50 protein-coding genes and 1 riboswitch (2 of these 51 only partly in view) are annotated in these 57,017 nt (G+C 60.8%); of the genes, 36 read left to right on the forward strand and 14 right to left on the reverse strand.

Annotation, left to right across the window (positions count from 1 at the left end; genetic code table 11):
• Window positions 1-2,278: the 5' portion of a trifunctional transcriptional regulator/proline dehydrogenase/L-glutamate gamma-semialdehyde dehydrogenase gene (putA, locus tag UIA24_RS04555; protein WP_330522280.1), read on the reverse strand. The gene continues 1,676 nt to the left of window position 1, outside the view; only the first 2,278 of its 3,954 coding nucleotides appear in the window; the start codon lies at window positions 2,276-2,278; the stop codon falls past the left edge of the window.
• A gap of 479 nt (window positions 2,279-2,757) precedes the next feature.
• Between putA and putP the strand changes: the two genes are divergently transcribed.
• The 8 genes from putP (at window position 2,758) to UIA24_RS04595 (ending at window position 12,923) form a co-directional block, all read left to right on the forward strand.
• Window positions 2,758-4,242 (forward strand): sodium/proline symporter PutP, encoded by a 1,485-nt coding sequence (gene putP / locus UIA24_RS04560; protein WP_330522281.1) that lies wholly within the window; start codon window positions 2,758-2,760, stop codon window positions 4,240-4,242.
• A gap of 115 nt (window positions 4,243-4,357) precedes the next feature.
• A complete protein-coding gene (locus UIA24_RS04565; RefSeq protein WP_065758711.1) occupies window positions 4,358-5,194 on the forward strand; it encodes a 23S rRNA (adenine(2030)-N(6))-methyltransferase RlmJ in 837 nt (278 codons plus the stop codon).
• A gap of 111 nt (window positions 5,195-5,305) precedes the next feature.
• Window positions 5,306-7,063 (forward strand): carbamoyltransferase family protein, encoded by a 1,758-nt coding sequence (locus UIA24_RS04570; protein ID WP_065758712.1) that lies wholly within the window; start codon window positions 5,306-5,308, stop codon window positions 7,061-7,063.
• On the forward strand, window positions 7,047-8,177 hold the full coding sequence (locus tag UIA24_RS04575) for a glycosyltransferase (RefSeq protein WP_330522282.1): 1,131 nt from the start codon (window positions 7,047-7,049) through the stop codon (window positions 8,175-8,177). Before UIA24_RS04570 ends, UIA24_RS04575 begins: the two co-directional genes overlap by 17 nt.
• The gene (locus UIA24_RS04580; RefSeq protein ID WP_065758714.1) at window positions 8,177-9,073 is read left to right on the forward strand and encodes an antimicrobial resistance protein Mig-14; all 897 of its coding nucleotides are present in this window, start codon (window positions 8,177-8,179) and stop codon (window positions 9,071-9,073) included. Before UIA24_RS04575 ends, UIA24_RS04580 begins: the two co-directional genes overlap by 1 nt.
• The gene (locus UIA24_RS04585; RefSeq protein WP_330522283.1) at window positions 9,070-10,479 is read left to right on the forward strand and encodes a PIG-L deacetylase family protein; all 1,410 of its coding nucleotides are present in this window, start codon (window positions 9,070-9,072) and stop codon (window positions 10,477-10,479) included. The genes UIA24_RS04580 and UIA24_RS04585 overlap by 4 nt, the downstream gene beginning before the upstream one ends.
• 48 nt (window positions 10,480-10,527) lie before the next feature.
• Entirely contained in the window at window positions 10,528-11,484 is a 957-nt protein-coding gene (locus UIA24_RS04590; RefSeq protein ID WP_330522284.1) for a glycosyltransferase, read from the forward strand.
• A 323-nt stretch (window positions 11,485-11,807) separates the two neighbouring features.
• Window positions 11,808-12,923 carry a glycosyltransferase family 4 protein gene (locus tag UIA24_RS04595; RefSeq protein WP_330522285.1) on the forward strand — a complete coding sequence of 372 codons (1,116 nt, stop codon included), beginning with the start codon at window positions 11,808-11,810 and terminating at the stop codon, window positions 12,921-12,923.
• Here the strand turns inward: UIA24_RS04595 and UIA24_RS04600 are convergent.
• On the reverse strand, window positions 12,909-13,514 hold the full coding sequence (locus UIA24_RS04600) for a lipopolysaccharide kinase InaA family protein (protein WP_330522286.1): 606 nt from the start codon (window positions 13,512-13,514) through the stop codon (window positions 12,909-12,911). The two genes, UIA24_RS04595 and UIA24_RS04600, sit on opposite strands and share 15 nt — an antisense overlap.
• Between UIA24_RS04600 and UIA24_RS04605 the strand changes: the two genes are divergently transcribed.
• The 3 genes from UIA24_RS04605 to hldE all read left to right on the forward strand — a co-directional run bounded on the left by UIA24_RS04605 (window position 13,513) and on the right by hldE (window position 17,091).
• On the forward strand, window positions 13,513-13,719 hold the full coding sequence (locus UIA24_RS04605; RefSeq protein ID WP_330522287.1) for a hypothetical protein: 207 nt from the start codon (window positions 13,513-13,515) through the stop codon (window positions 13,717-13,719). The genes UIA24_RS04600 and UIA24_RS04605 overlap by 2 nt on opposite strands.
• Before the next feature lie 8 nt (window positions 13,720-13,727).
• Window positions 13,728-15,536 carry a lipid A export permease/ATP-binding protein MsbA gene (gene msbA, locus UIA24_RS04610; protein ID WP_330522288.1) on the forward strand — a complete coding sequence of 603 codons (1,809 nt, stop codon included), beginning with the start codon at window positions 13,728-13,730 and terminating at the stop codon, window positions 15,534-15,536.
• 133 nt (window positions 15,537-15,669) lie between these two features.
• Complete coding sequence (gene hldE / locus UIA24_RS04615; RefSeq protein ID WP_065758721.1) at window positions 15,670-17,091, forward strand: bifunctional D-glycero-beta-D-manno-heptose-7-phosphate kinase/D-glycero-beta-D-manno-heptose 1-phosphate adenylyltransferase HldE; 1,422 nt, start codon at window positions 15,670-15,672, stop codon at window positions 17,089-17,091.
• Between the two features lie 15 nt (window positions 17,092-17,106).
• Here the strand turns inward: hldE and UIA24_RS04620 are convergent, their stop codons facing one another.
• The 4 genes from UIA24_RS04620 to UIA24_RS04635 form a co-directional block, all read right to left on the reverse strand.
• Entirely contained in the window at window positions 17,107-18,069 is a 963-nt protein-coding gene (locus UIA24_RS04620; RefSeq protein WP_330522289.1) for a metal ABC transporter ATPase, read from the reverse strand.
• Window positions 18,070-18,109: 40 nt separating this feature from the next.
• On the reverse strand, window positions 18,110-18,922 hold the full coding sequence (locus UIA24_RS04625) for an aldo/keto reductase (RefSeq protein ID WP_330522290.1): 813 nt from the start codon (window positions 18,920-18,922) through the stop codon (window positions 18,110-18,112).
• The gene (locus tag UIA24_RS04630; protein WP_065758724.1) at window positions 18,919-20,094 is read right to left on the reverse strand and encodes an NAD(P)/FAD-dependent oxidoreductase; all 1,176 of its coding nucleotides are present in this window, start codon (window positions 20,092-20,094) and stop codon (window positions 18,919-18,921) included. The genes UIA24_RS04625 and UIA24_RS04630 overlap by 4 nt, the downstream gene beginning before the upstream one ends.
• Before the next feature lie 68 nt (window positions 20,095-20,162).
• A complete protein-coding gene (locus UIA24_RS04635; protein WP_065758725.1) occupies window positions 20,163-20,495 on the reverse strand; it encodes a DMT family transporter in 333 nt (110 codons plus the stop codon).
• Between the two features lie 88 nt (window positions 20,496-20,583).
• Here UIA24_RS04635 and UIA24_RS04640 point away from each other — a divergent pair, with 88 nt between their 5' ends.
• Window positions 20,584-21,474 (forward strand): LysR family transcriptional regulator, encoded by an 891-nt coding sequence (locus UIA24_RS04640; RefSeq protein WP_330522291.1) that lies wholly within the window; start codon window positions 20,584-20,586, stop codon window positions 21,472-21,474.
• 14 nt (window positions 21,475-21,488) lie between these two features.
• Window positions 21,489-22,757, forward strand: a complete 1,269-nt coding sequence (waaA, locus tag UIA24_RS04645; RefSeq protein WP_330522292.1) for a lipid IV(A) 3-deoxy-D-manno-octulosonic acid transferase — start codon at window positions 21,489-21,491, stop codon at window positions 22,755-22,757.
• A 63-nt stretch (window positions 22,758-22,820) separates the two neighbouring features.
• Here the strand turns inward: waaA and UIA24_RS04650 are convergent, their stop codons facing one another.
• Entirely contained in the window at window positions 22,821-24,251 is a 1,431-nt protein-coding gene (locus UIA24_RS04650) for a TolC family outer membrane protein (protein ID WP_330522293.1), read from the reverse strand.
• A 153-nt stretch (window positions 24,252-24,404) separates the two neighbouring features.
• Window positions 24,405-24,510, forward strand: a riboswitch (TPP riboswitch).
• A 154-nt stretch (window positions 24,511-24,664) separates the two neighbouring features.
• Between UIA24_RS04650 and thiC the strand changes: the two genes are divergently transcribed.
• A complete protein-coding gene (gene thiC, locus UIA24_RS04655; protein WP_065758729.1) occupies window positions 24,665-26,551 on the forward strand; it encodes a phosphomethylpyrimidine synthase ThiC in 1,887 nt (628 codons plus the stop codon).
• Window positions 26,552-26,651: 100 nt separating this feature from the next.
• On the forward strand, window positions 26,652-27,989 hold the full coding sequence (cytX, locus tag UIA24_RS04660) for a putative hydroxymethylpyrimidine transporter CytX (RefSeq protein ID WP_442963005.1): 1,338 nt from the start codon (window positions 26,652-26,654) through the stop codon (window positions 27,987-27,989).
• Here the strand turns inward: cytX and UIA24_RS04665 are convergent.
• Window positions 27,958-28,704, reverse strand: coding sequence for an RsiV family protein (locus tag UIA24_RS04665; protein ID WP_330522294.1), 747 nt, complete (start codon window positions 28,702-28,704; stop codon window positions 27,958-27,960). The two genes, cytX and UIA24_RS04665, sit on opposite strands and share 32 nt — an antisense overlap.
• Before the next feature lie 187 nt (window positions 28,705-28,891).
• On the opposite strand from UIA24_RS04665, the gene UIA24_RS04670 reads away from it, so the two are divergent.
• The 9 genes from UIA24_RS04670 to UIA24_RS04710 all read left to right on the forward strand — a co-directional run bounded on the left by UIA24_RS04670 (window position 28,892) and on the right by UIA24_RS04710 (window position 38,161).
• Complete coding sequence (locus UIA24_RS04670) at window positions 28,892-29,509, forward strand: NUDIX domain-containing protein (protein WP_330522295.1); 618 nt, start codon at window positions 28,892-28,894, stop codon at window positions 29,507-29,509.
• A complete protein-coding gene (locus UIA24_RS04675) occupies window positions 29,500-29,952 on the forward strand; it encodes a DUF1249 domain-containing protein (protein ID WP_065758732.1) in 453 nt (150 codons plus the stop codon). The genes UIA24_RS04670 and UIA24_RS04675 overlap by 10 nt, the downstream gene beginning before the upstream one ends.
• 84 nt (window positions 29,953-30,036) lie before the next feature.
• Complete coding sequence (cpdA, locus tag UIA24_RS04680; RefSeq protein WP_102052354.1) at window positions 30,037-30,852, forward strand: 3',5'-cyclic-AMP phosphodiesterase; 816 nt, start codon at window positions 30,037-30,039, stop codon at window positions 30,850-30,852.
• A 107-nt stretch (window positions 30,853-30,959) separates the two neighbouring features.
• Entirely contained in the window at window positions 30,960-31,568 is a 609-nt protein-coding gene (locus tag UIA24_RS04685) for a YqiA/YcfP family alpha/beta fold hydrolase (protein ID WP_330522367.1), read from the forward strand.
• A 36-nt stretch (window positions 31,569-31,604) separates the two neighbouring features.
• Window positions 31,605-33,509, forward strand: a complete 1,905-nt coding sequence (gene parE / locus UIA24_RS04690) for a DNA topoisomerase IV subunit B (protein WP_065758735.1) — start codon at window positions 31,605-31,607, stop codon at window positions 33,507-33,509.
• On the forward strand, window positions 33,506-34,492 hold the full coding sequence (locus UIA24_RS04695; RefSeq protein ID WP_177442389.1) for an esterase-like activity of phytase family protein: 987 nt from the start codon (window positions 33,506-33,508) through the stop codon (window positions 34,490-34,492). Before parE ends, UIA24_RS04695 begins: the two co-directional genes overlap by 4 nt.
• Window positions 34,489-35,007 carry a retropepsin-like aspartic protease family protein gene (locus tag UIA24_RS04700; RefSeq protein WP_065758737.1) on the forward strand — a complete coding sequence of 173 codons (519 nt, stop codon included), beginning with the start codon at window positions 34,489-34,491 and terminating at the stop codon, window positions 35,005-35,007. Before UIA24_RS04695 ends, UIA24_RS04700 begins: the two co-directional genes overlap by 4 nt.
• Before the next feature lie 10 nt (window positions 35,008-35,017).
• On the forward strand, window positions 35,018-37,276 hold the full coding sequence (parC, locus tag UIA24_RS04705; RefSeq protein WP_065758738.1) for a DNA topoisomerase IV subunit A: 2,259 nt from the start codon (window positions 35,018-35,020) through the stop codon (window positions 37,274-37,276).
• Between the two features lie 174 nt (window positions 37,277-37,450).
• A complete protein-coding gene (locus tag UIA24_RS04710) occupies window positions 37,451-38,161 on the forward strand; it encodes a PqiC family protein (protein WP_065758739.1) in 711 nt (236 codons plus the stop codon).
• Between the two features lie 320 nt (window positions 38,162-38,481).
• Here the strand turns inward: UIA24_RS04710 and UIA24_RS04715 are convergent, their stop codons facing one another.
• Window positions 38,482-39,984: a histidine kinase gene (locus UIA24_RS04715; protein WP_330522296.1), complete on the reverse strand. Its 1,503-nt coding sequence runs from the start codon at window positions 39,982-39,984 to the stop codon at window positions 38,482-38,484.
• 135 nt (window positions 39,985-40,119) lie between these two features.
• Here UIA24_RS04715 and serB point away from each other — a divergent pair, with 135 nt between their 5' ends.
• Complete coding sequence (serB, locus tag UIA24_RS04720; RefSeq protein ID WP_065758741.1) at window positions 40,120-41,334, forward strand: phosphoserine phosphatase SerB; 1,215 nt, start codon at window positions 40,120-40,122, stop codon at window positions 41,332-41,334.
• Between the two features lie 66 nt (window positions 41,335-41,400).
• Here serB and asd read toward each other — a convergent pair whose 3' ends face one another.
• Genes asd through UIA24_RS04735 form a run of 3 tightly spaced genes read right to left on the reverse strand, consistent with a single transcriptional unit; the run spans window position 41,401 to window position 44,671 of the window.
• On the reverse strand, window positions 41,401-42,264 hold the full coding sequence (gene asd, locus UIA24_RS04725) for an archaetidylserine decarboxylase (protein ID WP_065758742.1): 864 nt from the start codon (window positions 42,262-42,264) through the stop codon (window positions 41,401-41,403).
• Between the two features lie 9 nt (window positions 42,265-42,273).
• A complete protein-coding gene (locus UIA24_RS04730) occupies window positions 42,274-43,089 on the reverse strand; it encodes a rhodanese-like domain-containing protein (protein WP_065758743.1) in 816 nt (271 codons plus the stop codon).
• A gap of 46 nt (window positions 43,090-43,135) precedes the next feature.
• On the reverse strand, window positions 43,136-44,671 hold the full coding sequence (locus tag UIA24_RS04735; RefSeq protein WP_330522297.1) for an HDOD domain-containing protein: 1,536 nt from the start codon (window positions 44,669-44,671) through the stop codon (window positions 43,136-43,138).
• A gap of 131 nt (window positions 44,672-44,802) precedes the next feature.
• Here UIA24_RS04735 and motA point away from each other — a divergent pair, with 131 nt between their 5' ends.
• Entirely contained in the window at window positions 44,803-45,654 is an 852-nt protein-coding gene (gene motA / locus UIA24_RS04740) for a flagellar motor stator protein MotA (protein WP_065758745.1), read from the forward strand.
• 3 nt (window positions 45,655-45,657) lie between these two features.
• Window positions 45,658-46,677 carry a flagellar motor protein MotB gene (gene motB / locus UIA24_RS04745; RefSeq protein ID WP_330522298.1) on the forward strand — a complete coding sequence of 340 codons (1,020 nt, stop codon included), beginning with the start codon at window positions 45,658-45,660 and terminating at the stop codon, window positions 46,675-46,677.
• Window positions 46,678-46,753: 76 nt separating this feature from the next.
• On the opposite strand, the gene rsgA is transcribed toward motB, so the two are convergent.
• Window positions 46,754-47,785, reverse strand: coding sequence for a small ribosomal subunit biogenesis GTPase RsgA (rsgA, locus tag UIA24_RS04750; RefSeq protein WP_330522299.1), 1,032 nt, complete (start codon window positions 47,783-47,785; stop codon window positions 46,754-46,756).
• Between the two features lie 93 nt (window positions 47,786-47,878).
• Here rsgA and orn point away from each other — a divergent pair, with 93 nt between their 5' ends.
• Together orn and UIA24_RS04760 are read left to right on the forward strand one after the other, a co-directional pair.
• The gene (orn, locus tag UIA24_RS04755; RefSeq protein WP_330522300.1) at window positions 47,879-48,421 is read left to right on the forward strand and encodes an oligoribonuclease; all 543 of its coding nucleotides are present in this window, start codon (window positions 47,879-47,881) and stop codon (window positions 48,419-48,421) included.
• A 101-nt stretch (window positions 48,422-48,522) separates the two neighbouring features.
• Window positions 48,523-49,134: a trimeric intracellular cation channel family protein gene (locus UIA24_RS04760; protein ID WP_065758749.1), complete on the forward strand. Its 612-nt coding sequence runs from the start codon at window positions 48,523-48,525 to the stop codon at window positions 49,132-49,134.
• Here the strand turns inward: UIA24_RS04760 and queG are convergent, their stop codons facing one another.
• A complete protein-coding gene (queG, locus tag UIA24_RS04765) occupies window positions 49,135-50,217 on the reverse strand; it encodes a tRNA epoxyqueuosine(34) reductase QueG (RefSeq protein ID WP_330522301.1) in 1,083 nt (360 codons plus the stop codon). It abuts the gene before it with no gap.
• A 63-nt stretch (window positions 50,218-50,280) separates the two neighbouring features.
• Between queG and UIA24_RS04770 the strand changes: the two genes are divergently transcribed.
• From UIA24_RS04770 to hflX, 7 genes are all read left to right on the forward strand, one after another.
• Window positions 50,281-51,141: an NAD(P)H-hydrate dehydratase gene (locus UIA24_RS04770; protein ID WP_330522302.1), complete on the forward strand. Its 861-nt coding sequence runs from the start codon at window positions 50,281-50,283 to the stop codon at window positions 51,139-51,141.
• The gene (gene tsaE / locus UIA24_RS04775; RefSeq protein ID WP_102052356.1) at window positions 51,129-51,599 is read left to right on the forward strand and encodes a tRNA (adenosine(37)-N6)-threonylcarbamoyltransferase complex ATPase subunit type 1 TsaE; all 471 of its coding nucleotides are present in this window, start codon (window positions 51,129-51,131) and stop codon (window positions 51,597-51,599) included. Before UIA24_RS04770 ends, tsaE begins: the two co-directional genes overlap by 13 nt.
• Before the next feature lie 3 nt (window positions 51,600-51,602).
• On the forward strand, window positions 51,603-53,033 hold the full coding sequence (locus tag UIA24_RS04780) for an N-acetylmuramoyl-L-alanine amidase (RefSeq protein ID WP_330522303.1): 1,431 nt from the start codon (window positions 51,603-51,605) through the stop codon (window positions 53,031-53,033).
• Window positions 53,030-54,925: a DNA mismatch repair endonuclease MutL gene (gene mutL / locus UIA24_RS04785; RefSeq protein ID WP_330522304.1), complete on the forward strand. Its 1,896-nt coding sequence runs from the start codon at window positions 53,030-53,032 to the stop codon at window positions 54,923-54,925. The genes UIA24_RS04780 and mutL overlap by 4 nt, the downstream gene beginning before the upstream one ends.
• A gap of 1 nt (window position 54,926) precedes the next feature.
• Entirely contained in the window at window positions 54,927-55,901 is a 975-nt protein-coding gene (gene miaA / locus UIA24_RS04790; protein ID WP_330522368.1) for a tRNA (adenosine(37)-N6)-dimethylallyltransferase MiaA, read from the forward strand.
• Between the two features lie 96 nt (window positions 55,902-55,997).
• Complete coding sequence (gene hfq / locus UIA24_RS04795; RefSeq protein WP_065758756.1) at window positions 55,998-56,258, forward strand: RNA chaperone Hfq; 261 nt, start codon at window positions 55,998-56,000, stop codon at window positions 56,256-56,258.
• Between the two features lie 12 nt (window positions 56,259-56,270).
• Window positions 56,271-57,017: the 5' portion of a ribosome rescue GTPase HflX gene (gene hflX, locus UIA24_RS04800; protein ID WP_065758757.1), read on the forward strand. The gene runs 555 nt beyond the window's last position; 747 of the gene's 1,302 nt are visible here — the first part of the coding sequence; its start codon is at window positions 56,271-56,273; the stop codon falls past the right edge of the window.

The following is a 57,017-nucleotide window of genomic DNA, read 5'->3' on the forward strand; positions in this document are numbered from 1 at the left end:
TGAAGTCGTTGCGTGCCTGCACTGCGTAGTAGCGCAGGAAGTCTACGGCTTCACGCACTTCGGCGATGGCGTTGGCAAAGGTCTTGCCAGCTTCGCGAGCCAGCAGGCCCATCAGCGGCTGGATATCGGCTTCCATCAGGTCGGCGGCGCGCTCCAGAATGGCGGCGCGTTCTGCCGGAGGTGTGGCCTGCCAGATCGGTGCGGCATTCAATGCACACTGAATGGCGTTGTCGACGTCTTCGATGTTGGCTTCCTGAACGTGACCGACCTGATCGCGATGATCGGCGGGGTTCAGTACCGGCTGCTGAGTGCCTGCGCTGGCAGCGCAACCGAGCATCGGTGCCGCCAACCAGTTGTTGTGGGCGCTGCTGAGCAGAGCACAGGACAGCGAAGCCAGGCGGTGTTCGTTGGCCATGTCGATGCCGGCGGAGTTCGCCCGCTCGCTGCCATACAGTTCGCGCGGCAATGGAATGCGTGGGTGCGGCAAGCCAGCGCTGCCTTCCTGGGTGGCCATGCGCTCGATGGTTGCAACCGGGTCGGCCACCAGCTCTTGAATGGAGATGGAGTGGTCGGCAATACGGTTGACGAACGAGGTGTTCGCGCCGTTTTCCAACAGGCGGCGAACCAGGTAGGCCAGCAGCGTTTCGTGGGTACCGACAGGTGCATACACGCGGCATGGACGGTTCAGCTTGCCATCGGCAACCTTGCCCACGACTTGTTCGTACAGTGGTTCACCCATGCCGTGCAGGCACTGGAACTCGTACTGACCCGGGTAGTAGTTCTGCCCGGCGATCTGATAGATGGCCGACAGGGTGTGGGCGTTGTGGGTGGCGAACTGCGGGTAGATGGCTTCCGGTACCGACAGCAGCTTGCGGGCGCAGGCGATATAGGAAACGTCGGTGTACACCTTGCGGGTGTAGACCGGGTAGCCTTCCAGGCCTTCGACCTGGGCGCGCTTGATCTCGCTGTCCCAGTACGCGCCTTTCACCAGGCGGATCATCAGGCGGTGACGGCTGCGGCGTGCCAGGTCGATCACGTAGTCGATGACGTGCGGGCAGCGCTTCTGATAAGCCTGGATAACGAAACCGATACCGTTCCAGCCCGCCAGTTGTGGTTCGAAGCACAGGCGCTCGAGCAGGTCCAGCGACAGCTCCAGGCGGTCGGCTTCCTCGGCGTCGATGTTCAGGCCGATGTCGTACTGCTTGGCCAGCAGGGTCAGCGACAGCAGGCGCGGGTACAGCTCGTTCATCACGCGCTCGTACTGGGCACGGCTGTAACGAGGGTGCAGGGCCGAGAGCTTGATCGAGATGCCCGGGCCTTCATAGATGCCACGGCCGTGAGAAGCCTTGCCGATCGAGTGAATCGCCTGCTCGTAAGAGGCCAGGTATTTCTGTGCGTCATGCTCGGTCAGTGCGGCTTCGCCAAGCATGTCGTAGGAGTAGCGGAAGCCTTTGGCTTCAAAGCGAGTGGCGTTGGCCAGCGCTTCGGCAATGGTTTCGCCGGTGACGAACTGCTCGCCCATCAGGCGCATGGCCATGTCGACGCCTTTGCGGATCATCGGCTCGCCGCTCTTGCCGATGATGCGGCTGAGCGAAGCGGTGAGGCCGGATTCGTTGTGGGTCGAGACCAGTTTGCCGGTCAGCAGCAAGCCCCACGTGGCCGCGTTGACGAACAGCGACGGGCTGTTGCCCAGGTGTGGCTGCCAGTTGCCGGTGCTGATCTTGTCGCGGATCAGGGCGTCACGGGTGCCTTTGTCCGGGATGCGCAGCAGCGCTTCGGCCAGGCACATCAGTGCTACGCCTTCCTGGGACGACAGGGAGAATTCCTGCAGCAGGCCCTGAACGACACCGGCGCGACCGCTGGCGCTCTTTTGGTTACGCAGCTTCTCGGCGATACCGGCGGCCAGTTTGTTGGCGGCATCGGCCATGGCTGCCGGCAGGCGAGCCTGCTCCAGCAGCATCGGCACGACTTCCTGCTCGGGGCGGCGATAGGCCGATGTAATGGCCGAGCGCAGAACGGACTGCGGCAGGATGCTTTCGGCGAACTCAAGGAAGCACTGGTGCGCGTGATCAGGTTGCACTTCGCCGGCTTCGTCAGCGTGGTTGTGGGCCTGTCCGTCGAGTTCGGTCAGGGTGGCGCCACCCTCGAGCCTTTCCAGGTAATTGAAAATCGCCTGTTTGATCAACCAGTGCGGCGTGCGGTCAATGGACTGCGCAGCTGCTTTGAGTCGTTCGCGGGTCGGGTCGTCGAGTTTGACCCCTAGGGTGGTCGTCGCCATTTCTTATCCTCATTATCGCCACGTGATGTGGCACTAGCTGGCGCAAAGATTAGCTGTGGCGGGGTCAGGGTGCAACCTGGTGCAACCCAATTTTCGTACAAAAAAAGTGCAGCTCGTCCGACAGTTTGAGGTGCTCAGCCGTTTTGGCTGTTTAGGGTGCATTTACTTCTGTAGATCGTGCTTTTTGCTCCATAAGGGAGCAAAAAGTGGTCTTCATCGGAAATATCCGACGAGGTGCAACTGGATTGCAGAAATTGGTTGCACCTTCTTTGCGTTGTTGCATAGCATTCGCGGCCTCGGTGCAACCTCGCTTGAGGTCAGGTGTACCCGTGCGGGGCTTTATCTGGAAGTCTTCGCATCACTCCATGCGCGGTTGGGCTTCAGTGCTACCCGTGACGAGCGTTCAGGGAATGAACGGCTTTGCCGGCGGCATCAGCCAACTGCGGCTACCATAAAAACAAATTCCAGGGCGCAACATCATGAGTGCAAGCAACCCAACCCTGATCACCTTCGTGATCTACATCTTGGCGATGGTGCTGATCGGCTTCATGGCCTATCGCTCCACCAACAACCTTTCCGACTACATTCTGGGCGGCCGCAGCCTGGGTAGCGTGGTAACCGCGCTCTCGGCGGGTGCCTCGGACATGAGCGGCTGGCTGCTGATGGGCCTGCCAGGCGCGATCTACATGTCGGGTCTGTCGGAGGCCTGGATCGCTATCGGCCTGATCATCGGTGCCTACCTGAACTGGCTGTTCGTTGCCGGGCGCCTGCGTGTTCAAACCGAATACAACGGTGACGCGCTGACCCTGCCGGACTACTTCACCAGCCGTTTTGAAGACAAGAGCGGCCTGCTGCGGATCATCTCCGCGGTGGTGATTCTGGTGTTCTTCACGATCTACTGTGCTTCCGGCATCGTTGCAGGTGCCCGTCTGTTCGAAAGCACCTTCGGCATGTCCTATGAAACTGCCCTGTGGGCAGGTGCAGCCGCCACGATCGCCTACACCTTTGTTGGTGGTTTCCTGGCTGTGAGCTGGACCGATACCGTCCAGGCGACCCTGATGATCTTCGCGCTGATTCTGACGCCGATCATTGTTCTGCTCGCCACCGGTGGCGTCGATACGACCTTCCTGGCCATCGAAGCGCAAGACCCGTCGAACTTCGACATGCTCAAAGGCACTACCTTTGTCGGCATCATTTCGCTGATGGGTTGGGGTCTGGGTTACTTTGGTCAGCCGCACATCCTGGCGCGCTTCATGGCGGCAGACTCGGTCAAGTCGATCGCCAAGGCTCGCCGTATCTCCATGACCTGGATGATCCTGTGCCTGGTCGGTACCTGTGCCGTCGGCTTCTTCGGTATTGCCTACTTCTCGGCGCACCCTGATCTGGCCGGCCCTGTGACCGAGAACCATGAGCGTGTGTTCATCGAGCTGGCCAAGATCCTGTTCAACCCATGGATCGCGGGCGTGCTGCTGTCGGCTATTCTGGCTGCCGTAATGAGCACCCTGAGCTGCCAGTTGCTGGTGTGCTCCAGTGCGTTGACCGAAGACTTCTACAAGGCTTTCCTGCGCAAGAGTGCTTCTCAGCTTGAGCTGGTCTGGGTCGGTCGTCTGATGGTGCTGGCCGTAGCGCTGATTGCGATTGGCATCGCCGCCAACCCTGAGAACAAGGTCCTGGGCCTGGTGAGCTATGCCTGGGCGGGCTTCGGCGCTGCCTTCGGTCCTGTGGTACTGATCTCCGTGCTGTGGAAAGGCATGACCCGTAATGGTGCGCTGGCCGGTATCCTGGTCGGTGCGATTACCGTGGTTGTCTGGAAGCATTTCGCCCTGCTGGGCCTGTACGAAATCATCCCGGGCTTCATCCTGGGCGCCCTGGCAATCGTGCTGGTCAGCACCCTGGGTCGTCCGTCGCAAGGTATGGTTGCCCGTTTTGAGAAGGCCGACGAGGCGTTCAAGAAGGGTCATTGATCGGTTAATGCTGGTCTATGCCTGACAACGGCCCGATCTCTTCCAGAGGTCGGGCCGTTGTCGTTTTGCCTGGCCCCTGCGACAGGGTAAACTTGTCGGCCTTGCAGGAGTTGCCATGAACTATCGTCACGCCTTCCACGCCGGCAACCATGCCGACGTCTTCAAACACCTTGTGTTGACCCGCCTCATTGCGCTGATGTCGCGCAAGGAGCAGCCGTTCGCCTACATCGATACCCACGCCGGCCTTGGCTTGTATGACTTGCAGGGCGATCAGGCGACACGCACCGGCGAGTACCTTGAGGGTATCGGGCGCCTGTGGGGGCGTGACGACCTGCCCGAGTTGGCTGCCGATTACCTGCGCATCCTCAAGCGCATGAACCGGGATGGCGAATTGCGCTATTACCCGGGTTCGCCTGAGCTGGCGCGGCGTCTGGTGCGTGATCAGGATCGCGTGCTGCTCAATGAGAAACACCCGGAAGACGGTCGTCTGCTCAAAGAGAACATGAAAGGTGATCGACGTGTTGCAGTGCACCTTGGCGAAGGCTGGCACGTGCCGCGTGCCTTGCTGCCCGTGCAGGAGAAGCGTGCGGTGATGCTGATCGACCCGCCTTTTGAGCAACTCGACGAGCTCAAGCGATGCAGTCAGGCCATGAAAGAGGCCATCGGCCGTATGCGACAGACCGTCGCGGCGATCTGGTACCCGATCAAGGAAGAGCGTCAACTGACGCGCTTTTATCAGGACTTGACCAGTACAGGGGCGCCGAAACTGCTGCGGGTTGAATTGCTGGTGCATCCCTTGGATACCCCGCAAAGCCTGAACGGTTCCGGCCTGGCCATTGCCAATCCGCCATGGGGGCTGGAAGAGGAGTTGCGCGAGCTGCTGCCATGGCTTGCGCAAGTACTCGGTCAGACACAAGGCAGCTGGCGTATGGACTGGTTGATCGCTGAATGAGTCGGCGCGCAGTGCTGGGTTGCGCGCTGCTTTACGTTATAATCCCGCTCTTTGGCTGCCGCTTGCCACACGCGCAGGGGCACATTTTAAAAGTTTGAAGAGGCTAGACCCTTGGCATTGACGATTCTTGGCCTGTCCGGCGCCCTTAGCCATGATCCTTCCGCGGCCCTGTATATCGACGGCAAACTGATTGCTGCCGCTGAAGAAGAGCGCTTCGTGCGCGATAAACATGCAAAGAACCGCATGCCCTACGAATCGGCGAAGTTCTGCCTGGAGCAGGCCGGGATCAAACCGTCCGACGTCGATGTCGTCGCGATTCCGTTTGCCCCGATCAGCCTGTTCGGCAAGGCTCGCTGGCACTACGCCAAGCGTTACTGGTATGCCCCTGATCGTGCCCTTGACGCGATTCTGATGGGCAACCGCCGTTACAAGCGTTACCGCAAGAAAATCGTCTGGTGCCTGGAGCAACTGGGCTTTGATCCGAAGAAGATCAAGATCGAGCCGGTCGAGCACCACCTGGCTCACGCTTCCAGCGCTTACCACTGCTCTGGCTTCAAGGAGAAGACTGCGATCCTCGGGATCGACGGTAAGGGCGAGTACGCCACCACGTTCTTCGGCTATGGCGAAAACGGCAAGATTCACAAGATCAAGGAGTTCTTCGACCCGGACTCCCTCGGCGGCCTTTACGGTGCGATCACCGAGTTCCTCGGTTTCGAAATGCTCGATGGCGAGTTCAAGGTCATGGGCATGGCGCCGTATGGCGATGCCAGCAAGTATGACTTCTCGCGTCTGGCCAGCTTTGAGAATGGCGAGCTGGAAATCAACACCGAATACGCCAACGTCATCGGCCTGCGCCGCCATAAAGAGAAGGGCAAGGGCTTCTACTTCTCGCCAAAACTGATCGAGTGGCTGGGGCCGAAGCGTGAAGGCGATATCGCCGACGAGCCGTACATCCACTATGCGGCCAGCATGCAGGCGCTGTTCGAAAAACTGGCGTTGCAGATGATCGACCATTACCTGGGCGACATCCTCAAGGAAACCGGCAAGCTGGCGTTTGCCGGTGGTTGTGCGCTGAACGTCAAGCTGAACCAGAAGATCATCGCCCGTCCGGACCTGAAGGAGCTGTTCGTTCAACCGGCTTCCGGTGACGCCGGTACCGCTGTCGGTGCGGCGGCCTATGTGTCGCACGCCCGTGGCGTTCCGGTCGAGAAGATGGAGCATGTCTACCTCGGCCCTGCGTACTCCAACGAGGACGTGATCGCCGCCTGTGCCCGTCATCCGAGCCAGCCAAAATGGCGCAAGATCGACGACATGCCGCAGCGCATCGCCAAGATCATGGTCGACGGCAATCCGGTGGCCTGGTTCCAGGGCCGCATGGAGTTTGGGCCACGTGCCCTGGGTGGTCGTTCGATCATCGGCTGCCCGAGCGTGCCGGGCGTGGCTAACCGGATTAACGAGCAGATCAAGTTCCGCGAGCGCTGGAGGCCATTCTGCCCGTCGATGCTCGACACGGTCGGCCCGCAGATGATCAAGGTCGATCACCCGGCGCCATTCATGACCTTCACCTTTGAAGTGGCGGAAGAGTGGAAAACCCGCGTGCCGGAAGTTGTCCATGAAGACGGCACTTCGCGGGCTCAAGTACTCAAGCGTGAGTACAACCCGCGTTACTACGACATGATGAAAGCGCTGGAAGACCTGACGGGTAACGGTGTGTCGCTGAACACCTCGCTCAACCGTCGTGGCGAACCGATGATCTGCTCGCCGACCGACGCCTTGAACATGTTCTTCGGCTCCGACCTGCAATACCTGATCATGGAAGACATTCTGGTGGTCAAGGACGGTGCGGACAGTTATGACACCATCGGCTGAGCGGCATGTCCTGCAGTTCTGTCATGGTTATGACGGGCCGTTCCTGGACTGTGCCCGTCAGTATGCCAGCCTGTTTGCGGGCACGGGTTACCGGGTTACCACGGTTTTCCTGACCGGTGCTGCCGATCCACAGGTGGCTGCTGGCTGTGCGTCTGACGAAGTGCTGTTCATGGAATTCAGCTCGAAGGCCGTTCGCGGCCTGAAGCTGGGGGCGATTCGCGCATTGCGCCGGATTGCTTCCAGCCGCCGTTTCAGCTTCTGCATTGCCCACCGTTTCAAGCCGATCTATGTGGCCTTGCTGGCGACGAATATGCCGGTGATCGGTGTGCATCACGCATTCAGCGATTACAAGCGTGGCAGCCGGCAGTTGTTTGCCAACCTGTTCCGTCGACGCCTGAGCCTGCTCGGCGTCTCTGACGCAGTACGCGACGACATGCGCCACTGTTTGCCGAAGTGGCCGGAGCAGCGTATCCAGACCCTTTACAACCGTGTCGACATCGAGGCGCTGCAGGCCAGCTTGTTGCCTGCTGCCGAAGCGCGTCAGGCCCTGGGGTTGGACCCGCAGGCCTGGATCGTCGCCAACGTCGGTCGCCTGCACCCGGACAAGGACCAGGCCACGCTGCTGCGCGGCTTTGCCAAGGCGCTGCCGGGGCTGCCGGCCGGTGCTCGTCTGGCGATCATGGGCAAGGGGCGCCTGGACGAGAGCCTCAAGGCGCTGGCTGCCGAACTGGGAATCGCCGGACAGGTCGATTTCCTGGGCCAGGTAGCAGACGGTCGTCGCTATTTCCGCGCATTCGATGCTTTTGCCCTGAGCTCCGATCACGAGCCGTTCGGGATGGTTCTGCTGGAGGCCATGGTTGCTGGCTTGCCGCTGTTGGCGACAGCTTGTGGTGGGGCAAAGGAGGTCGTCGAGGGGGTCGGTATTCTGTTCCCGCTGGGTGATGCCGAGCGCCTTGCTCAAGGGCTGCAGCACCTGGCCGGCCTGGATGAGTCGCAACGCCAGGCCTGCGCCGAGCGCATGCTGCAGCGTCTGCGTGAACGTTTTTCCGATGTTGCCGTACGTGAGTCCTTCTGGCAGCTGCCAGCCGTCAGCGCATTGGCTGCGGAGGCTTGATGCTCAATCGAATCAAAGGCTGGCGCGAACGTGGCTGGCACGAAGTAGATGCTGCTGCCTATGAACAGGCCTGGCAGCGTTTTGGTGGCAGCGTTGCCACTCACCCGTTGGTGGTCGCGCAATTGGCTGACCTTGCCGAGATCCCGGTGCGCTACCTGGCCTGGGAAGCACAGGGTGAGCTGAAGGCGGTGATTCCAACCTGGGGGCGCTACCTGGCGCTGTCCAAGGACGTGCTCAAGCGTGCGGGCAAGAAAGGCTTGTTCGACTTGGGTAATGCCGAGTTGATTCTGCCTGCTGCGGCCGATGCTCAGGCGCCGCTGCGGCATGCCGGGCGTTACCTCTCCGAGTTGAATCAGGGCCGTTTCGCCAACCTCAAACCGCAAGTGGAGTCCTTGGCCATGGCCAGGACCCCGGAAGACCTGTCGAAGAAATTCCGTTACAACCAGCGCCGCGAGTTGCGTCTGCTGGAAGAGGCGGGTGGGCAGGTTCGTCCTGTGACCGACTTCAGCAGTGCGGAGCTGGCGGCCATGTACTGCGACCTGTTCCAGCGCCGCTGGACGTTCCCGGCCACCGGTGCCGAGCGTATGGCCGAAGTGCTTGAGCGCTTGCGTGAGCTGTTGATCGGTTCGGTGTTGTTTCTTGACGGTGCCCCCATCGCCATTCAATTGGTGTATCGGGTTGAAGCGCCGGAATGGATCAGCGTTGAGTACGTCAATGGCGGTGTCGATCCCGAAACCAAGGCGTTCAGCCCTGGCAGCGTACTGAGCTTCCTCAACACACAGAGCGCCTGGGAAGACGCCCGTGCGCGGAACAAGCCGTTGCGGTTTTCTTTCGGTCGTTCCGATCGCGAGTACAAGGACCGATGGTGCAACCCCGTTCCGGTGTTTCAGGTGTGAGCCGCAAGCAACAGTTGCTCAAGCGCCATCGGCGCAACAAGCGCCTGGGCTTGCTGCTCGGCCTGCTCGTGCTGCTCGGCGTGGGTGTCGGCGTTCACTGGTGGTTGCCACTGGTGCTGTTGCCGCTGCTGTGGGTGGCCCACGAAGCGTGGTTCGCCGACCACTTGTTCTATTCGCCAGCCGAGGATTATCAGTACACATTCCCTGAAGGCTGTGAGCCGGTTGCGGTGTCACTGGCCGGCCAGGGCCTGCGCGTGACTCAGCCATTGCCAGTAACGGGTGACGAAACATTGATTCTTCAGGTCCGCCTGAAATGTACCTGGCTAGGGCGTTTCTTCGACCCTGCCGTCGAGGTGCTGGGCGGTGACGTCCCGGACCTGCAGACGTTCGAGCGCGGTGTGCGAGGCGTGCGCTACCTCAACCTGACGGGCCAGGCGACGGCTGTAATGGCAGGTAATCTGCGCCTGCGTGGCCGGCATTGTCGGGTGCTGGATGCATCGCAACTGTGGGTCGTGCGCAACGGTGACCTGCACCCGCGGCGGGTGATGGTCATTGCGCCTCATGCCGATGATGCCGAGCTGGCCGCCTATGGCCTTTACAGCAAGGCCGCAGAATCCTGGATCGTGACACTGACGGCGGGTGAGATCGAGGCAGAGCATTACCAGCAGATGGGCCTTGAGCGTGCCGAGGCTGCACGCCTCAAGGGGCGTCTGCGTGCCTGGGACAGTATTGCGGTGCCACGCTGGGCAGGTGTGCCGCAGACGCAGTGCGTACAGTTGGGGTACTTCTGCCTGCAATTGCCTGCTATGCAAGCTGCACCGGATCAGCCGATGGCTTCTCGGGAAGCCGAGATGGCCGACACGCGGCTGTTCCGGCAGTTCAATAGTCTTGCCTTGCCAGGCGATCACGATGGTGCTCCGACCTGGAACAACCTGCTGGCTGACTTGCGAGCGCTGATTGTGCTGGCGCGTCCACAGGTGCTGGTGATGCCGCACCCTACACTCGACCCTCACCCCGATCACGTGTGCGCCCAGGCGGCGGTGCTTGAAGCCTTGCAAGGCCTTGAATGGCAGCCTGAAACCCTGTTGTGCTACGCCAACCACCTGCATGACAACGATCGTTGGCCGATGGGCGACAGCGGTGCAGGCGTGGCGTTGCCACCGCAAATGGAGGCTGGCCAAGGCTGGACTCCGCATAGCCTGGTGCTTGACCTGAATGCACAGCGTGACAAGGCCATGGCGCTGGGCATGATGCATGACCTGCAGCCTGCTCCCCCGTTCAAGCGGCGCCTGCGACGCCTGTTGCAGCGCTGGCTGGCAGGCCGCAAAGCGTCGCCCTACGGTGAGAATGAGTTTTTCCGTAAAGCAGTGCGTCGACATGAATTGTTCTGGCGCCGGGATCTGTAGGTCCAGGGCGTGATTGATAGCGGTAGCGCATGCGCCGTAAGGAAGACAATGAAAGTTCTATTTCTGGTGCAGAAGGAACAGCGGGCCATTCTGGATCGCTTGTACGAAGGGGTTGCTGAGCATTGCGAGTGCGACCTGCGTTGGTTGACCAGCGCCGATCAGCGCAATCTACGTGCGTACTTTCGCCGTGAAATCGACGTCAGCCAGTATGACCGGATCATCTTCTTCCTGCGCTTCAAGCAGGAGATACGGCAGGTCGGTTTCATTCGTACGGTTCCCAACCTGGTCATCCTCGAGCACGATGCTTACCAGAATTACATTCCCTGCAAGTACACCGGTGCTTTCAGCAAGCATTATCGCAAGCTGCCTTGGGCGCGCGTGATCAGCTCCGGCTACATGGTCAGCGAGCGTCTGCGGCAGGAAGGGTTTGATGCGGTGTTCGTGCCCAAGGGGTATGACCAGCAGTTGCTGGCTGATCAGGGGCGTGAGCGGGACATCGAGTTGGCATTCGTTGGCAGCACCAACAGCGTTGCCTACAGCGGTCGCAAAGCCTTGCTCGATGAACTGGCTCAGGTCGAAAATCTGGTCGTTACCCGAACAAAATCGGGTGAAGAGTACTGCGATACGCTTAACCGGATTCGTTTTTTTGTAAGCGCTGATGTTGGCATGGGCGAGTACATGATCAAGAACTTCGAAGCCATGGCGTGTGGCTGCGTACTGCTCGCTTACGATCAGGGCGATGCCGAAAACCGTGCGCTGGGTTTGCAGGATATGCACAACGTCGTGCTGTATGGCAGCATTCCCCAGTTGCAGGAAAAGTTGAACATCCTGCGTGCAGATCCTGCGCTGGCGCAGCGTATTGCTGTCAACGGCCGTGATCTTGCGGTTTCGCGCTTCAGTTTTGCTCAGGTCGGACGCAGCATTGTCGAGCAGTTGCAACCGCCTCTTCGGCCTCGCCCGGCGTTGAACGGTTGGCAGCGCCTACGGCTAAGCCTGGGTTTCTGAGTGGCCCAGGCAATGTGCCGGTATGCCCTGGTTTCAGCAGGCATGCCGGCGTAACGTCTTCGATTACTTCAACCTGAGCCTTTTGCGCTTGAGGGGTTAGCCAGGCGCAGGCGGCGAAGGGCAGAACTGCTCCGCATCAGGCGCTCGGTTTGTGGCAATATCCTGCCTTTTTGGCGTCATGTATTCGTCGTGTTCATGCGCGCTGTTCGGATTGTGCAGTAAAGTGTGGAATGGATTTTATCAATGGAGATGACATTGGCTTTTTCAGTGGATGCGTTCGCCTGTGTCATTTTCGTATGGCGTGAAGCAGAGTGTGCTGCCTCATGAACGTGATCAACATCATGTGGGCTGGTGGCTCGCCTTTTGTTTCAGTGCACAAGGTCCATCAGCAGATTCTTTCGCTGGCGGCGCCCGGAACTTCAGTCATCAACTGGTTGCTGCAAGGCCGTGCCTTGTCCGACAGTGCTGGGTCGCCAAGCCTGGAATGGAACCTGTCCCCGCGCTTGATCAAGGGGCGGCACGTCTGGAAACTGCTTGGCCCTTGGTTGCGCGCGCGTTTTCGCAAGGCCTTGCTGGAGGCTGATGCCGGTGCGGTGCTGCTCGACGGTGTGGGTGTAGCGCGCTTGTTGCTCCCGGTCCTGCGCAGCTTGCCCAGTGTCCGGGTTGCCGTCCTTTTTCATGGCGAGACACGTCTGAGTACGGCCGATGTCTCGTTGCTCAAGTCCCTCCCTACCTCTCAGATGACGTTGGTTGCCGTTTCTCGCACGCTTGCCGATGCACTGCAAGGCACGACAGGCTTGCCGGTGACCGTGTTGCGCAGTGCGCTTGAGCCCTCGTGCTTTGAAGCCGCACTGTTCGCACGTGAACAGGCTCGGCAGACACTGGGGGTGAGTACGGACGGGGTCAGGGTAATGGGCGCTGTCGGGCGTCTGGTCGCTAGCAAGGGTTTCGATTATCTGATCGATGCCTTTGCCCAGGCATCGAGGGCGCACCCCGATCTGCGTTTGTTTATTCTTGGTGAGGGTGCTGAGCGCGTGAATCTTGAAGCGCGTGTCGAGCGACTCGGGCTGCTCGGGAAGGTCATTCTGCCGGGGCACTTTTCTGGCTGTGATCAGCTCTATCGCGCTTTCGACTGGGTGTTGATTCCCTCCTATTCGGAAGGGCTGGGCCTGGTGCTGCAGGAGGCTGTTCTGGCCGGTGTGCCGGTGCTATGCAGCGATCTGGCCGTTTTCCGCGAGCAACTGGGCGAGGATGGATGCTACGCGCCCGTGGGTGATACCCAGGCATGGGCGCAGGCCATCGAGCGCTGTGCTGCGCTACCTGTCGTCGAGGTAGCGAGTGCCCAGTACCGAGCCTTGGCACCCGTGCAGGCCTGGCAAACGTTCAGCCAGACCTCCCGCGATCTGCTGGCTCCGGTGTCTGCTTCAGCGGGCCAGTAACGCATGTTCCAGCTCAACGAGTGGAAACGCTTCGCTGAGCTGCTCGCGAGACAGGTAACGGGCAAAATGCTGCACGTTGCGTTTGATCATGCGTTCAGGCAAGGGTGCCCGGAGAAATTTCATGTCCGCTACGTCGATGAGCCCCAGGTGACTGTCGGGTGTCACGACGATATTGCCCAGGTGCAGTGAACGAAAATAGATCCCGCAGTGGTGCAGCTTGCGAATCAGCGACACCATTTCCGGCAGCGTTTTCTGCCAGCTGAAGCCGGGCTGTTGGCTGATTTGGCGCAAGGTCTTGCCGGGCAGCGGGCGGTACAGCACTGCAGTCTTGCCGGGTTCGTCGAGTCGGTAATGGGCTAGTACATGCAGTGTGGGGATGCCAAATGCTTCCAGGCGTACGGCATTGTCGATGAAGCGACGGGAGTAGGGTCGCAGCAGCGCCGAAGAGAAAAAACGCTTGCGCCTGAAGAGTTTAAGAATATTACCGTTCTCGAGCAGGTAGACTTTCGCGCCAAAGCTATCGGCCTCCAGGATCTGGGCGCCGAGTATCAGCTGTTCGAGGTCGGCCTGAGTGAGCCGGGAGCATTGCATGGTTGAGGCCTTGTTGAAAATGGCACGCAAAATGACAGGCCATAATGCCGAAAACTTCAGGAATGCACCATGGCAGGATGCTTTGATTCATTGGCAGCGCGGGCATCATGAGCCTGTGATTGCGCTTTACGGTGAGCCGAGTTCCTGTGATGGCATGCCCATCACGTCGGCTGTGATAAAATTTTCCGTTCTACCAGAACAGTGAGCTCGAAGATGGCTGAAACACCGCGAGAGGCGGAGCAGGGCTCCAGTCTGAAAATTTACTTTCGGCTGCTGAGCTATGTGAAGCCTTATATAGGCATTTTCCTGCTGAGCATTGTTGGCTTTGTGATCTTTGCCTCGACCCAGCCGATGCTGGCGGGCATTCTCAAATACTTCGTCGACGGCTTGAGCAACCCCGAAGCGGTGTTGTTCCCCAATGTGCCGTACCTGCGCGACCTGCAGTTGCTCCAGGCGGTGCCCTTGCTGATCGTGGCCATTGCCGCGTGGCAGGGGCTTGGCTCCTTCCTGGGTAACTACTTTCTGGCCAAGGTCTCCCTTGGCCTGGTGCATGACCTGCGGGTTGAGCTGTTCAACAATCTGCTGGTTCTGCCCAATCGCTACTTCGACAGCCACAACTCCGGCCATCTGATCTCGCGGATTACCTTCAACGTGACCATGGTCACGGGGGCGGCGACCGATGCGATCAAGGTGGTGATTCGCGAAGGCCTGACCGTTGTTTTCCTGTTCATCTACCTGTTGTGGATGAACTGGAAGCTGACGCTGGTCATGCTGGCGATCCTGCCGCTTATTGCAGTCATGGTCGGTACCGCCAGCAAGAAATTCCGCAAGCAGAGCAAGAAAATCCAGGTGGCGATGGGGGATGTGACCCATGTCGCTTCGGAAACCATTCAAGGCTATCGCGTGGTGCGCAGTTTTGGTGGTGAGCGCTATGAGCAGGAGCGGTTTGCCAATGCCAGCCAGACCAACACCAACAAACAGCTGCGGATGACCAAGACCGGTGCGATCTATACACCAATGCTGCAATTGGTGATCTATTCGGCCATGGCCGTGCTGATGTTCCTGGTGCTGTTCTTGCGCGGAGATGCTTCTGCCGGTGATCTGGTGGCTTACATTACTGCCGCGGGCTTGTTGCCCAAGCCGATTCGCCAGTTGTCGGAAGTCAGCTCGACCATCCAGAAGGGTGTGGCCGGGGCCGAGAGTATTTTCGAGCAGTTGGATGTTGAGCCCGAGTGTGACACTGGGACGGTGGAGCGTGAGCGCGTCAGCGGTCGCCTTGAAGTGCGCAACCTGAGCTTTACCTACCCGGGCACCGAGCGTCAGGTGCTCAATGACATCAGTTTCAGTGCCGAGCCCGGTCAGATGATCGCACTGGTGGGGCGTTCCGGCAGCGGCAAGTCGACCCTCGCCAGCCTGCTTCCGCGGTTCTACAACCACGAGCAGGGCCAGATCCTGCTGGACGGCGTGGAAATCGAGGAGTATCGCCTGCGTAACCTGCGTCGGCACATTGCCCAGGTCACCCAGCACGTCACCTTGTTCAACGATACTGTGGCCAACAACATCGCCTATGGCGACCTGGCCGGAGCACCGCGTGAGCAGATCGAAGCAGCGGCTGCCGACGCCTATGCCAAGGACTTCATCGAGCAGTTGCCGCATGGTTTCGACACCGAGGTCGGTGAGAACGGCGTGCTGTTGTCTGGTGGCCAGCGTCAGCGCCTGGCAATTGCTCGGGCATTGCTCAAGAATGCCCCGCTGTTGATTCTTGACGAGGCAACCTCGGCGCTGGATACCGAGTCGGAGCGGCACATTCAGGCTGCGCTGGATCAGGTCATGAAAGGTCGAACCACCCTGGTGATCGCCCACCGACTGTCGACCATCGAAAAGGCCAACCTGATTCTCGTGATGGATCAGGGGCGTATCGTCGAGCGCGGTACACACAGCCAGTTGATCGCGGAGAACGGCTATTACGCCCGCCTGCATGCGATGGGGCTGGACGAGCCAAGCAAGGCCGACATCACCTGATGCATGAATGCCGGGGCCTGCTGTGCCCCGGCTGCCAATCGGCGTGTGAGCGCCCGCGTGTGCGGCGGCAATCAAGCCTCTGTTTCGCCTGTGCTAATATTCCGCCCCTGTTCATTTTGTATATGGGTTACCCATGAAGTTGTCCATGCCGCGTTTCGATCAAGCCCCGGTATTGGTGGTCGGCGATGTCATGCTCGACCGCTACTGGCATGGCGGCACCTCACGTATTTCGCCTGAGGCCCCGGTGCCGGTGGTCAAGGTCGAACAGATCGAGGACCGCCCGGGCGGTGCAGCGAACGTTGCCTTGAACATTGCTGCGCTGGGTGCGCCGGCGTTGCTGATCGGCGTTACCGGCCAGGACGAAGCGGCCGACAGCTTGACCAATAGCCTGAAGGCGGCCGGTGTCCGTTCGATCTTCCAGCGTATTGCCCATCAGCCGACCATCGTCAAATTGCGGGTGATGAGTCGTCACCAGCAGTTGCTGCGTATCGACTTTGAAGAACCTTTCGCCACCGACCCGTTGTCGCTCGGTGCCGAAGTTGATGCCTTGCTGGACGGCGTCAAGGTGCTGGTGTTGTCGGACTACGGCAAGGGTGCGTTGAAGAACCATCAAAGCCTGATCCAGGCCGCCCGTGCCAAAGGTATTCCGGTGTTGGCTGATCCCAAGGGCAAGGATTTCTCCATCTACCGTGGTGCCAGCCTGATCACGCCCAACCTGAGCGAGTTCGAGGCCATCGTTGGACGTTGCGCTGACGAGACCGAGTTGGTCGCCAAGGGCAGTCAGTTGATGCGCGAACTTGAATTGGGTGCGTTGCTGGTGACTCGTGGCGAGCATGGCATGACCCTGCTGCGTCCAGAGCAACCGGCCTTGCACTTGCCTGCGCGTGCGCGTGAAGTCTTCGACGTCACCGGTGCTGGCGATACGGTCATTTCCACACTGGCGGCGGCCATCGCGGCCGGTGAAGCGCTTCCGCAGGCAGTGGGCCTGGCTAACCTGGCCGCCAGTATCGTGGTGGGCAAGCTCGGTACTGCAGCCATCAGTGCACCGGAGCTGCGCCGCGCCATTCAGCGCGAGGAAGGTTCCGAACGCGGCGTGTTGGGCTTGGAGCAGTTGCTGCTGGCCATCGATGATGCCCGGGCGCACAACGAGAAAATCGTGTTCACCAACGGCTGTTTCGACATTCTGCACGCGGGCCACGTGACCTACCTGGAGCAGGCGCGTGCCCAGGGTGATCGACTGATCGTGGCGGTAAACGATGATGCATCGGTCAGCCGCCTGAAAGGGCCAGGTCGCCCGATCAACAGCGTGGACCGGCGGATGGCAGTGCTGGCAGGCCTGGGTGCTGTCGACTGGGTCATCAGCTTCCCTGAAGCGACCCCGGAGAACCTGCTCAGCCAGCTCAAGCCGGACGTGCTGGTCAAAGGTGGCGACTATGGTATTGACCAGGTGGTCGGCGCCGAGATCGTCAGGGCCTACGGCGGAACCGTGAAGGTGTTGGGGCTGGTGGAAAACAGCTCGACCACAGCGATCGTCGAGAAGATCCGCAAAAACTGACCCGAACAGCCTGCGCTACTTGTGCAGGCTGCCACGGGCCATCTGCAGCAGTTGCCTGGCCTTGCCCGTCAGGCGACTCAGCCCAGACTCGCTGCGGGCCGGGCTCAGGCCTTCCTGCCTGAGCCAGTCCTTCCAGCGAATACGCTCTTCCTTGACGACCCAGCCGTCCTGCCGGGCAAAACTCTCAGCCAGATACACGCCGCGGGTGCTGGCCGGGTTCAGACGATCCTTCTTCAGCGTGTAGAGCTCAGCCAGGGGTCGTCCGTCTTCGAGTGGCATCAGGTAAAGGTCGGGTCGGCTGCGATTTAGCCGAGCGACCAGTTGGTCGCCTTCCAGGCGTTCGTCGACGTGGAACAGGCTCAGCGACCTCGCTTCCTTGGGTACCTGAAGGCGCAGGTCATAGACCAGTTGTAGCGACGCCGTGGGTAGATGCACATAGGCCCGTGGCCGTTCCAACAGTTGCAGGTTGGCGCAGCGTACGGGCCGTGCGGCACCTGAAAGTGGCGTCACGACAAAGGGCAGGGCGTCACGGTAGTGCAGGGCTTCAGCATAGGGCGCCGGTAACCAGGTTTCGTTGAAGCGTCCACTCAGCCACCCCTCGGGCGTCTCCAGCAGGCATTCCTCGGCCACTTCCTGTATCGCAGTGTGCAGCGGCAGGTTCAGTTCCTGAGCGGGGACATAACCGGAGATCAGCTTGAGCACGACATCGCCCCGGTCCTGACGGCGCTGGCGCACCAGTACCCAATAGTCGCGGTTCTGCCATTGCAGCGTCAGTCGCACCGACACCCCGAGGTTGGCCAGCTCGGCCACGAAGTGTTGGTGATCGCCCAACTGGATGGGTTTGCGCCGCTGCAGGGTCTGGGCAAAATTCAGCGGTTTGCCGATGCTCTGGTAGCTCAGCCCTTCCGGGCTGGCTTCGACATGGAGCGGCAGTGTCTTGAAGTTGCTGGGGTTCTTGCGGATCAGCGTTCGCGGCATGTCGGCTCCTTCTTGCGTTGGGGTCGGCCGCGACGGCGGCTCAGCGCTTGCTTAATACCTGGGCAACGGTGGCCACGTTATGGGCCAGGTGTACGGGGTTGATGGTGCCGACAATAGCACTGCTGACGCCGGGATGGGCAAACAGTAGCTCAAAGCTGGCACGTACGGGATCTTCGTCCGCGTGCAGGCAGACATGGCCGCTGGCCAGTGCCTTCTTCACCAGAATGGCTTTGCCGTGCGCGGCGGCATAGTCCAGCACCGGTCGTTCGCCCTGCTCGTTGAGATTGTAGGTGACCATGGCGCAATCGCCTTGTTCCAGAGCCTTCAAACCACCGGCGACGGTTTTTCCGGAGAGGCCAAAGCCGCGGATCTTGCCTTCCTGCTTGAGCTGCGCGAGGGCTTCGTAAACGCCTTCCTGCTCAAGGATATGCAGATCGTTGCCGTCAGAGTGCACCAGTACCAGGTCGATACAGTCGGTTTCCAGGCGCGTCAGGCTGCGCTCGACCGAGAGGCGGGTATGGGCCGCGCTGAAGTTGAAACTCGAAAGGCCGTTGTCGAACTCTTCGCCCACTTTGCTGACGATCACCCACTCATGCCGCTGGCCACGCAGCAGCGGGCCAAGGCGTTCTTCGCTGCGGCCATAGGCGGGTGCTGTGTCGATCAGGTTGATGCCCAGGTCGCGGGCCTGGTCGAGCAACTGACGGGCTTCACGGTCATCCGGGATCGTGAAGCCGTTGGGGTATTTCACGCCTTGGTCGCGGCCCAGTTTGACGGTGCCCAGGCCCAGTGGCGAGACCATCAGGCCCAGGCTGCCCAGCGGGCGGTGCAGGTCATGCAGGGTGGCTTGGTTCATGGCAGCAACTGTTCCCAGACAGGTGGGGCAATGGGCGGCTTTGGCAGTTCCGGCAGTGTGCTACAGGCCCCGGGCGTAATACCGTCGCGCGTCAGGCTGGCCATTACGCGATCGGCGAAGTCGGGTGCCAGCGCCAGTTTGGTTGGCCAGCCGACCAACAAGCGTTGCTGCTCGGCGAGGAAGGCGTTGTCTGGGCGTACCAGTCCTGATTGTGCCGGCTCTGCCCGATCAACCCGCAGGGTTGCCCAGCGCACCTGACTGAGATCGACCCAGGGTAGCAGGCTGGCCACTTCCTTCTTCGCTGCCGCGACCTGTGCATCCGGTTCGCGTGCAACGCCGTCTGCTTCTGCAAGGTCGCCGCCCAGGTACCACACCCACTGGCCATCGGCCGCCGGGTGGGTGGTGACGGTGACGCGTGGTTTGGGGCCGCCACCGAGGCAATGGGCATAGAGGGGTTTCAGGCTTGGCCCTTTGGCCAGCACCATGTGCAGGGGGCGTGTTTGCATGGCCGGCTGGCTAAGGCCAAGTGCCGTGAGCAGTTCGGCGTTGCCGGCGCCCGCGCTCAGCACTACGCGCTGCGCACGGATCTCGCGGCCATCGACCCGCAGGCCGACCAGTTCATCGCCTTCGCGCAACGGCTCGATCCGCTCACCGGCGAGCAGGCTGTCACCGGCCAGGGTCGCCAGGCGATCGAGCAGGCTGGGTACATCAATGACCAGTTCGGCCAGGCGGTAGACTTTGCCTTTGAAGGCGCGATCCTGCAGGGCAGGTGGCAGCTGCTCGCCCTTGACCTGATCGACCCGGCCGCGCACGGCCTTGCTGGCAAAGAAACTGGTGAGATTGCCCGCCAGGGTACCCGGGGACCACAGGTAGTGCGCTTCTGACAGCAGGCGCACGCCGGACAGGTCCAGTTCGCCGCTACCGGCCAGGGCTTCGCGCCAGCGCCGAGGCATGTCGGCAATAGCTTCCGAGGCACCGGTCAGGGCGCCGTGCAGGGCGTACTTGGCGCCGCCATGGATGATCCCCTGGGATTTCAGGGTTTGCCCGCCACCGAGGCTGTCGCGCTCTACCAGAACCGTCGAATAGCCCTGACGACGCAGGCGCGCATTGAGCCAGAGGCCTGCGACCCCTGCGCCGACAATCAGGACGTCGGTAGAAATAACCGATGGCATGTACAAACCTCACAAGCTGGGACAGGAGCGCAGTATACAGCCTGCGGCGGTTTGCACCCTGCCTGGCATCAATGCCCGGCGGTTTTTGAGAACACCTGAATTACTACCACGCCGCCGACAATCATCGCCATGCCCAGGATGGCGGGGGTATCGAGCTTTTGGCCATAGAGAAGCAATGCGGCGATGCTGATCAGGACGATACCCAGCCCTGACCAGATTGCGTACGCGATACCCACCGGAATGCTGCGCACGACCAGGGTCAGCATCCAGAACGCCACGGCATACCCACAGACCATCAGCAGCAGGGGCAGTGGTGTGCTCAGGCCTTTGACAGCTTTCATGGAGGCGGTGGCAATGACTTCCGCGAAGATGGCAATAGCGAGGTAGGTGTAGGCATTCATGGTGGGTGTCCTCCGTAGTTGGTGGGCATTCTAGAGGATGGTCGAATGCGGTAAAGTCATTAGCTATCTATATTGGAGATAGGTTGCGATGAGCGAGCAGTGGAGTCTGGAGCAGGTGCGGCTGTTCGTGCGCGTGGCGGAGTTGCGCTCGTTTTCCGCTGTTGCCCGTGAGCAGCGCAAGGCGCAGTCGGCGATCAGCAGTGGCATTGCCTTGTTGGAAGAGGACCTGGGGGTCGTTCTGTTCGAGCGCAGTAGCGGCCGCCAACCGCGCCTGACCGAAGCAGGCGCGGCGTTGCTGGAGGACGCCCGCGAACTGTTGCGCCAATGCGAGCGCCTGGATGGCCGGGCCCTGGCGCTGATGCGCGGGCAGGAGGCGCAATTGCGTGTGGCCCAGGATGAGGCCATGCCTTATCAGCCGGTGATCGACAGCCTGGATGAACTGGCCCAGCGTTTTCCGCTGCTTGAAGTGCAGTTGGCCAGCGGGGCGCAGGGGGATGTAGCGCGCAAGTTGGTTGAGCGTCGGGCAGACCTTGGGTTGCTGTTCCATCATGACCATATGCCTGCCGCGCTGGAACGTCGGGCGTTGGGTAGCGTCGAGATGGTCACGGTGTGTGCGATCCATCACCCGTTGGCGCAACTGCCGTGGGTCAGTCGGCAGCAATTGGCGCAGCACCGTCAGTTGTTGATTGCCCCTCAGGAGAGCGGCTACCCCGGTGGTGAGCCGATCAGCCCGCAGATCTGGCGTGCAGACAGTTTCTACGCCATCGCCGAGTTGCTGATGCGAGGTCTGGGATGGGCCTGGTTGCCCCGGCATGTGGTGCAGTACCCGACTTACCAGACGCAGATGGTCGAGTTGGCCAGCGAATGGACGCCGCCAGCATTGGTGGTGGAACTGGCATGGCGGCGGGATGAGCCTCTGGGGCCGGCCGCACAGTGGTTGGCTGAACGCTTCGCACTGCACTTGCGCGCCATTGGCTAGTACACTGCGGCGCCATGAACAGAACCCTTTATACCCTGTTGTTTCACCTGGGCCTGCCGCTGGTCGCGCTGCGCCTGTACCTGCGCTCGCGCAAGGCGCCAGCCTATGCGAAGCGTATCGGCGAGCGCTTTGCCAAGGGCCTTGCACCGATGCAGACCGGCGGCATCTGGGTGCATGCCGTGTCGGTGGGCGAAAGTATTGCTGCAGCGCCGATGGTGCGGGCCTTGCTCAAACGTTATCCACAGCTGCCCATCACCATCACGTGCATGACCCCGACCGGCTCCGAGCGGGTCAGGGCGATGTTTGCCGATGAGCCGCGCGTTCAGCACTGCTACCTGCCGTACGATCTGCCCTGGGCGGCGGCACGTTTTCTGGATCACGTACAGCCGCGCCTGGCGGTGATCATGGAAACCGAGCTCTGGCCCAACCACATCAACCAGTGCGCCAAACGAGGTATACCGGTGGCCTTGGCCAATGCCCGGTTGTCTGAGCGCTCTGCGCGTGGCTACGGGCGATTTGCCAGGCTGACCCAGCCGATGCTGGCGCAGATGAGCCTGATTGCGGTTCAGACCGAGGCCGAGGCCGAGCGTTTCCGTCAGTTGGGCGCCCGTCCCGAATGTGTTGAGGTTACCGGGTCGATCAAGTTCGACCTGAGCATCGATCCTCAGCTGTTGGTCCGTGCCGGCCAGTTACGTGCACAGTGGCAGGCGGATCGGCGCCCAGTATGGATCGCGGCGAGTACCCATGAGGGCGAAGACGCGATCATTCTGCAGGCGCACCGGCAACTGCTGGAACACCACGCCGACGCCTTGCTGATTCTCGTGCCCCGTCACCCAGAGCGATTCAGCGCTGTGTTCGAGCTCTGTCAGCAGCAGTGTGTGACACAGCGCCGCTCCAGTGGCGAAGCGGTCACTGAACAAACCCAGGTACTGCTCGGTGACACCATGGGCGAGTTGCTGTTCCTGTATGCGTTGGCAGACATTGCCTTCGTCGGCGGTAGCCTGGTCGCCAATGGCGGGCATAACGTCCTGGAACCGGCGGCCTTGTCCAAGCCGGTGCTCAGTGGGCCGCACCTGTTCAACTTTCTGGAAATCGCAGCGATGTTGCGTGAAGCGGGGGCTTTGCAGGAAGTGGACGACGCGCAAGGCCTGGCTGCACAGGTGCGCCGCTTGATTGAATTGCCAATCGACGCTCGGCGCATGGGTGATGCGGGGTTGTCAGTGATGCGCGCCAACCAGGGTGCATTGCAGCGCTTGCTGGACGGGTTGGCGCGGTTGTTCTGAGGGTGTCACCGGCGCGCCAGCACGGTCCATTGCGGTCCCGTGTGCGGCTTGCCGGTGATGCGGTCAGGGGCGGCGCTCGAAGTTCGCTTGTGCGGCCTTGGCCAGGTCCGGCGGCAGGAAGTCCTTGTCCGGGTTGTAGTCGGCTTTCAGGTAGCGCGTCAGGTCTTGCAGGTCCTGCGGGCTCAGTGTGCCAGCGGCTTGCTTGAGGCGCAGGTTGTCGAGGATGTAGTCGTAGCGGGTGTTGTTGTAGTCCCGCACCGAGGTGTACAGCTGACGCTGGGCATCGAGTACGTCGACGATGTTGCGTGTCCCGACCTGGTAGCCGATCTCGGTCGCTTCCAGTGCGCTCTGGTTGGAGATGATCGACTGCTTGCGCGCTTGCACCTGCTCCACATCGGTGTTCACTGCGCGGTGCAGGTTGCGGGTGTTTTCCACCACTTGGCGGCGCAGGCTCTCGCGTTGCTGTTCAGTCTGGTTCAGGCGCTGGTAGGCCTCACGCACCTGCGAGCTGGTCAGCCCGCCACTGTAGATCGGAATGTTCAACTGCAGGCCAATGCTGCGTTGTTCGACATCGCCTCCGTATCGAACACCCGGCGTTGGGTTGCTGAACCCCAGGTTGTCGTTGTCGCCTTTCTGATAGTTGGCCACTGCATCGAGCGTCGGGGCATGCCCTGCCTTGCGTTGACGCAGGGTTTCCTCCGCGGCGCTGACGGCATAGTTGGTCGCCTGCAAGGTCAGGTTCTGCCGTGCGGCGGTGTCGACCCAGGCGGTGGCGTCGTTCGGAACCGGCACCTGCACGGGCAGGGTATGGACGATGCCCTGGATCGCGTTGTACTCACGGTTGGTCAGGGTGATCAGTGCCTGGAAGGCGTCTTCGACCTGACGTTGGGCAAGGATCCGGTTGGCCCGCGCCGTGTCATAACTGGCCTGGGACTGCAGTACGTCGGTCTTGTCCGACAGGCCCACGTCAAAGCGTTCGTTGGATTGGTCCAGTTGGCGCTTGAACGCGGCTTCCTCGGCCTTGGTCGCCGCCAGATTGTCCTGGGCACGCAGCACGCTGAAATAGCTGTCTGCACTCTGCAGAATCAGATTCTGTTCGGTAGCCGAAAGCTCCAGTGCCGCTTGTTCATTGACGGCCTGTGCCGCTTGTAACTGGAACCAGCGGTCGGCACGGAAAATCGGCTGCGACAGGGTCGCTTGCCACGAGTTGCCACTGCGGTTGGCGGTGGTCGAGGGTTCATCGAACTGGGTGCGGCTGCTCTGCATCTCGGCCCCGGCCGAGAGGTTTGGCAGTAGCCCGGCACGCGCCTGCGGTACGACTTCGCGGCGAGCACCGTAGTTGGCCTGGGCCGCTGCCAGATCGGCGTTATTGTTGACTGCTTCTTGATAGACGCTGACCAGGTCGGTCTTTGCGGACAAGGGCGCTTCTGCTGCCCAGGCCATTCCGTTGGTAGCACAAGACACGGCAAGGGCCAGTGAAAGTTTGCGCAGCATAGGGCAATCCTTGAACGAGTTAGATAGTCGCTTAGTTCAGAGCGTAGTGCAGTGTAGTTGCGCTGACATGTTGCAACAATCTGCCATATCCGCCATTGATCGTACGCAGTTTTACAGTGGTGGCTTTACGCGTCACTCCAGTCTAGACTGACCCGGTTCTTGTCGGGGTGCCTTGTGTTGAGGCTGAGATCGGATAATTCCGGATCCCGTTGAACCTGATCAGGTTAGCGCCTGCGTAGGGAACAAGATTGCTCGCCTTCCCGCGAGCCCTCTTGTGCCAGGGTCCGGGAATGTCGAGTCAGCTTCAGGCTGCCAGGCATCGCCGACTATGGCACAGCACCAGTCCAGGTGCGTCCGTGCCTTTCAGGTTCACTCCGACATTCCACCGCTGGATGCCGTCTGGAGAGCCTGTGATGAGTAAACAAGAAAAATACGCCAACCTGAGTGAATCGGCTCAGGTCGATCAGCAGTCCGTGCAACCTTTTACCCGTTCGCGAAAAATTTATGTCGAAGGCTCGCGCCCTGACATTCGTGTGCCGATGCGTGAAATCAGCCTGGACGATACGCCGACCGACTTCGGTGGCGAGCCTAACGCTCCGGTGCTGGTCTACGATACTTCGGGCCCTTACACCGACCCGAACGTGGTGATCGATGTGCGTAAAGGCCTGGGCGACGTGCGCTCGGCCTGGATCGAAGCCCGTGGCGACACCGAGCGCCTCGACGGCCTCAGCTCGCATTTCGGCCAGCAACGCCTGAGTGACCCGGAGCTGACCGCACTGCGTTTTGCCCACGTCAAAAACCCGCGTCGGGCCAAGGCCGGTGCCAACGTCAGCCAGATGCACTATGCGCGCAAGGGCATCATCACGGCCGAGATGGAGTACGTTGCCCTTCGCGAAAACATGAAGCTGCAAGAAGCCCGTGCCGCAGGCCTGCTCAACCAGCAGCACGCCGGTCACAGCTTCGGTGCCAGTATTCCGAAAGAGATCACCCCTGAGTTCGTCCGCGAGGAAATCGCCCGTGGCCGTGCGATCATTCCGGCCAACATCAACCACGTTGAACTGGAACCGATGATCATCGGCCGTAACTTCCTGGTGAAGATCAACGGCAACATTGGCAACAGTGCCCTGGGCTCGTCCATTGAAGAAGAAGTGGCCAAGCTGACCTGGGGTATTCGCTGGGGTTCGGACACTGTCATGGACCTGTCCACCGGCAAGCACATTCATGAAACCCGCGAGTGGATCATCCGCAACTCGCCGGTTCCGATCGGTACTGTGCCGATCTACCAGGCATTGGAGAAGGTCAACGGTGTCGCCGAGGACCTGACCTGGGAACTGTTCCGTGACACCTTGATCGAGCAGGCCGAGCAGGGCGTGGACTACTTCACCATCCACGCCGGCGTGCTGCTGCGTTACGTGCCACTGACCGCCAAACGTGTGACCGGTATCGTCAGCCGTGGTGGTTCGATCATGGCCAAGTGGTGCCTGGCGCACCACAAGGAAAACTTCCTCTACACCCATTTCGACGAAATTTGCGAAATCATGAAGGCCTACGACGTCAGCTTCTCGCTGGGTGACGGCCTGCGTCCGGGCTCGATTGCCGACGCCAACGACGAAGCGCAGTTCGGTGAGCTGGAAACCCTTGGCGAGCTGACCAAGATTGCCTGGAAACATGACGTTCAGTGCATGATCGAAGGCCCTGGCCACGTGCCGATGCAGTTGATCAAAGAGAACATGGACAAGCAGCTGGAGTGCTGCGACGAGGCGCCGTTCTATACCCTCGGCCCACTGACCACGGACATCGCTCCTGGCTATGACCACATCACCTCCGGTATCGGTGCGGCGATGATCGGCTGGTTTGGCTGCGCCATGCTCTGCTATGTGACGCCGAAAGAACACTTGGGCCTGCCGAACAAGGATGACGTCAAGACCGGCATCATTACTTACAAGATCGCTGCGCATGCTGCCGACCTTGCCAAGGGCCATCCGGGGGCGCAAATCCGTGACAATGCCTTGTCCAAGGCGCGCTTCGAGTTTCGTTGGGAAGACCAGTTCAACCTTGGCCTGGACCCGGACACTGCACGCAGCTTCCATGACGAAACCCTGCCGAAGGATTCGGCCAAGGTCGCGCACTTCTGCTCCATGTGCGGGCCGAAGTTCTGCTCGATGAAGATCACTCAGGAAGTGCGCGAGTACGCCGCCAACCAACGCATCGAAGCGCTGGATGTATCGGTCGAGGAAGGCATGCGTGAGCAGGCCGAGCGGTTCCGCCAGGAAGGCAGCCAGTTGTACAAAAAGGTCTAAGGACACCCTGGGGCGGCGCGCCATGCGCACCGCCTCGCAACCAGGCCAACCCCTACAGACACTGCACATGCCGGTGCCTGTGGGGGTTGGCTTGGCCGCAATGGGATTCAAACGACTACCTGACTCTCTCCCTGTCGAGACCATCGCCGTGAGCACATCCAGCCACTACTCCCCCGACCATCCTGTTCCCAGTCATCAGCGTACCTTCGGTGCACGTGACCTGTTTTCCCTGTGGTTTTCCCTTGGCATTGGCCTGATGGTGCTGCAGACCGGCGCCTTGCTTGGTCCGGGGCTGGGGCTTGCGGGTGCGTTACTGGCGATTATCCTCGGCACGGCCGTGGGCGTGTTGTTGCTGGCGGCGGTCGGCGTCATCGGCAGTGATACCGGCCTCTCGGCCATGGCCGCTTTGCGGTTGAGCCTGGGGCGGCAGGGGGCGGCTTTGCCGGCACTGTTGAACCTGCTGCAACTGATCGGTTGGGGCGCGTTCGAGATCATTGTGATGCGCGATGCCGCTAGCTTGTTAGGGGCGCGGGCGTTCGGTGACGGGAGCCTCTGGGCCGGTCCGTTGCTTTGGACGCTGTTCTTTGGTGGCCTGGCGACCTTGCTGGCCGTCAGTGGCCCGTTGACCTTCGTACGGCGGATCCTGCGCAAGTGGGGCATCTGGTTGCTGCTGGGTGCCTGCCTGTGGCTGACCTGGAACCTGTTCGCCAAGGCAGATCTGGCCAGCCTCTGGCAACGTACGGGAGATGGTTCGCTGTCATTTGCACTGGGTTTTGATATCGCGATTGCGATGCCGTTGTCCTGGCTGCCGTTGATTGCCGACTACTCGCGTTTCGGTCAGCGTGCTTCGCGGGTGTTCGGTGGCACGGCGCTCGGCTTTTTTATCGGTAATTTCTGGCTGATGAGCCTGGGCGTAGCGTACACCCTGGCATTTGCCCCAAGCGGTGAAACCAATGCACTGCTGTTGGCCCTGGCCGGCGCTGGCCTGGGCATTCCCTTGTTATTGATTCTGCTGGACGAGTCGGAAAACGCGTTTGCCGACATTCACTCGGCCGCTGTTTCGACAGGCCTGCTGCTGCCCTTGAAAGTCGAGCATCTGGCCTTGGTCATCGGCCTGGTGTGCACACTGATCGCGTGTTTGGCGCCACTGGCGCAGTACCAGAACTTCTTGTTGCTGATTGGCTCGGTGTTTGCCCCGCTGTTTGGCGTCGTGCTGGTGGATCACTTCATCTGGCGCCGTCGCCGTGCGGACATCAGCATACGGGCACTGCACTGGGGGGCGTTGCTGGCCTGGTGTGGCGGTGTGCTGATCTACCACCTGTTGGCGAATTACTCCCCTGAAGTCGGCGCAACCCTGCCGGCATTGCTGTCGGCAGGGTTGTTGTACGGGCTTTCAGTGGGCGTATTCAGCCGCGGCCAGGAAAAAGCTCCGGCTTGAGGATGCCGTTCAGGCGCGGGTAAGGGATCTTCAGCTCAGTGTGGCCCATGGAGTAGGGCGCGATGGTGTAGACCTCATATTTGAGTATCAGCGCGCCGTACGTCAGGGCAATGTGTGGGGTCTTGCGGAAGGGCCAGGTTTGCACGAACTCCGGGTCCTGATCCATCTTGACGCTCGCCAGCCAGCTCTTGTGAGCCAGTTGCGCCTGCTGCCAGAAGGCCTCCTCCTGGCCAGGCAGGAGCATGTCCTGCAACGTCAGCACCTTGTCCTGTTGGCGCGAGTAGTTGATGAAGCCGCGTCCGGGCATACCGTGGGCGCCGCCGGTGTCCAGGTAGCTGGACAGTTCAATGATCACCAGTCCGTCATGCTGTTCGCGTACCTTGGCTTGCAGGTAGCTGCTGTTGCGGCTTTCTGCGTCACGCAAAAACTGTTCTTCGTAGGCTTTGAGCGAGGCAGGCAGTGCTGTGCGGTTGTTGTCCTGGGTCATTTGCAACAGGCGTCGCTCGACGAGTGCATCCAGCTTTGGCTGTGCCGGGAAGTGAATCGTGTCGATGTTTACCAGCGGGCAGTCGGTGTTGTTGCAGCCTGGCTTGATGTGTTCCCAGGCCTCGCGTTTGACCTCCAGTGGCGTACGCATGTTGGGCTGGAACACGCTTTGGCAAGCGCCCAGCGCCAGTGCCAGTACGGCCACGGAAGTCAGTTTCGCAAGCGTCATGATGGTCCCTGTAAGGCTAAGGTAATCGGGCTTTGACCGTCGGCGGCGCCTTCGGTTCGCCACTAAGCTGAATAGACCAGCGGGCTGCCTATCCTCGCAGCCTCGCCGGTATCTTTAAAGAGGTGAAAGCTGGCCGAGTGCGCGTTAGGATGGCGCCAAGCGGTACACCGAAGCAATGAGGATTTCCATGACAGACAAGGCTAGTGCTGTGCCCAGCGCCGTTGAGATCGTTCAACGGGACAACTGCTACAAGGGCTTTTACCGGCTCGATAAGGTGCGCCTGCGTCATGAGCTGTTCGCAGGCGGCATGGGGCGGGAGATAAGCCGTGAGCTGTTTGTGCGTCACGATGCCGTGTGTGTGCTGCCGTACGACCCGCAGCGTGATGAAGTAGTGCTGATCGAGCAGTTTCGCGTCGGTGCCATAGGCAAGGTTGAGAACCCTTGGCTGATAGAACTGGTTGCTGGTCTGATCGACAAGGACGAACAACCGGAAGAAGTTGCACACCGCGAAGCCGAGGAGGAAGCTGGCCTGAAGTTCACTGCCCTGTGGCCCATGACGCGGTATTTTCCATCGCCGGGCGGCAGTGATGAGTACGTTCATTTGTACCTTGGCCGTTGCAGCAGCGTGGGGGCGGGTGGCTTGTACGGTTTGGAGGCTGAGGGCGAAGATATTCGCGTGAAGGTCTGGGCATTCGAGGATGCCCTTCAGGCCGTGCGCGATGGGCAAATCATCAACGCGGCAAGCATCATTGCCTTGCAATGGTTGGCGTTGAACCGCGATGAAGTCAGGGGGCTATGGTCGTGAATCTGTTGCGTGAGCGCTATCGGGTCGATCTGGTGGGCTTGCAGGCTGCCTGCGAGGCCAACTATGCGCGCCTGATGCGGCTGTTGCCGGATATGCGCAACACCCAAAGCTCGCGCCGTATCGGTATGACCCAGGGCGACCAGATGCTTGGCGTTCTGGTGCTCGATGTTGTCCTTGCCTGTCCTTACACCACCACGCTCCGTGTACGTCAGGAACACAGCCTGCCCTGGTTGCCGGTGCCGCAGTTGGAGGTGCAGGTCTATCATGATGCGCGCATGGCTGAAGTGGTCAGCGCTGAGCATGCCCGACGCTTTCGCAGCATCTACCCTTATCCGAACACGCAGATGCATCAGCCGGATGAAAAGGCTCAGCTCAACCTGTTCCTCGGTGAGTGGCTGAGCCACTGCCTGGCCTGTGGACACGAGTTGGCGGCGGTACGTTAAAAATGTGAAGCCGGTCGTGTAACGGGTTTGCTCCGACGTTTCGTCGCCACCATAATCGTGCCGAATCCGCCCCAGGAGCGAGCCTTGCAGCCTCAATCGACTTCCACCAGTGATGCCTCAGTGCTACTGGTCCAGCTTTCCGACAGTCATCTGTTTGCCGATGAAGGCAGCACGCTGCTTGGCATGAACACCGGTGACAGCCTGCAGCGGGTCATCGGGCAGGTGCTGAACGAGCAGCCACGTATCGATCTGGTGTTGGCAACGGGCGATCTGTCCCAGGACGGTACGCAGGCGTCCTACGAGCGGTTTCGCCAGATGAGCGAGCAAATTTCTGCACCGGTACGCTGGTTGGCGGGCAATCATGACGAGCCCTTGCCCATGGCGCAGGCCGCGCAAGGCTCGGATGCGCTTGAACCGGTCATGGATATCGGCGCCTGGCGGGTCATTCTGCTCAATTCGGCGGTGTCGGGTGCCGTGCCAGGCCTGCTGGCCGATGATCAACTGCAATTGCTTGAGCAGGCGCTGGCCACGGCGCCCGAGCGCCATCATCTGGTCTGCCTGCATCATCATCCGGTCTCGATTGACTGCGCCTGGTTGGCGCCGATCGGCCTGCGTAATGGCGATGCCCTGTTCGCCGTACTTGAGCGTTATCCACAGGTCAGGGCAGTACTCTGGGGGCATGTCCATCAGGAGTGGGATGAACAGCGTGGTGACATTCGTCTGCTCGCCTCACCGTCCACCTGTATTCAGTTCGAGCCAGGCAGCGAAGACTTCACCGTAGGCGCACAGGCGCCGGGGTACCGCTGGTTGCGACTCCACGGCAACGGTCAGATCGATACCGGCGTGTCCCGTGTCAGCGATTTTGCCTTCACGGTGGACTACGGTAGCACGGGTTACTGAGTACAAAGTGTTGCGAAGTCTCCAAAGCTGATCCAACGCCCGCCGGACACGCTAAACTGCATGCTTTTGCGCCCGCAGTGCGGGCCATGTCGATGCGCGGGGGTGGTATGTCGGGTTCGATTCTTTATATCCACGGGTTCAATAGCGCGCCGTCATCGAAAAAGGCCACTCAGTTGGTGGCGGTCATGCAGCAGCTGGGCTTGGAGGAACAGCTTCAGGTTCCGGCGCTGCACCACCATCCCCGTGAGGCAATCGCGCAACTGGAAGCAGCCATCGCCGAACTCGGTGCGCCATTACTGGTCGGCAGCTCACTCGGCGGCTACTATGCGACCAGCCTGGCCGAGCGCCACGGTCTGAAGGCCCTGTTGATTAACCCGGCAGTCAATCCGCACCAGTTGTTCGACGGCTACCTGGGTAGCCAGCAGAACCTCTACACCGGTGAAACATGGGAACTGACGGTCGATCATGTGCATGCACTGGCTGAACTGGAAGTGGCCCCGCCACGCGATGCCGAGCGCTTCCAGGTCTGGTTGCAGACCGCTGATGAAACCCTTGATTATCGCCGTGCCGAAGCCTTCTACCGGGCATGCGCCTTGCGGATCCAGGCAGGGGGCGACCATAGCTTCCAGGGCTTCGCCGAACGTTTGCCGGCCTTGCTGAACTTTGCAGGAATTGCGCCGAAACAGTATCAAACGCTCGATTTTTCTGTATTTTGATTGCTTATTTTTACCTACGAATGACGACGAGAACCCATGGCCAATCCCAGCGCTAGCGCCTATAACGCAGACGCCATCGAAGTCCTCTCCGGCCTTGACCCTGTGCGCAAGCGCCCGGGCATGTACACCGATACCAGCCGGCCGAACCACCTTGCTCAGGAAGTCATCGACAACAGTGTCGACGAGGCCTTGGCCGGGCACGCCAAGTCGGTTCAGGTAATCCTGCACGCCGACCATTCTCTGGAAGTCTCGGATGACGGTCGTGGCATGCCGGTGGACATCCACCCTGAAGAAGGGGTCAGCGGGGTCGAGCTGATCCTGACCAAACTGCACGCGGGCGGTAAGTTTTCCAATAAGAACTACCAGTTCTCCGGCGGTTTGCATGGGGTCGGTATTTCGGTGGTCAACGCCTTGTCCAGCCAGGTTCGGGTCAAGGTCAAGCGTGATGGCAACGAGTACCAGATGACCTTCGCCGACGGCTACAAGGCCAGCGAGCTGGAAGTGGTCGGTACGGTCGGCAAGCGCAACACGGGTACCAGCGTCTACTTCGCGCCCGATCCAAAGTACTTCGACTCGCCGAAGTTCTCCATCAGCCGCCTCAAGCATGTGCTCAAGGCCAAGGCGGTGTTGTGCCCGGGGTTGCTGGTCAGCTTCGAGGACAAGGCCAGTGGTGAGAAAGTCGAGTGGCACTACGAAGACGGCCTGCGTTCCTACCTGGTCGACTCGGTCAGCGACTACCTGCGTCTGCCGGACGAACCGTTCTGCGGCAGCCTGGCCGGTAACAAGGAAGCCGTGGACTGGGCCTTGCTGTGGCTGCCCGAAGGCGGCGACAGCGTTCAGGAAAGCTACGTCAACCTGATCCCGACCGCCCAGGGCGGTACCCACGTCAACGGCCTGCGTCAGGGTCTGCTCGACGCCATGCGGGAGTTCTGCGAGTTCCGCAACCTGCTGCCGCGTGGGGTCAAGCTGGCGCCTGAAGATGTCTGGGAGCGCATTACCTTTGTGCTCTCGATGAAAATGCAGGAACCGCAGTTCTCCGGGCAGACCAAGGAACGCCTGTCCTCACGCGAGGCGGCTGCGTTTGTCTCCGGCGTGGTCAAGGATGCCTTCAGCCTGTGGCTCAACGCCCACCCAGAGCTGGGCATGCAACTGGCCGAACTGGCGATCAGTAACGCCGGGCGTCGCCTCAAGGCGAGCAAGAAGGTTGAGCGCAAGCGTGTCACTCAAGGGCCGGCCCTGCCCGGCAAGCTTGCTGACTGCGCCGGGCAGGACCCGATGCGCGCTGAACTGTTCCTGGTCGAGGGTGATTCGGCAGGCGGCTCGGCCAAGCAGGCACGGGACAAGGAGTTCCAGGCGATCCTGCCGTTGCGCGGGAAGATCCTCAATACCTGGGAGGTCGATGGTGGTGAAGTCCTGGCTAGCCAGGAAGTGCACAACATTGCAGTCGCCATTGGTGTCGATCCAGGTGCCAGTGACATGAGCCAACTGCGTTACGGCAAGATCTGCATCCTGGCCGACGCCGACTCCGACGGCCTGCATATCGCCACCTTGCTGTGCGCGTTGTTCGTTCAGCACTTCCGCCCGCTGGTCGAGGCGGGCCATGTCTACGTCGCCATGCCGCCGTTGTACCGGATCGACCTGGGCAAGGAGATCTACTACGCCCTCGACGAGGCGGAGCGCGATGGCATTCTCGATCGCCTGGTCGCCGAGAAGAAGCGTGGCAAGCCTCAAGTGACGCGCTTCAAAGGTCTGGGTGAGATGAACCCGCCACAACTGCGCGAAACCACGATGGACCCAAACACCCGGCGCCTGGTTCAACTGACGCTGGATGATTTCGCGCAAACCAGCGAGATCATGGACATGCTGCTGGCCAAGAAGCGTGCGGGCGACCGCAAAAACTGGCTGGAAACCAAAGGGAATCTGGCCGAGGTCATGGCTTGATTCGTTCGCTGTTGGCGAGCGTGCTGCTGCTTTTCGCCTTGCCGACGCTGGCTGCGCCCTGGCCGGAACTGACACTCCAGGCCGAGCATCCTGTCGACGGCATGCGTGGCGGCAACCTCTCGGGCCTGGCCTTGTGTGGCAAGGACCTGTGGGCGATTTCGGATCGTGATGATGACCTGCTGTACCGCCTGGACACCTCGGCGCCCGTCTGGCAGTCCATCGCTAGCACGATGGTGTTGCCCCCTGCGCCGAACAGCGCATTGCCTTGGGGAGTGCGCATGCGTAATTGGGCTGCGTCCTGGGTACGGGGTGGCTCGATTGATTTCGAAGCCGTGAGCTGTGACGCCACTGGCAACAAGTACCTGGTCAGCGAGGCCCATGCGGCCGTACTTCAGGTGCCGGTTGATGGTGCGCCAAACTGGTTGAAAATTGACCCCGGCGTTATTCGTCAGGCCCGTGGCAGTGGCATGCTGCTGCACTTCAATGCCTTGTTTGAGGGGCTTGCCGTCAACCCGTCCGGTGACCGTATCTGGCTGGCTGCCGAGCGCGAAAGGCGCGGTCTGCTGTTGATTAAACGACAGCAGACGACCTGGGACTGCAATGGCGGTTGTGTATTGCTCAGTGAAGGCGGGGCTGAACTTCAGCCGGCGCAGATGCCCAACGCGAAAGCCTGGGAGCGTGATTTTGCCGACCTGGCGTTGTTCAATGACAAGCTGTTCACCCTGGAACGCAATGCGTTTCGAATCTGCCGCCGAGACCCGGCCACGGCTGTGGTCGAGCGCTGCTGGTCGTTTGCTGCTGAAGCTTTGACGGAGCCGCGTCGCTATTCACAACCCTTCGGCCTGGCTGAAGCGTTGGTGATCGACGCTGAAGGTGCCTGGGTAGGCCTGGATAACAATGGTGGCAGCCGTGCCGATGGCGAAAGCCGCCCGATCGTCTGGCGTTTTGCTGCGCCCAAGGACGGTTGGAGCGCCAAGCCATGAGCCAGGCCCCGGGCAAGCGTGCCGGTCGGGTGTTCCTGATACTGGCGTGGGCCGCCGGTCTGTTTCTGGCGACACGCTTTTTCGGGCAGTGGGAGCAGCGTCAGGAAAACCCGAACAAGGTCGTCAGTTCGGTGCGGGGCGAGGATTACATCGAGGTGCAACTGGTCGGTAATGGCCAGGGTCACTTCGTCGCCGATGGCCAGATCAATGGTCAGGCGGTGCATTTTATGCTGGATACCGGGGCGACCGATGTGGCCATCCCCGAGCGTCTGGCAACCCGGCTCGGTCTTGAGCGCGGCGCTCCGGTCACCCTGAGCACTGCCAATGGCCGTACAGAGGGTTACCGCACGCGGCTGGACGAACTGCAGTTGGGCGATATTCGCTTGCTCGATGTGCGTGCCCTGGTGGTGCCGGGGCTAGGCGGCGAGCAGGTGCTGTTGGGCATGAGTGCCCTGAAACGACTTGAATTTACCCAGCGCAGCGGCACCTTGCTGCTGCGCCAGACCTTGAAATGATGAGGCCCGCATGAGCGACTCCCTTGATCTCAGCCTCGATGGCGTAGAGCGCCGGTCACTGGCTGACTTCACCGAACAGGCCTACCTCAACTACTCCATGTACGTGATCATGGACCGTGCGCTGCCACATATCGGCGATGGCCTGAAACCGGTGCAGCGACGTATCGTCTATGCCATGAGCGAGCTGGGGCTGGACGCTGACGCCAAGCACAAGAAATCGGCACGTACTGTTGGTGATGTACTCGGCAAATTCCACCCCCATGGCGATTCGGCCTGTTATGAAGCCATGGTGTTGATGGCCCAGCCGTTCAGCTACCGCTACACACTGGTCGATGGCCAGGGTAACTGGGGGGCACCGGATGATCCGAAGTCCTTTGCCGCCATGCGTTACACCGAGGCACGCCTGTCGCGTTACTCCGAAGTACTGCTCAGTGAGCTGGGCCAGGGTACCGCCGACTGGGTGCCAAACTTTGACGGCACCCTCGACGAACCTGCCGTGCTGCCAGCACGTTTGCCGAACATTCTGCTCAACGGTACCACCGGTATCGCAGTGGGCATGGCGACTGACGTGCCGCCACACAACCTGCGCGAAGTGGCCAGTGCCTGTGTGCGGCTGCTCGATGAGCCGAAGGCGACCGTCGAACAGCTGTGTGAGCATATCCAGGGCCCAGACTATCCGACCGAGGCGGAAATCATTACGCCACGGGCCGACCTGCTGAAAATCTACGAAACCGGTCGGGGTTCGGTGCGCATGCGCGCGGTCTACCGCATCGAGGATGGCGATATCGTCGTTACCTCGTTGCCGCATCAGGTCTCCGGCGCCAAGGTGCTGGAGCAGATCGCCGCGCAGATGCAAGCCAAGAAGCTGCCGATGGTGGCCGATCTGCGGGACGAATCTGACCATGAAAACCCGTGCCGGATCGTGATCATCGCCCGCTCCAACCGGGTCGACCTCGACGAGTTGATGCAGCACCTGTTTGCGACCACGGATCTGGAGTCCAGCTACCGGGTCAACATGAACATCATCGGCCTTGACGGTCGCCCTCAGCTCAAGAATCTGCGGGCGCTGCTCAGCGAGTGGCTGGAGTTCCGGGTTGGTACTGTGCGTCGTCGTCTGCAGTTCCGCCTGGACAAGGTCGAGCGGCGCCTGCATCTGTTGGAAGGTTTGCTGGTGGCGTTCCTCAACCTGGATGAAGTGATTCATATCATCCGCACCGAGGATCAGCCGAAGGCTGCGCTGATCGCCCGTTTCGGCCTGACCGAAACCCAGGCGGAGTACATTCTCGAAACCCGCCTGCGCCAACTGGCGCGGCTGGAAGAAATGAAAATTCGCAATGAGCAGGACGAGTTGGCCAAAGAGCAGGCTCGCCTGATCGCCTTGCTGGGTAGCGAATCCAAGCTGCGCAAGCTGGTGCGCACGGAACTGATCAAGGATGCCGAGACTTACGGCGATGATCGCCGCTCGCCGATCATCGAGCGTGCCGAGGCCAAGGCCCTCTCGGAAAACGAGTTGATGCCGACCGAGCCGGTTACCGTGGTGCTCTCGGAGAAGGGCTGGGTGCGTTGCGCCAAAGGTCACGACATCGATGCAACGGGGCTTTCCTACAAGGCCGGCGATGGTTTCAAGACTGCCGCTGCGGGGCGTTCCAACCAATTCGCGGTATTCATCGACTCGACAGGCCGCAGCTATTCGGTGGCGGCTCATACCCTGCCGTCGGCGCGGGGGCAGGGAGAGCCGCTGACCGGCCGACTGACACCGCCGCCAGGGGCTACTTTTGAGTGCGTGCTGCTGCCTGACGATGACGCGCTGTATGTGATCGCTTCCGATGCCGGCTATGGCTTTGTGGCCAAGGGCGAAGACCTGCAGGCCAAAAACAAGGCGGGCAAGGCGCTGCTCAGCTTGCCGAATGGTGCCAAGGTCATTGCGCCGCGTGCGTTGGCCGACCGTGAGCAGGATTGGCTGGCAGCCGTCACGACCGAAGGTCGGTTGCTGGTGTTCAAGGTCAGCGACCTGCCGCAGTTGGGCAAAGGAAAGGGCAATAAAATCATTGGTATTCCAGGTGAGCGGGTTGCTAGCCGCGAAGAGTACGTCACTGATTTGGCGGTCGTTCCTGAGGGTTCAACCCTTGTATTGCAGGCCGGCAAGCGTACCCTGTCTCTCAAGGCTGATGACCTGGAGCACTACAAGGGTGAGCGAGGGCGGCGCGGTAGCAAGCTGCCACGTGGTTTCCAGCGGGTTGACGCGTTGCTGGTCGAGAGCCTTGGCTAGTGTGCTCGTGGGCCGCATACCCGGCTTTTTTGGTCGGGTATACGGCACAAATGCTGGAGTCGGGCCGCATATTCGCGGATGATAGGCGCCTTGTGGTGCCCAGGTAGCTGGGTGCCCGAGTGAATTTATGTGTATCACTGCGGTGAGCCGAGTGGCGACCGCCTGGATGGGATGATGACTTTTCTGCGCCTTCCATTTGTTCTACTGCTGGCAGGGGTATTGGGCCTGGCTGGCTGTAGCATGCATCAACCGGTTGCGCTGTATCAGCTCGACGATGGTCAGCCTGAGCAGCCTAAACAGGCGGGCGGCATGGCCGTTGTGCTGGGGCCGGTGTCGGTTGCTGATTACTTGCAACGTGAAACCTTCCTGCAGCGTCAGGCGGATGGCAGCCTGACTGCTGCCACCGATGGTCGTTGGGCAGGCAGCCTGTCGGCTGACATCGATCAACTGCTGGTACGTCAGTTGGCCTGGCGTCTGGACAGCCATCGCGTCGTGCTGGCGCCGGCCACCTCGGGTTTCAGCCCTGACGTGCAAGTGCTGCTGTCGATCACACGTCTGGATTCAGGCGTGCATCAGCCTGCCATCCTGGATGCCCAGTGGCGTTTGATTGACCGTCGTGGCAAGGTTCGTGACAACCGTATCATCCACCTTGAGGAACGGCATCTGGGTAGCTCTGCTGATCAGGTCAAGGCTCAGGGTGTGTTGCTGCAGCGATTGTCTGAGCAGTTGAGCGCTGCGCTCAAACCGCTGGCCAATCAGCCGCCTGTGGTCGAAGAAACACCACGCAAGGCTGCTCCTGTGCAGGTGCGCAAGGAGGGGCCTGAAAAGTCGAAGATCCCGCTGGCTTCGCCAATCCGCACCGAAATGGAAGTGTTCCGCTTCTGAAGAACGAGCCCGCAGCGATGCGGGTTCAGGCTGTCGATGCTGCGCACTTACGGGTGCCCATGCTGACGCCATCGCAGGCAAGCCTGCTCCCACAGGGAAATGTAGCGTTCTGCGCGGCCCCCTGTTGGCTTGCCAACGATGCAGGCGCTGCGCACTCGCTGGCACCGCGCTGATGCCATCGCAGGCAAGCCTGCTCCTACAGGAAATTCGGTGTACTGTGCGGATCCCTGTGGGAGTTGGCTTGCCAACGATGCAGTCGCCTCGCACTCACTGACACCCGTGCTGACGTCATCGCAGGCAAGCCTGCATCGCTGGGTAGGCTAGTTCTTGACGCGGCTTTCGTGCATGCGCGCAAGCTGGCGTTCCAGCATCGATGGATAAGGTTCCATCAGTCGCTCGACACAGCAGGCCCCTTCAGGGCTGGCGATCGGGCGAATGCGGGCGCGCTGGCGAATCAGGGCGTCGTCGCTGATCTTGCGTTCGACCAGTAACAAATTGCGGCTGTGCTGGGACAAGGCCAGGGCATCCTGGGCCTTTTCGGTCAGCAGCAGGTCGATCTGGCTCAGGCCATGCAGGCCTTCACCCAACACCAGACCCAGCTGCAGTTGCAGGGTGATGCCGCTGTCCGCGACCTCGATCTGCAGTGCATGGCCGAGTGCGCGCAGCAGTTCGCCGCAGCAAATGGCGTTGGTCAGGTAGTCGTCACCGCTGTCCTGGCGGTGGAACAGCATCAGGGTGCTGCCGTCATTGAGTGTCTGCACTTCGCCTTCATACAGCGAGGCGGCCTGGTCGAGGCAGTCGCGGTAGCGTTCCAGCAGTTCAGTCAGGCGCGCGCGCGGCAGGCGACGCAATTGTTCCTGCGAGCCCAGTTGTATAGCCAGAACCGCACTGGCCTGTGGTGGGCGTGCCACTGCTTGCTGGGCTGGACGAGCGACATCGGTGTCATCATGCAGGTCGGCGAACGCCTCGTCGTCCTCGTCCTCGTCCACGACAGCTCGGACGGTAGGGTGTGCAATGGCTGGGGTTTCGTCAAAGCTTGGGTCGCGCAGATTACGAACTTCAAATGTCGGTTCGTCTGCCTCGCTTTCCAGCGAGTCGTCATCCTCTGCTTCTGGCTCTACCTCACGTGGCGGCGGCGCGAAGCGGGCATGCAGTTGGCGCGCCAGGTCGCCAATCTCGTCCTGGCGCTCAGTGGCCGGGGTGAATTCATTCAGGTCACGCAGCCATACGCGCAGTTGCAGCAGCGGTGTGGAGATGAAACGCCCCAGACGAAGGCTCAAGGCCAGTGCCAGTGCCAGCAGGATACCGGCCAGAATGCCCATGCTTTGCAGGCTGATGGTCAGCGGCTGCTGAAACTGGCTCATGTCCAGGCTGATGCGCAGTTGCCCTGCCGTCACGTCCTGGAAGGTGATTTTGGTCTGGTAGAGGCCTTCCGCTTCGCCCAGCAGGCCGTTTTTCGGGCGCTGGCCAGCCTCGGCCAGAATCCGGTTATCGACGCTGTAGATGGCCGCGTGGGCCACCAGCGGGTTCTTCACCAGGTTGCCCAGCAGCACGTTGAGACTGAGGATGTCGTTGGACACCAGCAGTTCGGTAGCCGAGGTGGCCGTCTGGGTCGTCAGGCTCTGGCCCAGGGCATCAGCCTGTTCATGCATGGCTTCCTTGAACTGCAGGCCCATCACAACGGCATAGATCACCAGTGCCAAGGCGACCAGGAAGACGTTATGGCAGGCGATCCGCAGCGCCAACGGTACTCGGCGCTGGCGCAGGGCACGAAAGATCAGCAGGAAGAAGTTGTCGGTTTTTACAGGCGTAGGCCGGTTCACAGAGCGCGGCTCTTTATGTCGGTTAAGTTGCTGCGCAGTATAGCGAGCAGCTACAGGGCGGCAAAGTATCGGCGGTGCCCGATAGTCAGTGAAAGTCGGTAGAATGCGCTTTTTTTCAACGAGTCGGAGCCCGTCTTGCGCGAAATCGTCCTGATCAACATCACTGGTGAGGACCGTCCGGGTCTCACCGCCGCCATCACCGGTGTCCTGGCGAGGAGCGGTGTGAACATCCTCGATATCGGTCAGGCGGTGATTCATGACACCCTGTCCTTTGGCATTCTGGTCGAAATTCCAGAAAGCGAGCATGCCTCTTCGGTCCTCAAGGACATCCTGTTCGCTGGCTACGAGCTGGATCAGCAGGTGCGTTTTACGCCGGTTTCCGAAGCCGATTACCAAGCCTGGGTAGAGGGTCAGGGCAAGCCACGGCATATCGTTACGTTGCTGACCCGCAAGGTAACCGCTGAGCAAGTGCAGCGAGTGAGCGCGATTACCGCGCAATACGGCCTGAATATCGACCACATCGACCGTCTGTCCGGCCGCGTTGCGTTGGATACGCCGGTGGAAAAGAGCAAGGGTTGCATCGAGTTCTCGGTACGTGGCGAACCCGCCGACCCCCAAGCCCTGCGCGCCGAATTTCTCAGCGTGGCTCAGGAGCTGAACGTCGACATCGCTTTCCAGCAGGACTCGCTGTTCCGCCGTAACCGTCGTCTGGCGGTATTCGACATGGACTCCACCCTGATCGAAGCCGAAGTTATTGATGAGTTGGCCAAGGCTGCGGGTGTGGGTGAGCAGGTCTCGGAGATCACCGAGCGCGCGATGCGCGGCGAGCTGGATTTTCGGGCCAGCTTCAAGGAGCGCCTGGCGTTGCTCAAAGGGCTGGATGTCAGCGTGCTGGATGAAATCGGTGCGTCGCTGCGTTTGACCGAGGGTGCCGAGACCCTGTTTGCCGAGCTCAAGCGCCTGGGCTACAAGACCGCCATCCTGTCCGGCGGCTTCACCTACTTCGCCAAGCAGTTGCAGGCCCGTCTGGGTATTGACTATGTCTATGCCAACGAGCTGGAAGTCGTCGATGGCAAGGTCACCGGTGTGGCGGTAGAGCCGATTGTCGATGCACAGCGCAAGGCTGATCTGCTGACCGAGCTGGCACGCAAGGAAGGCTTGCAGATGGAGCAAACCATTGCCGTGGGCGATGGTGCCAATGACCTGCCAATGCTGGCCATTGCAGGGCTGGGTGTTGCGTTCCGGGCCAAACCGTTGGTCAAGCAGTCGGCCAAACAGGCGATTTCGACATTGGGCCTGGATGGTGTGTTGTACCTGCTGGGCATGCGTGACCGCCACGGTCGTGGCTGATCACGCTGCTGGTTAGCCCCGCATGACATGCGCCCCCGGCCTGGGGGCGCATGTCTGTCTGTAGCGTCAGGCTTGTGCAGGCAGTGCCAGGCCTTGGCCCATCCGTACAGCAGAACCTGCTGTCAGCTCTTCGGCCCATTTCACTTGATCCTGACCGAACAGCACGATAGCGGTCGAACCCAGTTTGAAACGTCCCAGCTCCGCACCCTTCTCCAGGTGGATCGGCGCACGTGCGGCGTCGTCGTAGCGGAAGGTTTTCAGCTCGCGCTTCGGCGGAGTCACCAGGCCCGCCCAAACGGTTTCGATCGATGCCACGATCATTGCACCCACCAGCACCACGGCCATCGGGCCACGTTCGGTGTCGAACAGGCAGACCACGCGTTCGTTACGGGCAAACAGCTCCGGTACGTTTTCGGCGGTAGTCTGGTTGACCGAGAACAGGCGACCCGGTACGTAGACCATCTCGCGCAGTGTGCCGGCCAGTGGCATGTGCACGCGGTGGTAGTCCTTCGGCGACAGGTAGATGGTGGCGAACTGGCCGCCCATGAACGGCGCAGCAAGTGCTGGATCGCCGCCCAGTAGCTCCAGGGCGCTGAAGCTGTGGCCCTTGGCCTGGAAAATGCGTCCGTGCTCGATAGGGCCGAGCTGGCTCACAGCACCGTCGGCTGGGCAGAGAATCGCCCCTGGAGTTGTGTCCAGCGAGCGTGCATCCGGTTTCAGCGCGCGGGTGAAGAAGGCGTTGAAGTGCTCGTAGGCGGTCACGTCTTCGACCAGCGCTTCACTCATGTTGACCTGGTAGCGTTTGGCGAACCATTGGGTGAACGCATTCTTGAACCAGCGCACGCGGCACTCGGCAATACAGCCTGCCAGGCGCGAAAGCAGGTGATGCGGCAGCAGGTACTGGCTGATGATGAACAAGCGGGATTTCATTGGGTTTCCTTAAACTTCTACAGGCGTGTCCGGATGGTTGCCCCATTCGCCCCACGAGCCGGCATACGCCTTGACCCGCGGGTAGCCGAGGGCCTTGGCCACCAGGTAGGTAAAGCCGGAGCGGTGGTGTGTCTGGCAGTGGGTAACCACTTCCTTGTCTTTGCTGATGCCCAGTTGCTCGAGGATCTGTGGCATGTCTTTGCGGATACGCAGGGCATTGTCGGTGTCCATGCCCTTGGTCCACTCGAAATTGACCGCACCGGGGATATGTCCGCCCTTGGCGGCGAGGACCTTTTCACCGCTGTATTCCAGTTGGCTACGCGCATCCCAGATTGCCAGGTCGGCTGCGCCGAGGCGGCTTTGCAGGTATTCGCGGGTGGCTGTCGGTGCGTCGTTCAGGCGCAGGCTGACCGGGCCGCCAGCGCTGGCCGGCACATCGGTGGACAGGGCCAGGCCTGCCCCATGCCAGGCATGCAGGCCACCATCCAGGTAGTGGTAACGCGTGTGGCCGATTACGTCCAGCAGCCAGATGAAGCGCCCGGCCCAACCGCCACCTTCGTCGTCATACACGACGTAGACGGCATTGGGGTTATGCCCGAGCTCGCCGAAGAGCTTTTCCAGGTCAGCTTTGGCCGGCAGCAAGCCTGGCGCTGGAGGCTGACCCAATTGCGTGCGCTTGGGATCAACGAAGCGCGCCCCCGGGATATGTCCACTGCCGTAGCGGTTGACGCTGGTCAGATCGACCAGAATCAGCTCCGGGGCCTCAAGGCGAGCCTGCAGGTCAGCGGGCTCGATCACCAGGGGCAAGCCAGAAAAGTCAGTCATCCAGGGTCTCCACGTCGAAAGAGAGGGGGCGATTGTAGCGCATGGGTCAGGCACTGCGATTGCTGAAGTTGTTCAGGGCGCGTTCGATGCATTGCGCGGTCTTGCCGAAGGCTTGCACGCTGATTTCCGAGAAGGGCGCGCCGCCTTGGTCGGCCACCAGCAGCATGACGACCCGGCCATGGCTCGACAGCGAGCGCAACAGCACGTGACTGCCCTTGAACAGGCTGCGCAGGCTGGCCGGCAACAGTGCAGAAAACTGCGCGTTGTTTTCCGGGGTCAGGCGCAGTTGGGCTGACTGAGTCAGCAGGCGTTGCAGCACTTTGCTCTGATCGATCTGCAGGTTCAGGCTGGCAGCCTCTTTGGCCAGGCCGGCAATTTGATGAACGCGCAGGTGGGTCAGGTTCTTGTCGGTCATCAGTAGCATCACCCGCTGCATGCCGCAGGCGAGCAGCGCGTCCCGGGCGTGAGTCGTCAGGTGCATGGCGTTGGTGAAGGGGCTGGGTTCGGCCAGCAGTTCGGCGCAGTACTTGCGCCAGGCACCCAGTGCCTCGGTTGACGGCGGCGCCGCTGGCAACAGGCCGCGCGGGATACGGCGTGCCTCCCACGGCCAGATCAATGCTTCCGCCGGGTGGAACAGGTCGGCGTCTGCGTGGCTGCGGGCACTGCTGGCGGCGTGTTGGTGAATCTGCTGCTGTACCGCGTCGATAGGTTCTTGCAAGTACAGGCTGATCAGGTACTCCCAGCGAACGTTGTGCGGGCTGGTCCAGGCCACCTGGGCCGACAGCGCCAAACCATTGGCCAGTAGCACCGTGTTGGCCGGCTGGTTGAACCAGCGTCGCAAACCGGGATCATCGTCCAGTTGCTGTTGTTGATGCAGCGGGTCGTCATCACGCGCAATGTGGGTGACCTTGGCCAGCAGTTCGCGCTCCTCCTGCAGCAAGTGATAGCCCTGAGTGACCCAGTTTGGCAGGCGCCAATGATTGGCCAGGGCCTGGAAGATGGCGAGCAGGCGCACACCGAACAACTCGTGCTCAACGGCTGTTGATGACTCGCTCTTGTGGACAACCCGCACTTCCCATTCTTCAAGCAACTTGGGGTAAGTGATTGCCAGAGGCCAGAGCGGTGACAGAAACAGCAGGCTGCCCCAGTGGATTTCCTGCCACAGTCGCGCCAGTCGATTGGCGAACAGGCCATTGGCTTGCGTGCAGGCATGCTGGCTGACCATCTGCAACTGCCGCAGGGGTTGCGGGATCTGCGCCTGATCCAGGGTGGGCAAGCGCTCAAGCAGTTCTTCGGTACGCTTGAGGCCCAATCTGTTCAGGGCGATTTCCAGGCTCTCGGCCGGTTCACTCATGCTCGAATGAGTGTGTTGATTAGCCTCGCGAATCACGCTCAGCACCAGCGCTGGGCTGCCCTGCATCAGCTCGGCAATGTCACGTAACGAGCTTCGGTTGTCGCTGATTGCCGCACGAACCCGTGCATGGCTGTCGCGGGGTACCGGAAGGCGAGCGCTGTCTAGAAGCCTGACCCAGGCATCGAGTGTTTTTGGGATTTTATTTGGCACGATAGTTTCATTAGGCATGCTGTAGGGCGCCTGAACTGGCTTTTCGCCTTGACTGGCTATAGTCTGGCGCAGAAGTGCCGATAAGTAGAAGAAGAGTTTTCGAGCTTCCGCCCCCCCGACCCTGACCACGACAGTAAGTGCTTTAAACTATGGCTAAAATTATCGGCATCATCGTCGTATTCGCGAGTGTGCTTGGCGGATATGTGCTTTCTCACGGCAAAATCGCTGCGTTGATTCAGCCTTTCGAAGTGCTGATCATCGGGGGTGCTGCATTCGGTGCGTTTTTGCAGGCCAACCCTGGCCATATGACCATGCACGTGGTCAAAAAATCGTTGCAGATGTTCAGCACGCGCTTCACCCACACCTTTTATATCGAGGTGTTGGGCCTGGTCTACGAGATCCTCAACAAGAGCCGTCGTGAAGGCATGATGGCGATTGAGGCCGATATCGAAGACGCGGCGGCCAGTCCGATTTTTGCCAAGTACCCGGCTGTGCTCAAGGATGAACGCATGACCGCGTACATCTGCGACTACCTGCGCATCATGTCTACCGGCAACATGGCTCCCCACGAGCTGGAAGGCCTGTTCGACATGGAATTGCTGAGCCTTAAGGAAGAGCTTGAGCATCCGTCGCACGCGGTGACGGGTATTGCCGACGGTATGCCGGGTTTCGGTATCGTGGCTGCCGTACTGGGTATCGTGGTGACCATGGCCTCGCTGGGTGATGGCGATCAGAAATCCATCGGTCTGCACGTGGGCGCGGCGCTGGTCGGTACCTTCTTCGGTATTCTCGCGGCCTATGGTTTCTTCGGTCCACTGGCCAATACGCTGCGTCATGACGCCCGTGAAGAACTCAATGTCTACGAGGCCATCAAGGCTTCGCTGGTCGCCTCGGCGTCGGGCATGCCGCCATCGCTGGCTGTAGAGTTCGGTCGCAAGGTGCTGTTCCCGTCGCATCGTCCGAGCTTCGCTGAGCTGGAACAAGCGGTTCGCGGTCGCTAAGCCATGGAGAACAATCAGCCCATTATCGTCAAGCGCGTCAAACGCTTTGACGCTGGCCATCACGGTGGCGCCTGGAAGATTGCGTTCGCCGACTTCGCGACGGCGATGATGGCGTTCTTTCTGGTGCTCTGGCTGCTGTCGACGGCCACGCCGGAACAGAAGCTTGCCATCGCTGGCTACTTCAAGGACCCGATAGGGTTCTCTGAAAGTGGTACGCCGTACATTATCGACCTGGGCGGTTCGCCTCAGTTGGCCCCTGAAAAGACTATCAACCCTGAGGTGAAGTCCGAGCCAACGCCTGACACCAGCATTCAGCTGGATAAGGACAAGGTCGAAACCATGGCCGAACAGGTTGAGCGTGAGCGTCTGGAGTTGTTGCTGCAGGAGCTGCAAAACAAGGTCGAAGAAAACCCGCAGCTACAGAAATTCAAGGATCAGATCCTCTTCGAGATTACCCAGGACGGCCTGCGTATCCAGATCATGGATGCGGAAAACCGGCCTATGTTCGATTTGGGCAGTGCGCGCTTGCAGCCTTATTTCGAAGATATCCTGCTGGCCATGGCCGATACCATCAAGGCCGTACCGAACAAGATCAGCATCAGTGGCCACACGGATGCCAAGCCGTTCGCCGGTACGGGTGATTTCGGTAACTGGGAGCTTTCTGCCAACCGTGCCAACGCCGCTCGGCGTGCGCTGGTGGCGGGTGGTTACCCGGACACCCAGGTCGCTCGGGTAGTGGGTTATGCGTCGTCGTCGCTGTTTGATCGCGCTAACCCGTTCAATCCGGTTAACCGTCGTATCGACATCATCGTGCTGACCAAGAAGGCCCAGCGAGCGATGGAGGGTGAGCAGGCGCCTGCCGCGCCGGAAGGCACTCAGCCAGGTGTTGCACCGGTTTCGCCGGGCGGCTCCAGCGGTGCAACTGCGCCAGAGCCCGAGCCTATGCAGCCACACGAGCTGCGCCAGAAGCTGAATATCTTCGAGGATGGTGTGTTGAAGATGGACGAGCCGGGCAAGCGTTAAGTCCAAGGCACTCAAAACGCCCGCGCAGAGCGATCTGCGCGGGCGTTTTGCTGTGTGCTGACGGGCTCGTTATTGCTTAGTAGCTGTCTTGCGGCAAGCTGGCAATGATCGAGCGGTAGCTGTTCATGCGCTGCTGCTGGATGCGCCCGTCTTCCAGTGCCTTGAGCAGGGCGCAGCCGGGTTCGCGATCATGCTTGCAGTCGCGGAAGCGGCAGGTGCCGAGCAGGTCATTGAACTCGATAAAGCCCGACTCGACATCAGCGCGGCTGACATGGCCCAGGCCGAACTCACGGATACCCGGTGAGTCGATCAGTTCGCCACCCCCGGAGAAGTGGAAGAGGCGGGCGGTCGTCGTGGTATGGGTGCCTTGGCCTGACCATTCGGACAGCGCGCCAACACGGGCTTGCACCTCGGGTAGCAGGCTGTTGACCAGCGATGACTTACCCACCCCCGACTGGCCGACGAACACACTGATATGGCCGTCGAGTTGGGACTGCAACTGTTGCATGCCGTCGCCATGGTGGGCCGAAACCTCCAGCAGCGGGTAACCCAGTTGCCGGTACACCGCCAGCAGTGCATTGAGTGCCGGGGCGTTCTGTTCGTCGATCAGGTCGGCCTTGTTCAGCAGGAGCAAGGGGCGAATACCGGCGTGTTCGGCGGCTACCAGGTAGCGGTCGATCAGGTTGGCATGCGGTTCGGGCATTGGTGCGAAGACGATCACGATCAGGTCGACGTTGGCCGCCACCGGTTTCAGCTGGCCGCGCGAGTCTGGGCGGCACAGTTCGGTGCTGCGCGGCATCTGCGCCACGATAACGCCAATGCCCTGGTTGCCTGCGCGCCAGACGACGCGGTCGCCGGTTACCAGTGCGGGCAGGTTCGCGCGCAGGTGGCAACGAAAGACCTGGCCGACCTGTTCGCCGTCCTGGGCCTCGACTTCAACTTGTACGCCAAAGTGGGCGATTACCAGGCCCAGTTGCTCGGGCCCCAAGTCGCCACCTTCGAGTACCTCCATGGCCTGTTGTTCGCGTTTGGCGGCGCGTGCAGCGCGTTCGCCCTGGATTTTTTCGATACGCCAGTTCTGGCGACGATTGAGCTGGCGTTTGGCCATGAAGGTTCCGTGCGGGAGGCAATATTAAATCGGTCTGGAGTTTAGCATGCTCCACTAGGCTAAACTGCGTAGCTACGTTGAGGAGCACACTGTATGCAGAACCCCCAGAACCTGATCTGGATCGATCTGGAAATGACCGGTCTGGACCCTGATCATGATGTCATCATCGAGATGGCCACGATTGTCACCGACAGTGACCTGAATACCCTGGCTGAAGGGCCGGTCATCGCGATCCATCACAGCGATGAGGTGCTGGCGCGCATGGACGAGTGGAACACTCGCACCCACGGCGCTTCGGGCCTGACTCAGCGCGTGCGTGAGAGCAAGGTCGACATGGCCGCCGCCGAAGCACAGACCCTGGCCTTCCTCGAGCAGTGGGTGCCGAAGGGCAAGTCGCCGATCTGTGGCAACAGCATCTGTCAGGACCGCCGCTTCCTCTACCGCCACATGCGTGAGCTGGAAAACTATTTCCACTACCGTAATCTCGACGTCTCAACCCTGAAGGAGCTGGCTGCACGCTGGGCGCCTGAGGTCCGCGACAGTTTCAAGAAAGGTGGAACCCATCTGGCACTGGACGACATCCGCGAATCCATTGCCGAGCTGCGTCACTACCGCGAGCACTTCATCAAGTTCTGATGCGGCGTGCACCCGGGGTGTGCGGATTATCCTCCGTGCGCCCCCTTTTGGTGCCGCGGGCAACTGGGTAGACTGCGCGCCCCTTTGCTCGGATCTGCACCATGTTGTTGATGCTCTACTTGATTGCAATCACCGCTGAAGCCATGACGGGTGCGTTGTCGGCCGGTCGTCGCGGCATGGATTGGTTCGGCGTGGTGCTGATCGCCTGCATTACCGCACTGGGCGGCGGCTCGGTGCGGGATGTACTGCTGGGGCATTACCCGCTGACTTGGGTCAAGCACCCCGAGTACCTGGTGCTGACCAGTGTTGCGGCGCTGGTCACTATCTTCATTGCCCCCTTGATGCGCCACTTGCGTTCGCTGTTCCTGGTGCTTGATGCGCTGGGGTTGGTGGCCTTCACCCTGATTGGCTGCATGACCGCTCTGGAAATGGGCCAGAGCTTTTTGGTTGCATCGATCAGTGGGGTCATTACCGGGGTCTTCGGCGGCATCCTGCGCGACATCTTCTGCAACGACATCCCACTGATATTCCGTCGTGAGCTCTATGCCAGCGTCTCTTTCGCAGCGGCCTGGTGCTACCTGGCCTGTGTTGCGCTGGAGTTGCCAGGCGAGCAGGCCATTCTGCTCACCTTGTTCGGCGGCTTCCTGTTGCGCCTATTGGCCATTCGCTTTCACTGGGAAATGCCCAAGTTCCATTACAACGACGAGCAATGATCAAACCGACAGGGGTGACAACCGCTCGGCATGTTGCCTTAGTGCCCACTCGACGTGCTCGCGTACCAGATCGGAAGGGTAGTCGCGACGCGCCTTGAGGGCTTCCAGCACGGGAATGCTCGAGGGTGCGTTGCCCAGGCCCACGGCAAGGTTGCGCAGCCAGCGCTCATAGCCGGCCCGGCGCAACGGCGAGCCCTCGGTGCTGGCCAGGAATTTTTCTTCATCCCAGAGAAACAGTTCGGCCAACTCGGCGTTGTCCAGGTTGTGTCGCGGTTTGAAGTCGCGCTCTTCGGTTGGGCGAGCAAAGCGGTTCCAGGGGCAGACAATCTGGCAGTCGTCGCAACCGAATACCCGGTTGCCAATGAGGGCGCGCAGGTCTTCGGGGATGGCGTTTTTCAGCTCGATGGTCAGGTAGGAAATGCAGCGTCGGGCATCCAGTACATAGGGGCCGACGAAGGCTTTGGTCGGGCAGATATCCAGGCAGGCACTGCAGCGACCACAATGCTCACTGGCCTGTGCCGGGTCGACGGGCAGTGGAATGTCGACGAACAGTTCGGCAAGGAAGAAGTAGCTGCCGGCCTTGCGGTTCAACAGCAGGGTGTTTTTGCCGATCCAGCCGAGCCCGGCCTGCTCGGCGATGGCTTTTTCCAGCACCGGGGCACTGTCGACAAAGGCGCGAAAGCCAAAGGGGCCAATAGCCTGCTGGACACGCTCGGCCAGTTGCTGAACGCGCTTGCGGACCAGCTTGTGATAGTCGCGGCCCAGGGCGTAGCGGGAAATGTACGCTTTTTCGGGTTGTGCCAGGCGCTGTGCCATCTGGGTGTCGCCTGGCAGGTAGTCCATGCGCAGCGAAACCACCCGTAGCGTACCGGGCACCAGTTCCTCAGGGTGCGAGCGCTTGCTGCCGTGGGCGCCCATGTAGTCCATCTCGCCGTGGTAACCGGCTTCAAGCCAGCGCTCCAGGTGTTTTTCATGCTCGCCAAGTGCCACCCCGGCGATGCCGACATGGGCAAAGCCAAGCTCGCGGCCCCATTCCTTGATGGATTGGGCCAGGGCGGGAAGATCAGTGACAGGAACAGGCATGCTAAACAAGGCAATCAGGACTCAGGTGCGTATAATTCTGCCAGACATCGGAGCCCAGTACGCATGCCGCATACCAAACACATCGCAAAAGACGTGCTGACGCTTGAGGGCGACAGCCTGCCGCTGCTGGCAGCACGACCCGTTGATGCACATAAGGGCCAGTTTGGTCATGTGCTGGTAATCGGCGGGGATCGCGGCACCGGCGGTGCCGGGCTTCTGGCGGCAGAGGCAGCCCTGCGCTGTGGTGCCGGGCTGGTTTCACTGGCGACCCGTGGTGAACACCTGGCTGCAGCGCAGGCGCGGTTGCCGGAAGTGATGAGCCTGGGTGTGCAGTCGGCCAGCCAGTTGATGGCGCCGTTGTCACGTGCCTCGGTGTTGGTGGTGGGGCCAGGTCTGGGGCAGGCGGCTTGGGGTCGTAGCTTGTTGTCAGCCCTTGTTGATGTGGGGTTGCCGCAGGTGTGGGATGCCGATGCGTTGAACCTGTTGGCGCGCTCGCCCTTGTCGGTGCCCGCCCATAGCATTCTGACCCCGCATCCGGGTGAGGCCGCACGTTTGCTGGGTATCGCCACCGAAGCGGTGCAGGCGGATCGGGCCGGGGCGGCGCGCAAGCTGGCGCGCAAATATGCGGCGGTGTGCATTCTCAAGGGCGCCGGCAGCCTGGTTGCTGCTCCGGATGGTCATCTGGCCCTGTGTCAGCATGGGCATCCGGCCATGGCGACAGCAGGCTTGGGTGATGTGCTCAGTGGTGTGCTGGGGGCACTGCTGGCGCAGGGAATGGCACCATGGCAGGCCGCCTGTCTTGGTGTTTGGTTGCATGCCCGTGCCGGAGAGCGGCAGGGTGAAAAAGGGCGTGGCCTGGCGGCCAGTGACCTGATTCCAGAGATTCGTCAGTTGTTGGAGGAGCATTCAGCGTGTCAGGTGTAACCCTGTTTATGGCCGATGAGCAGGCCATGGTCGATTTCGGCGCACGTATTGCCGAGGTGACTGAAGGTCGTGGCGTGATCTTTCTCGAGGGCGACCTCGGGGCGGGCAAGACTACCCTGTCGCGCGGCATTATCCGTGGGCTCGGGCATCGTGGCGCGGTGAAAAGCCCGACGTTTACCCTGGTTGAACCCTATGAGATAGGTGACAAGCGCGCCTTCCACTTTGACCTGTATCGTCTGGTCGATCCCGAAGAGCTCGAGTACATGGGCATTCGTGACTATTTTGATGATGACGCCTTGTGTCTGTTGGAGTGGCCCCAAAAGGGGGCGGGCATTTTGCCAAAGCCTGACCTGACCATTACCATAAGCCCACAAGCGGGCGGTCGTTCGCTGAACCTGTTGCCGCAGGGCTCGCGCGGCGAAGCCTGGTGTGTCGCTCTGGCCTTGGAATTCAAATAGAAAATGGGGATAGGTATGCGCATTCGCGCACTGGTTGCCGTCGTAGGACTATTGCTTACGGTCGTGACCGTTGACGCTTTGGCCGTCACTCAAGTCAAAAGCGTGCGTTTGTGGCGGGCGCCGGACAACACGCGGCTGGTATTCGACCTGTCGGGGCCTGTGCAGCACAGCGTATTCACGCTGAGTGCGCCGGATCGCCTGGTGATCGACATCAACGGCGCTACCATGGCCGCGCCGCTGTCGCTTCCCACTGCCAATACCCCGATTACCAGTGTGCGCTCGGCGCAACGTACCCCGACTGACCTGCGTGTGGTGATTGACCTTAGCAAGGCAGTCAACCCCAAGAGTTTCATTCTGGCTCCGAATCAGCAGTACGGTAACCGCCTGGTGGTCGACCTGTTTGATCAGGACGCCGATACCTCGCCGTCGACGCCAGCACCGCCGCCGGCCACTGCAACCGCGCCTGCCGTTCCGGTCACACCTGCGCAGCCTGCGATCAAATTGCCGCCGGTACCGAACGGCAAGCGCGATATTGTCATCGCCATCGATGCCGGTCACGGCGGTGAAGACCCGGGCGCCTCGGGCTCGCGTGGCCAGCATGAGAAAGACATTGTCCTGGCGATCGCCAAGGAACTGCAGCGCCAGATCAATACCGAGAAAGGCTTTCGCGCCGAACTGACCCGTACCGGTGACTACTTCATCCCGCTGCGTAAACGTACCGAGATTGCCCGCAAGAAAGGCGCTGACCTGTTCATTTCGATCCACGCCGACGCGGCGCCCTCCACGGCAGCTTTCGGTGCCTCGGTGTTTGCCTTGTCCGACCGTGGTGCGACGTCGGAAACCGCGCGCTGGCTGGCGGACAGCGAGAACCGTTCCGACCTGATCGGTGGTGCCGGTAACGTCAGCCTGGATGACAAGGACCGCATGCTGGCCGGCGTACTGCTCGACCTGTCGATGACCGCCTCGCTGAGTTCCAGCCTGAACGTTGGGCAAAAGGTGCTGGGTAACATTGGCCGTATCACCCCGTTGCACAAGCGTCGGGTTGAACAGGCAGGCTTCATGGTGCTGAAGTCGCCGGATATCCCGTCGATCCTCGTGGAAACCGGGTTTATCTCTAACGCCAACGAGGCGTCCAAGCTGGCCACGCCTAGCCATCAGCAGTCGCTGGCGCGTTCTATCCACAGTGGCGTGCGGCAGTTCTTCCAGCAAAACCCGCCGCCGGGCACCTATGTGGCCTGGTTGCGTGACAGCGGCAAGATCGCCCAGGGGCCACGTGAACATGTGGTGCGTCCTGGCGAAACGCTGGCGATGATTGCTGTGCGTTATCAGGTCAGCGTGGCGACGCTGCGCAGTGCCAACAGCCTCAAGACCGATGAACTGAAGGTTGGTCAGAACCTGGACATTCCCAGTGCCACCCTGGCGGCCCAGCAATGAGTACCAGCGCTCGAATCGAGCTGCTTAGCCCTAGGCTCGCCAACCAGATTGCCGCCGGTGAAGTTGTTGAGCGTCCGGCTTCGGTGATCAAGGAACTGTTGGAGAACAGTCTTGATTCCGGCGCCCGGCGTATCGATGTGGACGTGGAGCAGGGGGGTGTCAAACTGCTGCGCGTGCGCGATGACGGTAGCGGTATCTCTGCCGATGATCTGCCACTGGCGCTGGCACGCCACGCTACCAGCAAGATTCGCGACCTCGAAGACCTGGAACGGGTAATGAGCCTGGGTTTTCGCGGTGAGGCGCTGGCGTCGATCAGCTCGGTTGCACGCCTGACCCTGACCTCGCGCACCCGTGACGCCGACCAGGCCTGGCAGGTCGAAACCGAGGGGCGCGACATGGCGCCAAGGGTGCAGCCTGCGGCGCATCCGGTAGGAACGTCGGTGGAAGTCCGGGACCTGTTCTTCAATACGCCGGCCCGGCGCAAGTTCCTCAAGACTGAAAAGACCGAATTCGATCACCTTCAGGAAGTCATCAAGCGCCTTGCGCTGGCACGTTTCGATGTGGCGTTCCACTTGCGCCATAACGGCAAGACCATCCTGAGCCTGCATGAGGCCAATGACGATGTGGCCCGGGCGCGGCGCGTTGCCGCGGTTTGCGGCCCCGCGTTCCTTGAGCAGGCGTTGCCGATCGAGATCGAGCGTAACGGCTTGCACCTGTGGGGCTGGGTCGGCTTGCCGACCTTCTCCCGCAGCCAGGCAGACCAGCAGTATTTCTTCGTCAACGGTCGGGCCGTGCGCGACAAGCTGGTGGCTCATGCGGTACGCCAGGCCTACCGCGACGTGCTGTTCAACGGCCGGCATCCGACCTTTGTGCTGTTCTTCGAAGTTGACCCTACGGGTGTCGACGTCAACGTGCATCCAACCAAGCACGAAGTGCGCTTCCGTGACGGCCGTATGGTGCATGACTTCCTCTACGGCACGTTGCACCGGGCGCTGGCTGATGTTCGTCCGGAAGATCAGGTGGCGGCGCCTGCGGCAGTGCCCGAAGCGATTCGGCCGAGTGGGCTGGCGGCGGGCGAGTTTGGTCCTCAGGGCGAGATGCGCCTGGCGGCCAACCTGCTCGAGCAGCCTGTGGCCGAGCCTGCGTCTCGTCCGGCAGGCAGTGGTTCGGGTGCCGGTTACGGGTATCAGTACACCCCGCGCCCTGCTTCGCCGATGCCAACGGCGGAAACCCAGAGCGTCTACCGCGAGTTCTTTGCCCCGCTGCCCGAAACTGCAGCGGTCGCCTTGCCGGAAGGCCAGGGCGACATTCCGCCGTTGGGCTATGCCCTGGCCCAGCTCAAGGGGATCTATATCCTGGCTGAAAACGCTCAGGGGCTGGTGCTGGTGGACATGCATGCGGCCCATGAGCGGATCATGTACGAGCGCCTGAAAATCGCCATGGCCAGTGAGGGGCTTAGTGGGCAGCCGCTGTTGGTGCCGGAGTCGCTGGCATTGAGTCAGCGTGAGGCTGACTGTGCTGAAGAGCATGCCCAGTGGTTCCAGCGCCTGGGCTTCGAGTTGCAGCGCCTTGGCCCGGAAACCCTGGCAATCCGGCAGATTCCGGCCTTGCTCAAGCAGGCTGAAGCCAATCGCCTGGTTCAGGATGTCTTGGCCGACCTGATGGAGTACGGCACCAGTGACCGTATTCAGGCACACTTGAACGAGTTGTTGGGCACCATGGCCTGTCATGGCGCGGTGCGTGCCAATCGCCGCCTGGCGGTGGCAGAAATGAATGGCTTGCTGCGCGATATGGAAAACACCGAGCGCAGCGGTCAATGTAACCATGGTCGTCCGACCTGGACCCAATTGGGCCTGGATGACCTGGACAAACTGTTCTTGCGTGGTCGTTGATATGCCTGCTTCCAGGCCACCGGCAATTTTTCTGATGGGCCCGACTGCCGCGGGCAAGACCGATCTGGCCATCGAACTTACAAAAGTATTGCCCTGCGAACTGATCAGCGTTGACTCTGCGCTGGTCTATCGCGGTATGGATATCGGCACGGCCAAGCCGTCCAAGGATATTCTGGCGGCTCACCCGCATCGCCTGATCGACATTCTGGACCCCGCCGAGAGCTACTCGGCCGCGGACTTCCGGCGCGATGCCCTGGAAGCCATGGCTGAAATCACTGCGCGGGGCAATATCCCGCTGTTGGTGGGCGGTACCATGTTGTACTACAAGGCGCTGCTCGAAGGGTTGGCCGATATGCCGCCTGCCGATCCGCAGGTGCGGGCGGAAATCGAAGACGAAGCCCTGCGCCTTGGATGGCAAGCCCTGCACGATCAACTGGCGGCCATCGATCCGGTATCGGCGGCGCGTATTCACCCCAATGACCCGCAGCGGCTGATGCGTGCGCTGGAGGTCTATCGGGTCAGCGGCTTGAGCATGACGGCCCATCGAGAGCGTCAATCTGCGCAAAGTAGCGTACTAGGCGCGTCGGGACAGGGGCAATTGCCCTATACTGTCGCCAGTTTGGCGATCGCACCGAAGGACCGGCAGGTTCTGCATGAGCGAATTGCACTGCGCTTTGGTCAAATGTTGGAACAGGGCTTCGTTGATGAGGTCCGATTGCTGCGTGCCAGAAGTGACTTGCATGCCGGATTGCCGTCTATACGAGCAGTCGGTTATCGCCAGGTATGGGATCATCTCGATGGCAAGTTGACTTCAGTTGAAATGCAGGAGCGCGGCATTATTGCCACTCGCCAGTTGGCGAAGCGGCAGTTTACCTGGTTGCGTAGTTGGGCTGATCTGCACTGGCTGGATAGCCTGGCTTGCGACAATCTGTCTCGCACCTTGAAATACTTGGGATCGGCCTCCATATTGAGCTGAGTCCTTGCAATTGCCGTCTATCCTTGGGGTGGGGCGGCCTGAGCCATCAGTTTTTTTTGAATTTTCTTACTATTGATCCTTACAGGAGTGCGGCACATGTCAAAAGGGCATTCGCTACAAGACCCTTACTTGAATACTTTGCGAAAAGAAAAGGTCGGGGTCTCGATCTATCTGGTCAACGGCATCAAACTGCAAGGCACGATCGAATCGTTTGACCAATTCGTGATTCTGCTGAAGAACACCGTCAGCCAAATGGTTTACAAGCACGCTATCTCGACAGTGGTTCCAGTGCGTCCAATCCGTCTGCCAAGCGCAGCTGATGCCGAACACGGTGACGCTGAGCCAGGTAACGCCTGATAGGAGTCTGCTTTGTTCTTTGAGCGCCACGGTGGTGGTGAACGGGCGATCCTCGTTCACTTGGAAGGTCAGGACCCTGAGGCGCGCGAAGACCCGCAGGAGTTTCAGGAGCTGGCAGTGTCGGCAGGTGCCGATATCGTTGCGTTCGTCACGGTGACGCGACACCAGCCTTCCGCCAAATTCCTGATTGGCACTGGCAAGGTCGAGGAGTTGCGCGACCTGGTCAAAGCCGAAGAAGCGGACCTGGTGATTTTCAATCACACCCTGACGCCCAGTCAGGAACGTAACCTCGAACGCGTTTTCGAGTGTCGCGTGCTTGACCGTACCGGTTTGATTCTCGATATCTTCGCCCAGCGCGCACGTACCCACGAAGGCAAACTGCAGGTTGAGCTGGCTCAGCTAGAGCACATGAGCACGCGCCTGGTACGCGGCTGGACCCACCTCGAGCGACAGAAGGGCGGTATTGGTCTGCGAGGCCCGGGTGAAACCCAGCTGGAAACCGACCGTCGCCTGTTGCGAGTCCGTCTGCGGCAAATCAAGGCACGCCTGGAAAAGGTGCGCAGCCAGCGAGAGCAGGCGCGTCGTGGACGCAAGCGTGCAGACATCCCGTCAGTCTCGCTGGTGGGGTATACCAACGCCGGCAAGTCGACCCTCTTCAATGCCCTGACCGCCTCCGAGGTGTATGCAGCCGACCAGCTGTTCGCCACCCTCGACCCGACCTTGCGCCGCCTTGAGCTCGACGATGTCGGGCCGATCGTG

This window comes from Pseudomonas sp. AL 58 (assembly GCF_036348395.1).
Taxonomy (GTDB): domain Bacteria; phylum Pseudomonadota; class Gammaproteobacteria; order Pseudomonadales; family Pseudomonadaceae; genus Aquipseudomonas; species Aquipseudomonas defluvii.

Bases quoted from the DNA above. Each gene is read 5' to 3' on its own strand.
- putP (WP_330522281.1), top strand. From the start codon at position 2,758: ATGAGTGCAAGCAACCCAACCCTGATCACCTTCGTGATCTACATCTTG.
- UIA24_RS04565 (WP_065758711.1), top strand. From the start codon at position 4,358: ATGAACTATCGTCACGCCTTCCACGCCGGCAACCATGCCGACGTCTTC.
- UIA24_RS04575 (WP_330522282.1), top strand. From the start codon at position 7,047: ATGACACCATCGGCTGAGCGGCATGTCCTGCAGTTCTGTCATGGTTAT.
- UIA24_RS04580 (WP_065758714.1), top strand. From the start codon at position 8,177: ATGCTCAATCGAATCAAAGGCTGGCGCGAACGTGGCTGGCACGAAGTA.
- UIA24_RS04590 (WP_330522284.1), top strand. From the start codon at position 10,528: ATGAAAGTTCTATTTCTGGTGCAGAAGGAACAGCGGGCCATTCTGGAT.
- UIA24_RS04595 (WP_330522285.1), top strand. From the start codon at position 11,808: ATGAACGTGATCAACATCATGTGGGCTGGTGGCTCGCCTTTTGTTTCA.
- UIA24_RS04605 (WP_330522287.1), top strand. From the start codon at position 13,513: ATGGTTGAGGCCTTGTTGAAAATGGCACGCAAAATGACAGGCCATAAT.
- UIA24_RS04600 (WP_330522286.1), bottom strand. From the start codon at position 13,514: ATGCAATGCTCCCGGCTCACTCAGGCCGACCTCGAACAGCTGATACTC.
- msbA (WP_330522288.1), top strand. From the start codon at position 13,728: ATGGCTGAAACACCGCGAGAGGCGGAGCAGGGCTCCAGTCTGAAAATT.
- hldE (WP_065758721.1), top strand. From the start codon at position 15,670: ATGAAGTTGTCCATGCCGCGTTTCGATCAAGCCCCGGTATTGGTGGTC.
- UIA24_RS04620 (WP_330522289.1), bottom strand. From the start codon at position 18,069: ATGCCGCGAACGCTGATCCGCAAGAACCCCAGCAACTTCAAGACACTG.
- UIA24_RS04625 (WP_330522290.1), bottom strand. From the start codon at position 18,922: ATGAACCAAGCCACCCTGCATGACCTGCACCGCCCGCTGGGCAGCCTG.
- UIA24_RS04630 (WP_065758724.1), bottom strand. From the start codon at position 20,094: ATGCCATCGGTTATTTCTACCGACGTCCTGATTGTCGGCGCAGGGGTC.
- UIA24_RS04635 (WP_065758725.1), bottom strand. From the start codon at position 20,495: ATGAATGCCTACACCTACCTCGCTATTGCCATCTTCGCGGAAGTCATT.
- UIA24_RS04640 (WP_330522291.1), top strand. From the start codon at position 20,584: ATGAGCGAGCAGTGGAGTCTGGAGCAGGTGCGGCTGTTCGTGCGCGTG.
- waaA (WP_330522292.1), top strand. From the start codon at position 21,489: ATGAACAGAACCCTTTATACCCTGTTGTTTCACCTGGGCCTGCCGCTG.
- UIA24_RS04650 (WP_330522293.1), bottom strand. From the start codon at position 24,251: ATGCTGCGCAAACTTTCACTGGCCCTTGCCGTGTCTTGTGCTACCAAC.
- thiC (WP_065758729.1), top strand. From the start codon at position 24,665: ATGAGTAAACAAGAAAAATACGCCAACCTGAGTGAATCGGCTCAGGTC.
- cytX (WP_442963005.1), top strand. From the start codon at position 26,652: ATGGGATTCAAACGACTACCTGACTCTCTCCCTGTCGAGACCATCGCC.
- UIA24_RS04665 (WP_330522294.1), bottom strand. From the start codon at position 28,704: ATGACGCTTGCGAAACTGACTTCCGTGGCCGTACTGGCACTGGCGCTG.
- UIA24_RS04670 (WP_330522295.1), top strand. From the start codon at position 28,892: ATGACAGACAAGGCTAGTGCTGTGCCCAGCGCCGTTGAGATCGTTCAA.
- UIA24_RS04675 (WP_065758732.1), top strand. From the start codon at position 29,500: ATGGTCGTGAATCTGTTGCGTGAGCGCTATCGGGTCGATCTGGTGGGC.
- UIA24_RS04685 (WP_330522367.1), top strand. From the start codon at position 30,960: ATGTCGGGTTCGATTCTTTATATCCACGGGTTCAATAGCGCGCCGTCA.
- parE (WP_065758735.1), top strand. From the start codon at position 31,605: ATGGCCAATCCCAGCGCTAGCGCCTATAACGCAGACGCCATCGAAGTC.
- UIA24_RS04700 (WP_065758737.1), top strand. From the start codon at position 34,489: ATGAGCCAGGCCCCGGGCAAGCGTGCCGGTCGGGTGTTCCTGATACTG.
- parC (WP_065758738.1), top strand. From the start codon at position 35,018: ATGAGCGACTCCCTTGATCTCAGCCTCGATGGCGTAGAGCGCCGGTCA.
- UIA24_RS04710 (WP_065758739.1), top strand. From the start codon at position 37,451: ATGACTTTTCTGCGCCTTCCATTTGTTCTACTGCTGGCAGGGGTATTG.
- asd (WP_065758742.1), bottom strand. From the start codon at position 42,264: ATGAAATCCCGCTTGTTCATCATCAGCCAGTACCTGCTGCCGCATCAC.
- UIA24_RS04730 (WP_065758743.1), bottom strand. From the start codon at position 43,089: ATGACTGACTTTTCTGGCTTGCCCCTGGTGATCGAGCCCGCTGACCTG.
- UIA24_RS04735 (WP_330522297.1), bottom strand. From the start codon at position 44,671: ATGCCTAATGAAACTATCGTGCCAAATAAAATCCCAAAAACACTCGAT.
- motA (WP_065758745.1), top strand. From the start codon at position 44,803: ATGGCTAAAATTATCGGCATCATCGTCGTATTCGCGAGTGTGCTTGGC.
- motB (WP_330522298.1), top strand. From the start codon at position 45,658: ATGGAGAACAATCAGCCCATTATCGTCAAGCGCGTCAAACGCTTTGAC.
- rsgA (WP_330522299.1), bottom strand. From the start codon at position 47,785: ATGGCCAAACGCCAGCTCAATCGTCGCCAGAACTGGCGTATCGAAAAA.
- orn (WP_330522300.1), top strand. From the start codon at position 47,879: ATGCAGAACCCCCAGAACCTGATCTGGATCGATCTGGAAATGACCGGT.
- UIA24_RS04760 (WP_065758749.1), top strand. From the start codon at position 48,523: ATGTTGTTGATGCTCTACTTGATTGCAATCACCGCTGAAGCCATGACG.
- queG (WP_330522301.1), bottom strand. From the start codon at position 50,217: ATGCCTGTTCCTGTCACTGATCTTCCCGCCCTGGCCCAATCCATCAAG.
- UIA24_RS04770 (WP_330522302.1), top strand. From the start codon at position 50,281: ATGCCGCATACCAAACACATCGCAAAAGACGTGCTGACGCTTGAGGGC.
- UIA24_RS04780 (WP_330522303.1), top strand. From the start codon at position 51,603: ATGGGGATAGGTATGCGCATTCGCGCACTGGTTGCCGTCGTAGGACTA.
- mutL (WP_330522304.1), top strand. From the start codon at position 53,030: ATGAGTACCAGCGCTCGAATCGAGCTGCTTAGCCCTAGGCTCGCCAAC.
- miaA (WP_330522368.1), top strand. From the start codon at position 54,927: ATGCCTGCTTCCAGGCCACCGGCAATTTTTCTGATGGGCCCGACTGCC.
- hfq (WP_065758756.1), top strand. From the start codon at position 55,998: ATGTCAAAAGGGCATTCGCTACAAGACCCTTACTTGAATACTTTGCGA.